Origin of the sequence: Streptomyces sp. NPDC096324, from assembly GCF_044763015.1 — a bacterium.
GTDB lineage: Bacteria > Actinomycetota > Actinomycetes > Streptomycetales > Streptomycetaceae > Streptomyces.
Window position 1 is genome coordinate 114238 of the sequence record NZ_JBIWFK010000018.1, and the last position, 43579, is coordinate 157816.

Annotated in this window: 30 protein-coding genes, 1 tRNA gene and 1 pseudogene (1 of these 32 cut by a window edge); 9 read left to right on the forward strand and 23 right to left on the reverse strand. The window is 71.4% G+C overall.

Annotated features, from left to right (window positions below; all coding sequences use genetic code 11):
- From ACIQ7M_RS35745 to ACIQ7M_RS35760, 4 genes are all read left to right on the forward strand, one after another.
- Window positions 1-345: the 3' portion of an SRPBCC family protein gene (locus ACIQ7M_RS35745; protein ID WP_355765935.1), read on the forward strand. The gene continues 120 nt to the left of window position 1, outside the view; the window shows 345 of its 465 coding nt (coding positions 121-465); the start codon falls outside the window, past its left edge; its stop codon occupies window positions 343-345.
- Window positions 342-1679, forward strand: a complete 1338-nt coding sequence (locus ACIQ7M_RS35750; RefSeq protein WP_403651982.1) for a beta-ketoacyl-[acyl-carrier-protein] synthase family protein — start codon at window positions 342-344, stop codon at window positions 1677-1679. The genes ACIQ7M_RS35745 and ACIQ7M_RS35750 overlap by 4 nt, the downstream gene beginning before the upstream one ends.
- Window positions 1676-2917: a beta-ketoacyl-[acyl-carrier-protein] synthase family protein gene (locus ACIQ7M_RS35755; RefSeq protein WP_403651985.1), complete on the forward strand. Its 1242-nt coding sequence runs from the start codon at window positions 1676-1678 to the stop codon at window positions 2915-2917. The genes ACIQ7M_RS35750 and ACIQ7M_RS35755 overlap by 4 nt, the downstream gene beginning before the upstream one ends.
- An 89-nt stretch (window positions 2918-3006) precedes the next feature.
- Entirely contained in the window at window positions 3007-3807 is an 801-nt protein-coding gene (locus tag ACIQ7M_RS35760) for an NADPH-dependent F420 reductase (protein ID WP_403651988.1), read from the forward strand.
- 172 nt (window positions 3808-3979) lie between these two features.
- Here the strand turns inward: ACIQ7M_RS35760 and ACIQ7M_RS35765 are convergent, their stop codons facing one another.
- The 14 genes from ACIQ7M_RS35765 to bldG all read right to left on the reverse strand — a co-directional run bounded on the left by ACIQ7M_RS35765 (window position 3980) and on the right by bldG (window position 25123).
- Entirely contained in the window at window positions 3980-6271 is a 2292-nt protein-coding gene (locus ACIQ7M_RS35765) for an FtsX-like permease family protein (RefSeq protein WP_403651991.1), read from the reverse strand.
- Window positions 6268-6942, reverse strand: a complete 675-nt coding sequence (locus ACIQ7M_RS35770; RefSeq protein WP_403651994.1) for an ABC transporter ATP-binding protein — start codon at window positions 6940-6942, stop codon at window positions 6268-6270. The genes ACIQ7M_RS35765 and ACIQ7M_RS35770 overlap by 4 nt, the downstream gene beginning before the upstream one ends.
- Before the next feature lie 75 nt (window positions 6943-7017).
- Window positions 7018-7419 carry a hypothetical protein gene (locus tag ACIQ7M_RS35775; RefSeq protein ID WP_403651997.1) on the reverse strand — a complete coding sequence of 134 codons (402 nt, stop codon included), beginning with the start codon at window positions 7417-7419 and terminating at the stop codon, window positions 7018-7020.
- 510 nt (window positions 7420-7929) lie between these two features.
- Window positions 7930-8003 (reverse strand) — tRNA-Thr (locus ACIQ7M_RS35780).
- Between the two features lie 97 nt (window positions 8004-8100).
- The gene (locus tag ACIQ7M_RS35785; RefSeq protein ID WP_403652000.1) at window positions 8101-9684 is read right to left on the reverse strand and encodes an alpha/beta hydrolase; all 1584 of its coding nucleotides are present in this window, start codon (window positions 9682-9684) and stop codon (window positions 8101-8103) included.
- A gap of 292 nt (window positions 9685-9976) precedes the next feature.
- Window positions 9977-11182: a DNA polymerase III subunit delta' gene (locus tag ACIQ7M_RS35790; RefSeq protein ID WP_355759444.1), complete on the reverse strand. Its 1206-nt coding sequence runs from the start codon at window positions 11180-11182 to the stop codon at window positions 9977-9979.
- A 250-nt stretch (window positions 11183-11432) separates the two neighbouring features.
- Window positions 11433-14813, reverse strand: a complete 3381-nt coding sequence (tmk, locus tag ACIQ7M_RS35795) for a dTMP kinase (RefSeq protein ID WP_403652004.1) — start codon at window positions 14811-14813, stop codon at window positions 11433-11435.
- Window positions 14814-14938: 125 nt separating this feature from the next.
- Window positions 14939-17755, reverse strand: coding sequence for a type I DNA topoisomerase (gene topA, locus ACIQ7M_RS35800; RefSeq protein WP_403652007.1), 2817 nt, complete (start codon window positions 17753-17755; stop codon window positions 14939-14941).
- Window positions 17756-18003: 248 nt separating this feature from the next.
- Entirely contained in the window at window positions 18004-18201 is a 198-nt protein-coding gene (locus ACIQ7M_RS35805) for a hypothetical protein (protein ID WP_355759438.1), read from the reverse strand.
- A gap of 671 nt (window positions 18202-18872) precedes the next feature.
- Window positions 18873-20402 (reverse strand): methyltransferase, encoded by a 1530-nt coding sequence (locus tag ACIQ7M_RS35810; RefSeq protein WP_386980582.1) that lies wholly within the window; start codon window positions 20400-20402, stop codon window positions 18873-18875.
- A gap of 258 nt (window positions 20403-20660) precedes the next feature.
- Entirely contained in the window at window positions 20661-21257 is a 597-nt protein-coding gene (locus ACIQ7M_RS35815; protein WP_355759434.1) for a small secreted protein, read from the reverse strand.
- 230 nt (window positions 21258-21487) lie between these two features.
- Window positions 21488-23896 (reverse strand): sodium-translocating pyrophosphatase, encoded by a 2409-nt coding sequence (locus tag ACIQ7M_RS35820; RefSeq protein WP_403652011.1) that lies wholly within the window; start codon window positions 23894-23896, stop codon window positions 21488-21490.
- A gap of 345 nt (window positions 23897-24241) precedes the next feature.
- Window positions 24242-24670, reverse strand: coding sequence for an ATP-binding protein (locus tag ACIQ7M_RS35825; protein ID WP_355759430.1), 429 nt, complete (start codon window positions 24668-24670; stop codon window positions 24242-24244).
- Window positions 24671-24769: 99 nt separating this feature from the next.
- Window positions 24770-25123 carry an anti-sigma factor antagonist BldG gene (bldG, locus tag ACIQ7M_RS35830; protein WP_037625427.1) on the reverse strand — a complete coding sequence of 118 codons (354 nt, stop codon included), beginning with the start codon at window positions 25121-25123 and terminating at the stop codon, window positions 24770-24772.
- Between the two features lie 80 nt (window positions 25124-25203).
- On the opposite strand from bldG, the gene ACIQ7M_RS35835 reads away from it, so the two are divergent.
- Complete coding sequence (locus tag ACIQ7M_RS35835) at window positions 25204-27696, forward strand: DEAD/DEAH box helicase (RefSeq protein WP_403652016.1); 2493 nt, start codon at window positions 25204-25206, stop codon at window positions 27694-27696.
- Between the two features lie 159 nt (window positions 27697-27855).
- Here ACIQ7M_RS35835 and ACIQ7M_RS35840 read toward each other — a convergent pair.
- From ACIQ7M_RS35840 to ssd, 7 genes and pseudogenes are all read right to left on the reverse strand, one after another.
- Window positions 27856-28306, reverse strand: a pseudogene (locus ACIQ7M_RS35840) (Rv3654c family TadE-like protein); the annotation flags it as partial.
- A complete protein-coding gene (locus ACIQ7M_RS35845; protein ID WP_403652019.1) occupies window positions 28303-28704 on the reverse strand; it encodes a TadE family type IV pilus minor pilin in 402 nt (133 codons plus the stop codon). The pseudogene ACIQ7M_RS35840 and the gene ACIQ7M_RS35845, both read right to left, overlap by 4 nt.
- Window positions 28705-28711: 7 nt before the next feature.
- Window positions 28712-28990, reverse strand: a complete 279-nt coding sequence (locus tag ACIQ7M_RS35850; protein WP_403652060.1) for a DUF4244 domain-containing protein — start codon at window positions 28988-28990, stop codon at window positions 28712-28714.
- Between the two features lie 94 nt (window positions 28991-29084).
- Complete coding sequence (locus ACIQ7M_RS35855) at window positions 29085-29867, reverse strand: type II secretion system F family protein (RefSeq protein ID WP_403652022.1); 783 nt, start codon at window positions 29865-29867, stop codon at window positions 29085-29087.
- Window positions 29864-30721 carry a type II secretion system F family protein gene (locus ACIQ7M_RS35860; protein ID WP_403652025.1) on the reverse strand — a complete coding sequence of 286 codons (858 nt, stop codon included), beginning with the start codon at window positions 30719-30721 and terminating at the stop codon, window positions 29864-29866. The genes ACIQ7M_RS35855 and ACIQ7M_RS35860 overlap by 4 nt, the downstream gene beginning before the upstream one ends.
- Window position 30722: 1 nt before the next feature.
- Window positions 30723-32189, reverse strand: a complete 1467-nt coding sequence (locus ACIQ7M_RS35865) for a TadA family conjugal transfer-associated ATPase (RefSeq protein ID WP_403652028.1) — start codon at window positions 32187-32189, stop codon at window positions 30723-30725.
- Entirely contained in the window at window positions 32186-33280 is a 1095-nt protein-coding gene (ssd, locus tag ACIQ7M_RS35870) for a septum site-determining protein Ssd (protein WP_403652031.1), read from the reverse strand. The genes ACIQ7M_RS35865 and ssd overlap by 4 nt, the downstream gene beginning before the upstream one ends.
- Before the next feature lie 571 nt (window positions 33281-33851).
- Here ssd and ACIQ7M_RS35875 point away from each other — a divergent pair.
- Window positions 33852-34685: an HAD-IB family hydrolase gene (locus tag ACIQ7M_RS35875; protein WP_355759415.1), complete on the forward strand. Its 834-nt coding sequence runs from the start codon at window positions 33852-33854 to the stop codon at window positions 34683-34685.
- 365 nt (window positions 34686-35050) lie between these two features.
- On the opposite strand, the gene ACIQ7M_RS35880 is transcribed toward ACIQ7M_RS35875, so the two are convergent.
- A complete protein-coding gene (locus ACIQ7M_RS35880) occupies window positions 35051-35875 on the reverse strand; it encodes an oxidoreductase (RefSeq protein ID WP_403652034.1) in 825 nt (274 codons plus the stop codon).
- Between the two features lie 101 nt (window positions 35876-35976).
- Here ACIQ7M_RS35880 and ACIQ7M_RS35885 point away from each other — a divergent pair, with 101 nt between their 5' ends.
- On the forward strand, window positions 35977-36960 hold the full coding sequence (locus ACIQ7M_RS35885) for an ATP-binding protein (RefSeq protein ID WP_403652037.1): 984 nt from the start codon (window positions 35977-35979) through the stop codon (window positions 36958-36960).
- A gap of 59 nt (window positions 36961-37019) precedes the next feature.
- Here ACIQ7M_RS35885 and ACIQ7M_RS35890 read toward each other — a convergent pair whose 3' ends face one another.
- Window positions 37020-38291, reverse strand: coding sequence for a hypothetical protein (locus ACIQ7M_RS35890; protein WP_403652040.1), 1272 nt, complete (start codon window positions 38289-38291; stop codon window positions 37020-37022).
- A gap of 328 nt (window positions 38292-38619) precedes the next feature.
- Here ACIQ7M_RS35890 and ACIQ7M_RS35895 point away from each other — a divergent pair, with 328 nt between their 5' ends.
- Entirely contained in the window at window positions 38620-41004 is a 2385-nt protein-coding gene (locus ACIQ7M_RS35895) for a bifunctional SulP family inorganic anion transporter/carbonic anhydrase (protein ID WP_403652043.1), read from the forward strand.
- A gap of 480 nt (window positions 41005-41484) precedes the next feature.
- Window positions 41485-43443 (forward strand): acetate--CoA ligase, encoded by a 1959-nt coding sequence (acs, locus tag ACIQ7M_RS35900; protein ID WP_355759405.1) that lies wholly within the window; start codon window positions 41485-41487, stop codon window positions 43441-43443.
- Window positions 43444-43579 lie beyond the last annotated feature (136 nt).

Consider the following 43579-nt stretch of genomic DNA (forward strand, 5'->3'; position numbering starts at 1 on the left):
GACGTGAAGCTGCTCGACGGCGAGCCGCGGCCCGGCGGCCGGTACGAGATCACCTTCCAGCTCATCGGCAAACGGATGGAATTCACCGTCGAGATCAGCGAGTTCGAGCCGGGCCGGCGCTCGAGGTTCCACACCCTCGACGGACCGTTCCACTACGTCGGCACCTACGACTACGCCGAGAACGAGGACGGGACCACCACCGTGCACTGGACGTTCGAGGTGGAACCCGGGGACTACTTCGGGATCATGCCGAAGTCCCTGCTCAGGAAGGTGCTCGTCAACTCGGTGAAGAAGGACTCCGGAAAGCTCGCGGCACAGCTCGGACAGGGAGCACGCAACCGATGAACACACGTGAGGACAACACCCGCCAGAGCGACTCCCGCCGGAACACGGCCCGTCGGGACGAGGCCGCGAAGGTCGTCGTCACCGGGCTCGGGGAGATCACCGCGCTCGGCGAGGACGTGGCCGGCACCTGGGACGCCATGCTGCGCGGCGAGAGCGGCTTGGGCAGGCTGGACGAGGAGTCCTGGGCCAAGGACCTTCCGCCGCTGCTCGGCGGGCGGTCGAAGACGGACCCCGGTCTCGGCCTGGAGCACCAGCATCGCCGGCGGCTGAGCCGCTCCGCCCAGTTCGCGGTGAAGGCCGCGGCGGAGGCGTGGGCCGACGCGGGACTCGACGACGCGCCCACGGCCCCGCACCGGGTCGCCGTGGTGGTCTCGGCCGCGCTCGGCGACATGACCTCGATCATCGACGGCTGGGAGGCGCTGAAGACACGGGGCTGGCGACGCGTACCCCCCATGACCGTGCCGATGTCCATGGGCAACGGCTCCGCGGCGGCCGTCGCCCTGCTGGTGAACGCGCGCCTCGGCGTCCACGCGACGGTGAACGCCTGCTCCTCCGGCACCCAGGCGCTGGTCACGGCGGCCGAACTGATACGCGGCGGGGACGCGGACATCGTGGTGGCGGGCGGCGCCGAGGCCCCTCTGCACCCCTTGGTCCTGTCCTCGTTCGCGGCCATGCGGGCGCTGTCGCAGCGGGTCGACGACGCCGCGTCCGCCTGCCGCCCGTTCGACGCGGACCGGGACGGGATGGTCCTGGGCGAGGGTGCCGGCATCCTCGTCCTCGAGTCCGAGCGGCACGCGCGCGAGCGTGGCGCCCGGATCTACGCCGAGCTCGCCGGCGTGGGCATCTCGTCGGACGCGTACCACATCGTGCAGCCGGAGCCGAGCGGCGCCGGCACCGTCGCGGCCGTCCGCGCCTCGCTCGCGGACGCCGGTGTGACACCCGCGGACGTCGCGCACTTCAACGCCAACGGCACGGCGACCGGACCCGGCGACTCGTCCGAGGCCCGCGCGGTGCGGGCGGTGTTCGGGGACGCGGAACACGGTCCCGCGCTGACCGCGAACAAGTCGATGACCGGGCACAGCCTCGGCGCGGCGGGCGCGATCGAGTCGATCACCACGATCCTCTCCCTGCACCACGGCCTGGTGCCGCCGACCCGCAACTTCACCCGCCTCGACGAGGGCCTCTCGGTCGACGTGGTGCATGGTGGCCCGCTCAAGCTGGGCCCCGAGCAGAACGTCGCGGTGAAGAACTCCGCCGGGTTCGGCGGCCACAACGTGGCCCTGACCTTCCGGGGCCCGGTCGACCGCGCCGACGGAGAGGCGGACGTGACGTGACGTCGGCCGAAGGCCGGAACCACGGCGCGGTCGTGACCGGGCTGGGCGCCCTGACACCGCTCGGCCCGAACGCGGCCGACGCGTGGCAGGCCCTGCTCGACGGCCGGTCCGGGGTACGGCGCCTGGACGAGGAGCACGAGGACTGGCCCGAGGACCTGCCGGTGCGGATCGCCGGGACGGTGACCGCGGACCCGGTCGAGGTGCTCGGCCGGGTGCAGGCGCGCAAGCTCGACCGCGGGGAGCAACTGGCCGTGGCGGCGGCCCGCGAGGCCTTCCAGGACGCGGGCCGCCCCCCGGTCGAACCGGAACGCCTCGCCGTGGTCGTCGGCACCGGGATCGGGGGCATCCTGAGCGCGCTCGGACAGGACGACCTGTACGAGCGGGCGGGCATGCGGAAGCTGTCCTCGTACGCGGTGCCCATGCTGATGCCGAACGGGCCGGCGGCGTGGGTCAGCATCGATCTGGGGGCGCGGGCCGGGGCCCGCGCCCCGGTGAGCGCCTGTGCCTCGGGCGCCGAGGCGATCGCCCTGGCACTGGACCTGATCCGGCTGGACCGCGCCGACGTCGTGGTGGCCGGGGGCACCGAGGCCAGTCTGCATCCGTTCCTGGTGGCCGCGTTCGCGCAGATGAAGGCGCTGTCGCGGCAGGAGGGGGACCCGGCCGCGGTGTCCCGGCCGTTCGACGCGGCCCGCTCGGGTTTCGTGCTGGCCGAGGGTGCCGCGGTCATGGTCCTCGAACGCGCCGAGTTCGCCCGCGCCCGGGGCGCCCGCGTCTACGGCACCGTGGCCGGTGCTGCCGTGGGCTCCAGCGCCCGGCACATCTCGGCGTCCGACACCGAGGGGCAGGTCCGCGCGATGCGGGCGGCGCTGCGGGACGCGCGCCTGGAAGCCCGCGACGTCGGCCATGTGCACGCCCACGCCACCTCGACGCCCGGCGGCGACCTCGCCGAGGCCGAGGCGGTCGCGAAGGCACTGGGCGAGCATCCGGTGGTGACCGCGACGAAGTCGATGACCGGTCACATGCTCGGCGCCTCGGGCGCGTTCGGCGCGATGTCCGCGCTGCTCGCGCTCCACCACGGGGTGGTCCCCGCCACCCGCAACCTGGACCAACCCGACCCGGCCGTCCGGCTGGACGTGGTCAGTGGCACCAACCGCACGGGCCGGTGGGACGCGGCACTCGCCAACTCCTTCGGCTTCGGAGGACACAACGTCAGCCTGGTGCTGACGCGCACGACATGAGCGGGGACCGGGGAGATCCGTACGGAATGAGCGGGTACGGGGGAGACCCGTACGGCATGAACCGGTACGGGGAAAGGGGGAGCACGGTCATGACGATCGGGGTGCTGGGGACGGGCGGGATCGCCGTCACCCTGGCGACGATGTTCGCGCGGGCCGGACACGAGGTGCGCCTGGACCCGGGCACACCGGGGCCGGCGGGCGTCGCCGACCTGGGCGCCACGGGCGACGTCAGCGGCGTGTCCGGTCGCGGGGTCGAGGGCGTGGCGATGGCTGCCGGTGCGGGCGGGGTGATCGTGCCCGGCGGACGCTGCGAAGAGGTGGCGGCCGCCGAGGGCGGGGTGATGGTGGCCCGCGACGGTGCGGCGAGGGTGGCCCGCGAGGGCGTGGCGATGGCTGCCGGTGCGGGCGGGGCGGGCAAGGGCGGGGTGATCATGACCGGCGGGAGCTGCGAGGAGGTGGTCGCTCGGTCCTCGGTGATCGTCCCCGCCTTCCTCGGCGTCCAGGGAGCGGTGCAGCGGCTCAGGCCCTGGCGGGCAGGTCTGCGGGGGAAGATCCTGGTGGACGTCACCAACCCGTTCACCGGCGGTCACATCGACTTCGTGGGCCCCTGGGCGGTCGGCGGCACCGAGGACCTCGCCGCCGCGTTCCCCGAGGCACGGCTGGTGGGCGCCTTCAAGAACGTGTGGTGGGAGGCGTTCGACGGGTGCCCCGACCCGACCGCCCCCGACATCCACGTGATCTCCGACGACACCGAGGCGAAGCGGACGTTCCTGCGCCTGTGTGCCGCCACCCCCTTCACGTACGTCGACGCGGGCGGCCTGAACCAGGCCCGCCGGGTGGAGCGGATGGCGTTGTCGGGGGCAAGCTCGACGGGGGTGTCGGCGGCCTGAGCGACGAAGGCGACGCCCGCGGTCGTGAACCGACGAAGGCGACGCCCGCGGTCCTGAGCCGACGAAGGGGTTGTCCGACCCACAGCCGGACAGCCCCTCGCCGAGGCCTCGAAGCCGATCCGCGCGGCCGGCCCGAGACCGGGGCGACCGCCCGTCCCGCGGGGCCGCCCGATCAGTCCCGGCGGATGAGTTCCGGGTCGATACGACGGCCAACCAGGGGCATTGACCCCACCGCCGCCATCGCCACCACCCCCGCCGCGGCGAGCACGAGCAGGGGAACACCGGCCACGTCCCACCGGATCGAGCCGCCGCCGGTGATCAGGTAGCTGGACTCGGCGAGTTTGCCCGAGACCAGGGCCAGGACCAGTCCGAGGCCCAGGGGCAGCACGACCTGGGCGCACTGGACGGCCCGCATGGTTCTCGCCCGCGCGCCGATCAGCGTGACGGCGGTGACCTGCGCGCGGCGCTCGACGGCCCGGTCGGTGACGGACACGAGGAAGGCGGCCACGCCGATGACCAGACCCATGATCATGCCCAGGGCGAGCAGGGTCTCGACCACGGAGATCTGCTCCAGCCCCCGGATGTTCAGCCCGACCAGCTCGATCTCGGCGATCGGAGCGACGGCGGCGATCCCGTCGAGGACGGCACGCACCTGCCCGGGGTCGGAACTGCCGGCGAGGAGGAACTCCGCGTCGCGGGGACGGGTGTCGGCGGGGAGGGCGGACGGCGGGACGAGGAGTTCGGCGGAGCCGACCGCGGAACCGGAATACCCGCTGTAGACGACCCGGCCCGCGGGTACGGCGACGTTCAGGCGCTGGTCCCGCCCGCCGCCGTCACGGAAGCGGAACGGGAAGGACTTGCCGGTCTCCATGTCGGATCCCACGCTCGAATTGGGGTCCACCAGACGCAGCACCTCGCCGTCGACACAGCCCTCGGTGCGCACGGTCATCCGTCGCAGATCGGCGCAGGTGGCCACCAGAGCCGTGGCCGAGGACGCCACGACGCCGGGCCGACTGGCGGCGAGGTCGACCCAGGAGTTCATGAGAAGGCCGTGCGCCCGGACTCCGGAAACCTCCTCCAGGTCCCGCTGCTCCCGAGTGCCGAGCCCCGACAGGGGCAGGGAGTAGCCCTGTACCGCGCCGGACGGCCGGGTCACCTGTTCGAGCTGGATGAGAACGCCCTGGGCCAGTGAGGCGACGTAGACGAGCAGGACGAGACTGGTGACCACCCGCATCGTGCTGCCCGGCTCGGCCTCGTTGCGCCGCATCGCCAGGTTGAGCGTCAGGGACCCGGTGGTCCGTGCCACCCTGCGCGCCAGCACGTACGAGAGCAGCGGCAGGGTCAGTACGAGTCCGACGCCGGTCAGAACGACCCCGGCGACCACCAGCAGCGCGTTGACGCCGAGGCTGGAGGCGGGATGCCCCATCAGGCCCGTGGCGCAGAAGCCGCACACGATGCCGAGGCCGCTGAGGAGCAGCAGACCGACCCACTTGGACGGGGGTCGCGGCACCGCCGTACGCCGCACCGCGAGCGGGTTGGCGGTCGCGTCCCGCGCGCTCCTGCGGCTGACGAGCCAGGCGAGGACGGGGCAGCCGACCAGGCAGACGGCGATCGTGACGACGGACAGGGCGCCGTCGCCGGGATACCACCTCAGCCCCGGCAGACCGGCCCGGGACATCACCTGGTTGAGCAGCCAGTACTCGCCGAGTCCCAGCACCGCGCCGAGCAGTGCCGCGACGACGGTCTCGGCGGCGTTCACCCGCTGGGTGCCCTTGACGCTCAGGCCGAGCAGCCGCAGTGCCGCGAGGCGGCGCATCCGGCTGGCGGCGGAGAGCCGGGCGCAGACCGACAGGAAGATGCCCAGGGGCAGCAGGACCAGCGTGGCCAGCGCGAACCGCACATCGGTGAGGGTGGACGGCTCGACCGCCGGGAACGGCGCGTAGCCGTACCCGAACCCCTTCAGGGTCCGGCCCTCGTGGACCAGCTTGGCCCGGTCGGTCCCGACGTAGGCGTAGAGCTCGTCGGGATGGGCGAGCCCGGCCGGGCCGATCACGCCCGCCTCGCGTCCGGGCAGGAGGGCTTTGGCCGCGGGCGCGGACCGCAGCAGGTCGTGCACGCGCGGGGAGACGAACACCTCGCCGGGAGCGGGGAGTTCGCTCAGCCCGGGGGGAAGCGCACGCGTGCCCCCGGTGCCCTTCGAGACGAACACCCGGGTGAAGGACCGGGAGCCGTAGGCGTCGTCGCGCTGCAGGACGAGGGTGCCGTCCGCCGGTCCCTTGGCGGAGGTGACGGGCTGGCGGGCGGCGGCGCGGCCGTCGTGCGCGTCGAGGATCGCCGGAACGGTGAGGACGAGGGCGAGACAGCAGACGCCGATCGAGCCGCCGGCGGCCATGAGGAAGAAACGTATGCGGTTGCCGCGTCCCGCACCGAACAGCAGGCGCAGACCGAGCAGGAATTCCCTCACACGGCACCCCGCGGGCTCAGGACTCCGTCGGCCATCGTGTAGCGGGTATCGGCCTGGGCGGCGACGGCCGGGTCGTGCGTCACCAGGATGACGGCGGTGCCCTGCGACCGGGCCAGGCCCAGGAACTCCTTGAGAACGGCCGAGGCGTTGGCGCTGTCGAGGGACCCGGTCGGCTCGTCCGCGAAGACGATCGCCGGCCGGTGCACCAGGGACCGCGCGACCGCGACGCGCTGGCTCTGCCCGCCGGACACCTGTCCGGGACGGCGCTCGCGCAGTTCACCGAGGCCGAGCCGTTCGAGCACCTCACCGGCCGCCGCGAGTGCGGGGCCCTTGCGTTGTCCGGCCAGCCGCAGGGGCAGGGCGGTGTTCTCCTCGACGGTGAGTTCCGGCAGCAACTCGCCGTACTGGAAGACGAATCCGAACCGTTCCCGGCGAAGCGCGCTGATCTCGTCGTCGTCGAGATCACCGAGCGCCCGCCCTTCGAAGCGCACCTGACCACGCTTGACGGGAAGAACCCCGGCGAGGCAGTAGAGCAGCGAAGACTTCCCGGACCCACTCTGCCCGGTGATCGCCACGACCTCCCCGACGGACACCGAGAGATGAGCGTCGAGAACGGCCGGCTGAGCGCCGTAGGAGAGGTCAACTCCCGTGGCGACAAGTATTTCTGACATGCTGTTGGCTTCCCCCAAAGAAGCGTGCGGGTCCAGGAGTACGTCCTGGACCCGCGGTCTTGCCTGAGTGAGCGACTACCTCTGGTAGTGCTTGGTCGGCGAGCAGTTGTCAGGGTTCAGCGAGCCCTTGTCACGGCAGACGCGTATGTAGGCGTTGCTGGTGTACTGCGCGGCACCGTCCCAGTTGAGCTGGTCGAGGGGAACGGACGTCCGCTGCTTGCCGTTGTAGCGGCTCCAGCCGTAGCCCTCGACCCGCACCTGCACGTAGGTGTTGTGCCCGTCACCGTTGTCGGTGTCCTTGAGGTTGCCCTTCCACTCGAAGGCACCGTGGTTCTGCCCGGACGGCCAAAACGCGTACTGGCCGTCCTGGAGGGACGCGCCCCCCGTGGTAAGCGTCGGAATGTTGTGCCACGAGACCGCCATCGCGGTCCCTGCGCTCAGGGCGAAGATTCCGCCGGCGAGCACGCCGACTGCCAACTTGCGGATTTTTTCTCCCGTTTGGTTGTTCACCCTGGTTGGTCATGGTGCTTCCAGGGCCGTCGATGATCGTATTGAAATCACCGAAAACCGAAACCGAATTAGGCTGAACCGAGCCCGTTTGGCTGGATTCCGACGGTGTCCTGTACTCGTCCCCGACACCCCGGCTTCGGCAGGAACCCCCACACGGTTCACGATCGAGCCGGATCGAAACTCGCCCCCCAGGCCGACCCCCGACCCGGCCCTTCGACGCCGGCTCTCCGCCCCCGGAAGGGCAAAAACCCGGCGCAGACGCTGTCTGAACCGGGTTCCGACGGAGCCCGCCCTCTGGGATGCGAATCCGCTGGGCCTACGCCTTCCCGCCCGCCTCGGAACCTCTCCCCGAGCCCGCAACTGAGACTGGAGCTGAGGCTGAAGACCACCGCGCGGCTCCTGCCCGCGCCCGCCAATGCACCCCCGGAAAAAGCAAAAGCCCCAGGTCACGGCGAGTGAGTCCTGAGGCTTCCACAGAGCCGCCTTCGGGATTCGAACCCGAGACCTACGCATTACGAGTGCGTTGCTCTGGCCATCTGAGCTAAGGCGGCGCGCTGTCCACACCTATGGTGCGATCAGCAACGTCGGTAAGTCTACACAGTTTCCGGGGGTGCTCCGTACACCGCCGGGGGTGGGGGCCCAATGGGGCTATGAGCAGCGCTTTCCCTTCTCGGGAGGGGTGCCCTGGAGGAGGTAGCGGTTGATCGTGGAGTCGATGCAGGTGCTGCCGCGGCCGTAGGCGGTGTGGCCGTCGCCGACGTAGGTCAGGAGCCTGCCGGAGGAGAGCTGGGAGGCTAGGGACTGCGCCCAGGGGTACGGGGTCGCCGGGTCCCGAGTGGTGCCGACGACGAGAATCGGCGCCGCCCCCTTCGCCTCGATGCGGTGCGGCTCGCCGGTGTTCTTGACCGGCCAGTACGCACAGTTCAGCGAGGCCCAGGCCAGGCCCTCGCCGAAGACCGGGGACGCCTTCTCGAAGGCGTGGAGCGACTGCTCGACCTGGTCCGGGCCGGAGAAGGCCGCCGGCAGGTCGAGACAGTTCACGGCGGCGTTGGCGGACATCAGGTTCGCGTACTGACCGTCGGCGTCCCGCTCGTAGTAGCTGTCGGAGAGGGCGAGCAGACCCGCGCCGTCGTTGTTCCTCATCGCGGACGTGAGCGCGTCACGGAGCTGCGGCCAGGCCGTCTCGTCGTACATCGCCGCGATGACACCGGTCGTCGCCAGCGCCTCGCCGAGCTTGCGACCGTCCGGGTCCCCCGCCGGAATGGGCTCCTTGTCCAGTCGCCGGAAGAACGCCTTCAGGTTCCTGCCCACCTCGTCCGGGCTCGTACCCGCGTCGCCGAGCGGGCAGTCGCTGTGCCGTACGCAGTCCTTCGCGAAGGACTGGAACGCCGTCTCGAACCCCGCCGTCTGCTCCTCGTTGAGCTTGCGCGCGTTCAGCGACGGATCCAGCGCGCCGTCCAGCACCAGCCGCCCCGCCCGGTCCGGGTAGAGGCCCGCGTACGTCGCCCCGAGAAATGTCCCGTACGACGCCCCCACATACGTCAGCTTCTCGTCGCCCAGCACGGCCCGCAGGATGTCCATGTCACGGGCCGCCTCGACGGTGGAGACGTGCCGCAGCAGATCGGGCGATTGTGCCCCGCAGCCCTCGGCGAACTTCTTGAAGGCCTCGACGAGCAGATCCGTCTCCCGACCGTCGTCCGGGGTCGTGTCCGTCTGGGTGTACGCGTCCATCGCGCGACCGTTGAGGCATTCGACCGGTTCGCTGCGGGCCACTCCCCGAGGGTCGACCGCCACCATGTCGTAGCGGGCACGGACGTCCGCCGGATAGCCGATGCCGGCGTACGACTGGAGGTAGCCGACCGCCGAACCGCCCGGCCCTCCCGGATTGACCAGCAGGGAACCGAGCCGCTTGCCCGGCCCTGTGGCCTTCTTGCGGGAAACCGCCAGCCGGACGTCGCCCGCGCCGGGCTTCGCGTAGTCACGCGGCGCCTTCATCGTCGCGCACTCGAAGCCGGGGACACCGCAACTGCGCCAGTTCAGCTTCTGCCCGTAGTAGGGCGCCAGCGCCGACGGTGTGGCACTCGGCAGCGCGGTGAGCACCGCCTCGGTCGTCGCGGCGGTCGTCGTGGAACTTCCTGAGGAGCAGCCGGAGACGATCAGCGCCGTGGCGGCCAGCAGCACGCCGCTCGCACGGAGGGGTCGGATCGGCCGTGGGGTGCGCCTCATGTGCATCTCGCGAGCGTAACCGTGCGCGATCAAATGATCACCTCCAGTCGCGGAAGCGGCTCGTACGAGTGACCCGGTCAACCGGCCCCCGCACAGGTCGTCCCTAACCAGGTCTACACCGAGCGGATCGCTCCTCGCCGACCGCACGGGCCGGGCCGCACAGCACCGGCCGGAGCGGGCCGGGCCGGAGCGGACAGGTCGGAGCGGACGGGTCGGAGCGGACGGGTCGGAGCGGACGGGCGGCCCCTGACCGAGCCCACGGGACGGGTCTCCCCGCCTTGGGGCCTGCGCGCCGGGATCAGCCCGCGCGGAGCGCCATCGTCATCGCCTCCACCGCCAGCAGCGGAGCGACGTTCCGGTCGAGCGCCTCGCGGCACGCGGCGATCGCGTCGATACGGCGCAGCGTGGACTCCGGCGAGCTGCCACGGGCCAGCCGCTCCAGCGCGTCCTCCGCCTCCGCGTTGGCGATGGCCAGGCGGGAGCCGAGCTGAAGGGCGAGGACGTCGCGGTAGAAGCCGGTGAGGTCGATCAGGGCCAGGTCCAGGCTGTCGCGCTGCGTACGCGTTCTTCGGCGCTTCTGCCGGTCCTCCAGCTCCTTCATGACGCCCGCCGTACCCCGAGGCATACGGCCGCCCTGCGCCGCGCCGAGCGCCGCCTTCAGCTCCTCGGTCTCCTTGACATCGACTTCCTCGGCGAGCTGCTTCGCGTCCTCCGACGCCGTGTCGATCAGTTCCTGGGCCGCCTTGAGGCAGCCGCCGACGTCGTCGACCCGCAGCGGGAGCTTGAGGACGGCGGCCCGCCGCTGCCGGGCGCTCGGGTCCGTCGCGAGGCGGCGGGCCCGCCCGATGTGGCCCTGCGTCGCACGCGCGGCCGCCGCCGCCACGGCGGGCTCGATGCCGTCACGGCGGATGAGGATGTCGGCGACGGCCTCGACCGGCGGGGTACGCAGCGTGAGCAGCCGGCAGCGGGAGCGGATGGTGGGCAGCACGTCCTCGATGGACGGGGCGCACAGCAGCCAGACCGTGCGGGGGGCGGGCTCCTCGACGGCCTTGAGCAGGACGTTGCCCGCACCCTCCGTGAGACGGTCCGCGTCCTCCAGGACGATGACCTGCCAGCGGCCGCCCGCCGGGGAGAGCTGGGCGCGGCGGACCAGGTCGCGGGTCTCCTTGACGCCGATGGAGAGCAGGTCGGTACGGACGATCTCCACATCGGCGTGGGTGCCGACCAGGCTCGTATGACAGCCGTCGCAGAACCCGCAGCCGGGGATTCCGCCGAGCGCGCGGTCGGGGCTCACGCACTGCAACGCGGCCGCGAACGCGCGCGCGGCCGTGGAGCGGCCCGAGCCGGGCGGGCCCGTGAACAGCCAGGCGTGCGTCATCTTCGACGCCTCGGGGAGCGGGGCTCTCGCGGCGACCGCCGTGACGAGGGCGTCGGCGTCCCGGGCAGCGGCGGCGAGCTGCTCGCTCACCTTCTCCTGGCCCACCAGGTCGTCCCACACAGGCATGGGCTCCGCCCTTCCGTCGCACTTTGCCTCGCGTCGTCCATTGTGCGGGTCGCCACTGACAACCGAGGACCACGTGCCCGACCGCCCGACGCATCGACGGCCGACGCCGGACCGCCGCTGACTCGCCGAACGCATCGACGCCCGACCGCCGGCTGCCGAACGCATCGACGCCCGACGCGAGACCAGTGACCACCGGGCGCGTCGACGGCCGGACACCCAACGCCCAACCGTCGTCCGCCACCCGCCGGGACTAGCGTCGCCGCCCGCCCCGCCCGCGGCCCTGGCCCTCGTCCCAGTCGTCGTCCTCTTCGTCGCGCGGGCCCAGCAGTTCGTCCGCCAGGGTCGGGAGGTCGCCGAGCGGGGTCTCCTCGGCCCAGTCGGGGCGGGGCCTGCGGCGCGGGGCGCCCGTCTCGTCCACCTGCGGCAGTTCCCGCGTGCGGTCGGAGGGACCCTCGGGGCCCGCCGCCGGCCGCTCGTCGCGGAAGAAGCCCCGGGGCATCCGGTCCGTGGGGTCGCCGGACGGCTCGTCGCCCCGGCTCCCCGCACCCGTGTCCCGTACCGGAGGAAGCACGGCCGTCTCGTCGGCCGGACCCGGGTCCGGGGAGACGGGCGGCAGCACCGCCGTCTCGTCCGCCGCCCCGCCCGGAACCGGCGGCTTGGGCAGCGTGGCCGTGTCCTCGACGTCGGCACGCGATCCCAGGCGCTTGCCCGCACGGCGCGCGTCCGGTCGTACGGGCGGAAGCACGGCGGTCTCGTCGGCCGCCCGCGCGTCGGTCACGACCGGCGTGGGCACCGTCGGCTCGTTGTCCGGCACGGAAGGCGCCGTGGGCTTGGAAGACCCCGCGGCCCTGGAAGGCGCCGCGGGCCACGAAGGCTTCGAGGCGGCGGGGGCGGCGGACGGCGAGGCGGATGCCGAGCGCGTCGAGGCCTCCGCGGTCTCGGATCCCTTGCCGACACCGGCCTGCGAACCCGTCGGGCCCTCGGGCTTCGGGGCCGTCCCGGCGCCCGACACCGCGGCCTCGGCCGAAGCCGCCGCGGTCGCGGAGACGGCGGCGGCCTCCGCCGCGAGCCGCCGGGCCTCCTCGGCCCTCAGCAGAGCCTCCTCGGCCTTCCGCTGCTTCTCCAGGCGGCGTTCCTCGGCCTCGGCACGCAGCCGCGCCTCCTCCTCGGCCTGCCTGCGTGCCCGCTCCTGCTCCGCGGCGCGTACCTCCTCCTCGGCGAGAAGGCGGAGCCGCTCCTCCTCGGCGCGGCGGCGGGCGTCCTCGGCGCGCTGCCGGGCCTCCTCCGCCTGGCGCTCGGCCTCACGCCGCTGGGCCTCCTCCAGCTCGCGCTGCTTGCGCTCCTCCTCCTCGGCGCGCAGCTTCGCGAGCTGGGCCTGGCGCTCATGCTCCAGGCGCTCCTCCTCCGCCTTGCGGGCGGCCTCCTCCTCGGCCTTGCGCCGGGCTTCCTCCTCGGCCGCCCTGCGCGCCTCCTCCTGGGCCTTCACCTCGGCCTCGGAGAGGGGCAGCATCACGTCGAGCCGGTGCCGTACGACCGTGGTGACGGCCTCGGGCTCCTGCGCGGCGTCGACGACCAGGTAGCGGCCCGGGTCCGCGGCGGCGAGCGTCAGGAAACCGGAGCGCACGCGCGCGTGGAACTCGACCGGCTCCGACTCCAGCCGGTCGGGCGCCTCGGTGAACCGCTCGCGGGCGGCTTCCGGCGACACGTCCAGCAGAACGGTCAGATGCGGGACGAGCCCGTCCGTCGCCCAGCGGTTGATGCGGGCGATCTCCGTGGGGGACAGGTCGCGGCCCGCGCCCTGGTAGGCCACGGACGAGTCGATGTAGCGGTCGGAGATGACGATGGCGCCCCGCTCCAGCGCGGGTCGTACGACCGTGTCGACGTGCTCCGCGCGGTCGGCGGCGTACAGCAGGGCCTCGGCGCGGTGCGAGAGGCCCGCGGACGACACGTCGAGAAGGATCGAGCGCAGCCGCTTGCCGACGGGCGTGGCGCCCGGCTCGCGGGTCACGACGACCTCGTGGCCCTTGGCCCGGATCCAGTCGGCGAGGGCCAGCGCCTGGGTGGACTTGCCGGCTCCGTCGCCGCCCTCCAGGGCGATGAAGAAGCCGCTCGTGGCGGGCATCTGCGCCGGGTCGTCCCCGCCGCGCAGCGCGTCCAGCAGGTCCTTGCGCAGCGGCACGCCGGAACGGTCGTCGACCTTGGCGAGCACCAGGGCCGCGACCGGCAGCAGGAGCGCGCCGACCAGCATCAGCGTGAAGGCGGCGCCGCCGTGCGCGAACACGAACTTGCCGCTTTCCAGACGGTGCGGGCCGATCGCCGCGGCGACCAGCGGCGCCACGATCGCGCCGACCGCCACGAAGACCCGTACGACCGCGTGCAGGTGCTCGGTGGTGCGGGCCCGCCGGTGGTCCTCGGTCTCCTGGTCGAGCAGCGCGTGCCCGGTGTTGGCGGCGACACCCGCGCCCACACCGGCGAAGGCGAGGATCAGCAGGACGGTGGTGACGTCCGGGACGAGGCCCGCGGCCAGCAGCGTGATCCCGGTGAAGGCGATCGCGAGCGCGAGCAGCCGGCGCCGCGACAGCGAGGGGAGCAGGGAGGGGGCGGTGCGGATACCGGCGACGACGCCGCCGGTCAGCGCCAGCACCAGCAGTCCGTACGTCACCGGTCCGCCGCCCAGGTCGATGGCGTCCAGCACGGCGACGGCGACGGCGGCCGCGATCGCCCCGGCGACGGCGGCGCAGGCCGGTACCAGGAGCGGGATCGCGCCCGTGCGGCCCTTGTCGCCGCCGGTGCCCGTCTTCGGGCGGCGCAGTCCTTCGAGCGGCGACCGCGCGCGCGGGGTGCGGGCGTCGGGCAGTTCGAGGAAGGTGATCACCGACAGGGAGGCCGCGAACAGTCCGGCCGCCACGTACGAGGCGAGCGCCACCTGGTGCAGGTGGAACCAGTCGATCCCGGCGCCCAGCATGTTGCTGACGAGGGAGACGGTGACCAGGGCGAGTGCCGCGATCGGCACCGCGACGAACGCGGTGCGCAGGGACAGCCGCCGCAGGGCGTCCATGTGGTCCGGCAGCGGGCGCACGGTGGCGCCCTCCGGCGGCGGCGCGGGCAGCAGCGCGGGCGCCGCGCTCTCCCGGCACACGGTCCAGAACCGCTCGGCGACCCCGGACACGAAGACGATGACCAGGAGCACCGCGAGCGCGTTGTCCGGGGTCCAGTCGATGAACAGGGGCGCGACGATGAGGAGCGCGGCCCGCAGGCCGTCGGCCACGAGCATGGTCCAGCGCCGGTCGAGCGGTCCCTCGGACGAGGTGAGCGACGTCAGGGGCCCCAGGAGTACGGCTCCGAAGAGCAGCGTCGCGAGGACGCGCGCTCCGAAGACGGCCGCCACGGCGAGGGCGGCCCCGCGGGCGCCACCGCCGAAGGAACCTTCGGAGATCGCCGCCTGGAGCGCGAGCGCCACCAGGACAAGCAGGGACAGGACGTCCGCGACACCTCCCACGAGGTGTGCGCTCCACAACCGCTTCAACTGCGGTTGCCGCAGCAGTGCGCGGACGGCACGCTCGCGCGAATCCGCGACCAGGGCTTCGTCGGGGGCCCAGTTGTGGGCCGTTGGCTGCTCGGCTCGCGTCATCCTGCCAGCCTATCCGGACCCACTGACTCCCCGGAGGGCTGCCCGAACAAACGGACGCCCCCACACCAAATGGTGTAGGGGCTTCCGCTCTTCGAAAGGGTCCGGCGGGCGGCTCAGCGGGTGGCTCAGCCTTCCGAGGTCGCCGTCTTCTTCGCGGCGGTCTTCTTCGCGGGCGCCTTCTTGGCGGCCGTCGTCTTCGAAGCCGTCGCCTCCTTGGCGGCGGTCTTCTTGGCCGGTGCCTTCTTGGCGGGAGCCTTCTTGGCCGCCGTCTTCTTCGCGGTCTTCTTGGCCGGGCCCTTGGCACGCTTCTCGGCGAGCAGCTCGTACCCGCGCTCCGGCGTGATGTCCTCGACGCTGTCGTCGGAACGCAGCGTCGCGTTGGTCTCGCCGTCGGTGACGTACGCGCCGAAGCGGCCGTCCTTGACCACGACCGGCTTCTCGCTGACCGGGTCGGTGCCCAGTTCCTTCAGCGGCGGCTTGGCGGCCGCGCGGCCCCGCTGCTTGGGCTGGGAGTAGATCTCCAGCGCCTCTTCCAGCGTGATCGTGAAGAGCTGGTCCTCGGCGGTGAGGGACCGCGAGTCCGTGCCCTTCTTCAGGTACGGGCCGTAGCGACCGTTCTGCGCGGTGATCTCGACGCCCTCGGCGTCCGCGCCGACGACGCGCGGCAGCGACATCAGCTTGAGGGCGTCCTCCAGCGTCACCGTGTCGAGCGCCATCGACTTGAAGAGCGAGGCGGTACGCGGCTTGACGGCGTTCTTGCCTGTCTTCGGGGTGCCCTCGGGGAGCACCTCGGTGACGTACGGGCCGTAGCGGCCGTCCCTGGCGATGATCTGGTGACCCGACTGCGGGTCGGCGCCGAGCTCGAAGTCGCCGCTCGGCTTGGCGAGCAGTTCCTCGGCGAGTTCGACCGTCAGCTCGTCCGGGGCCAGGTCCTCGGGGACGTCGGCGCGCTGGTGGTTCTCGTCGTCCTTCTCACCGCGCTCGACGTACGGGCCGTAGCGGCCGACGCGCAGCACGATGCCGTCGGCGACGGGGAACGAGGACACCTCGCGGGCGTCGATGGCGCCCAGGTCGGTGACGAGCTCCTTGAGACCGCCCAGGTGGTCGCCGTCTCCGTTGCCCGCCTCGGCGGCACCGGCCGTGTCGCCCTCGCCGAAGTAGAAGCGCCTCAGCCACGGCACGGCCTGCGCCTCACCGCGGGCGATGCGGTCGAGGTCGTCCTCCATCTTGGCGGTGAAGTCGTAGTCGACGAGCCGCCCGAAGTGCTTCTCCAGGAGGTTGACCACGGCGAACGACAGGAAGGAGGGCACCAGGGCCGTCCCCTTCTTGAAGACGTAGCCGCGGTCGAGGATCGTGCCGATGATCGACGCGTACGTCGACGGACGGCCGATCTCGCGCTCTTCGAGCTCCTTGACCAGGGAGGCCTCGGTGTAGCGGGCGGGCGGCTTGGTGGCGTGGCCGTCGACCGTCATGTCCTCGGCGGACAGCGGGTCGCCCTCGCCGACCTGCGGGAGGCGGCGCTCACGGTCGTCGAGCTCGGCGTTCGGGTCGTCCGCGCCCTCGACGTACGCCTTCAGGAAGCCGTGGAAGGTGATCGTCTTGCCGGACGCGCTGAACTCGGCGTCCCTGCCGTCGGCGGACGTGCCCGCGATCTTCACGGTGACGGAGTTGCCGACCGCGTCCTTCATCTGGGAGGCGACGGTGCGCTTCCAGATCAGTTCGTACAGCCTGAACTGGTCGCCGGTCAGTCCCGTCTCGGCGGGGGTGCGGAAACGATCACCCGAGGGGCGGATCGCCTCGTGCGCCTCCTGCGCGTTCTTGACCTTCCCGGCGTACGTACGCGGCTGCGCCGGCAGGTAGTCGGCGCCGTAGAGCTGGGTGACCTGGGCGCGGGCGGCCTTGACGGCCGTGTCCGACAGGGTCGTGGAGTCCGTACGCATATAGGTGATGAAGCCGTTCTCGTACAGCTTCTGCGCCACCTGCATGGTCGCCTTCGCGCCGAAGCCGAGCTTGCGCGAGGCCTCCTGCTGGAGCGTCGTCGTACGGAACGGCGCGTACGGCGAACGGCGGTAGGGCTTGGACTCGACCGAGCGGACGGCGAAGTTCGTGTCCTGGAGGGCGGCGGCGAGCGCGCGGGCGTTCGTCTCGTCCAGGTGGAGCGTGTTCGCGCCCTTGATCTGGCCGAGCGAGTCGAAGTCGCGGCCCTGGGCGACGCGCTTGCCGTCGACCGAGGTCAGCCGGGCGACGAGGGTGGACGGGTCGCTCGCGTCACCCGTGCGGCCGGTGCCGAAGGTGCCGGTCAGGTCCCAGTACTCGGCGGAACGGAAGGCGATGCGCTCGCGCTCCCGCTCGACGACGAGCCGGGTCGCCACGGACTGGACGCGGCCGGCCGACAGGCGCGGCATGACCTTCTTCCACAGGACCGGCGAGACCTCGTAGCCGTAGAGGCGGTCGAGGATGCGGCGGGTCTCCTGCGCGTCGACCATGCGCTTGTTCAGCTCACGCGGGTTGGCGACGGCGCTGCGGATCGCGTCCTTGGTGATCTCGTGGAAGACCATCCGGTGGACGGGAACCTTGGGCTTCAGGACCTCCAGGAGGTGCCACGCGATGGCCTCGCCCTCGCGGTCCTCATCGGTGGCGAGGAAGAGTTCGTCGGAGTCCTTCAGCAGGTCCTTGAGCTTCTTGACCTGGGCCTTCTTGTCGGCGTTGACCACATAGATCGGCTGGAAGTCGTGTTCGACGTCCACGCCGAGGCGGCGAACCTCGCCGGTGTACTTCTCCGGCACCTCCGCGGCACCGTTGGGGAGGTCGCGGATGTGCCCGACGCTCGCTTCGACGACATAGCCGGGGCCGAGGTAGCCCTTGATCGTCTTCGCCTTGGCAGGCGACTCGACGATGACGAGTCGGCGGCCGCCGTGTGCGGTGTCGCTGGTCGGGGACAACTTCGCTCTTCTCTCCGGTCGACGCGGAATCTCCTCGGGGCTTCGCTCCCGAGAGGTCGGGTCATGCTGACGCTGCGGAGTGTGACGGTACATCCCGCCCCCGTGTCAAACGGGAAAAGCCCGCAACGGCCACTCGAACGGTAACCCGACTACCGCCATTCCTGCCGCCCGGAGTGTCGACCCGCTCTTCCGGGCCTATCCGGAGGGTAACTTCCCAGTTACCGGAGTGGTGCTGCTCACGCGCGGTCTCACAGGCGCGTGAAGCACCACACCCCGAGTGCCAGCGCCCCGCTTCCGGCGACACTCGCGAGGGTCGCCGATGCGACGCGGTTCACACCGTGGGCGACCGGCTCGCCCTGCCGCACCCGGACCACCGTCCAGGCCAGGATTCCACCTCCGAACAGGGCGAACACCATCCCCGCGAAGATCGCCGGCCCGTTTTCCATGGATCTGTCCTTTCACCCCGGGTCCCCAGGCTCGGGAGGCTGACACGCCCCGGCAGCGGGCGTACGAACCCACGGTGAACGCCAGGCAACCGGTGCCCCATGGGCCCCTCACGCCACATCCGACGCCCCGGTCCACCCCACCGCCCGCCTTCCGCGGACGCGGCCTCCCACGCCCCCGACTGTGGCGAATCCGTCGTTCCCGTCCCCTCCCGACCGGCGGCCGGGGGTCTCCGCTCAGCACCCCGCCCGCTCCCGGCTCACCTCGACCCGCCTCCGCGTGGTCGCTCTCTCCCGCAGCCGGGCTCTTTCCTTCTCGTCCTTTTCCACGGAGCCTTTCCCGCGGTCCAAGTCCGTACCCGCGTCCGTCCGCCCATCCATATCCGTCATGCGGGCCGGCCATTCATATCGGCCGTCCAGTCCGTCCCTGTCCGGGCCACGCGGTTACACCGGGTAACCGCGCACCGGCGATCACGGCCCCGCCGAAGCCGACCGCAGGTTGGCCGGTTTCCCCTCCCGTCCGGACGGCACCGACCCCATTCGAGCGCGACACGAACCAGGACGGCGAGGACCGCCCCCGCGGCGCGAGCGGGCGAGGACGGGCCGGCCGTCTCCTCGTAGCCCTCCCCGCCGCGCCGGAGCAGGTGGGGCGGTCCGGCGGCGGCCCGCCCCGGCTACTCGACCGGCTCCAGGAATCCCTGCTCCACCAGCAGGCGGATCTGGGCGGGTGTGCGGTCCCGTAGCAATACGGGGTCCTCGCCGACCAGTTGGGCGATGGCGTCGAGGATCCGGCCGGCGCTCAGGGTGCCGTCGCACACACCGGCGAAGCCCGCGCCGACCGTGTCCACCTTGGTGGCCCGGCGCATGCCCCGGTGCTGACGCAGCACCACATGCTCCGGGTCCTCGGCACCGGGCAGTCCGACCTGCTCCTGCACGACCTCCGCGACCAGTCTGAAGTGACCGGCCAGCAGACCCGCGTCGTCGTGCCGTCTCAGGTAGTCGACCCGGTCGAAGTGCTCACGTACGGCGTCGCCGAGCGGCTGCTCGACGGAATGCGGCCACTCCTCCACCGTGATCGACGGCTCGGCCGCCGCCGTCCTGCGCAGGGTGATCCACCCGAAGCCGACGGCCTTCACCTTGCGGGCCTCGAACTCGTCCAGCCACGCGTCGTACCGCGCCTGGTAGTCCGCCGGGTCCGCCCGGTGGTCGCCCGAGTCGCGCAGCCACAGCTCGGCGTACTGCGTGACGTCCTGCACCTCGCGCTGCACGATCCACGCGTCGCAGCCGCGCGGCACCCACGAACGCAGCCGGTCCTGCCAGTCCTCGCCCTCCACGTGCTGCCAGTTGGCCAGGAACTGGGCGTAGCCCCCTTCGTTCAGCCGGTCCCCCGCCTCCTGAACGAGCGTGCGGCACAGATCGTCCCCGCCCATTCCGCCGTCGCGGTACGTCAGCCGGGCGCCCGGCGAGATCACGAAGGGCGGGTTCGAGACAATCAGGTCGTACGTCTCGTCCGCGCGGACCGGCTCGAAGAGGGAGCCCTGACGCAGGTCGGCGGCCGGGGCGCCGGAGAGCGCGAGGGTGAGCGCGGCGATGTGCAGGGCACGGGGGTTCAGATCGGTCGCCGTCACGCGTGTGGCGTGCTGCGCGACGTGCAGGGCCTGGATCCCGGAGCCGGTGCCGAGATCGAGTGCGGAGCCGACGGGCCGACGCACGGTGATGCCGGCAAGGGTGGTCGAAGCGCCTCCCACGCCGAGGACGACCCCTTCGTCCCGGCTGCCGATGCCGCCCGCGCCCCCGACGGCGCAGCCGAGGTCGGACACGATGAACCAGTCCTCGCCATCAGGCCCGCCGTAGGGCCGGATGTCGACGCTCGCCGCGACCTCGTCCCCGCCCGTCCGGGTCAGCCAGCCGCTCTCCAGGGCGTCCTCGACGGGCAGCACGTCCGCCACGCGCGCGTACGGCACGGGCTGCTGCAGCAGGAACAGCCGGACGAGCGTCTCCAGCGGTGTGTCCCCGCGGGTCGCCCGGAGTGCGGGCACGGTCTCGCTGCGTGCCAGCGCGGCGTACGCGGGGGCGCCGAGCAGGTCGAGGAGGCCGTCCGCGGTGAAGGAGGCGCCGAGGAGCGCGCTCCGCAGCCGGGCGGAGACGTCGGCACGATCGGACGAGGGCAGCGGTGGCAGGCTGGTGTGACTCACGCCTCCCATTGTGTCCGCTATCGCCCACGGGCACCCACACCTGTGGACAGAGCCCGCCTGTGGACATCCCCACCTGTGGACAGATCTTCACCGGTCGACCGCGGCTCGTTCGTGGGCGGAGGTTCGCCGGCCGACCGCGGCTCGTCCATGGGCAGAGGTTCGCCTGCCGACCGCCGCTCGTCCATGGGCGGCGGGTCGGCGTGCGTGGCGCGGCCGAGAGCCCGGCGCGCCTGCGTGCCGGGCTCTCCCTGGGTCCTGCGGACGGTCTCAGCCGTTGGCCGCCGCCGGGGACCCGGACGCCGACTTGCAGCTCTCCTGCTGCGCCATCGCCTTGCCCACGTCGCCCTCCTCCAGCTTCTTCAGGGCGTCGTTCCCGCTCTGGCTCAGTTTGCCGAGCTGGGTCGCGATGCCCTTGAGGCCCTCGGCGAACTTGGCCTGGTCCTTGGTGTCGAGCTTGGCGACCTGCGTCTTCAGAGCGGTGTACGACGCGGAGATGCCGTTGAGCTCCTTGACGGCGTTGGCCTGCTTCGTCTTGCCGTCCTCGACGTCCGGCGGTCCCGCGTTGTCGACGGCGGTGCCGATCGCCTTGTAGGCGTCGGACATGTCCTGGAAGGCCTGTGCGTCGGTCTTCTGGACGGCCTCCGGCGTGCTGTTGTCCGAGGTCTGCTTCTGGATCGCGGCGTTCGCTTCCTCGATCTTCTGCGCCTGCGGCTTCACCGCGTCACAGACCTGCTTGGCCCAGGAGTTCAGCTTGTCGTTGCCACTGTCCCCGCTGCTGCCGCATCCCGACAGCGCGAGCACCAGTACCGCGCCGCCGGACAGTGCGACCGCGAGCTTCTTGTTCACCGGTTTGGTCCCTTCCATGGCTCTCGGCCCCGGAACATACACGCCATGTGGGCGACACCCACATGGCGAACGTCCGCTATGACTGCTTTTGAAGCCATTTGCACCAAGCGAGAGAAGGCTCACGACAGCAACGTGAACACACACAAGGCGGGCGCACGACGCTTCAACACGCGCCGTGCGCCCGCCCGTTGGCCCGTTCTCCGATCCGGCACGGAATTCCGTGCCGGATCGGACGCGGAGCCAGTGCGCTACGAAACCACCGCAGGATCGGCCGACTTGGCGACCCCTTCGTCGTTGTCCTCCTCGTCGCCCATGGCGATACCGCGCCGCTTGGAGACGTACACGGAGCCCACGATCACGATGAACGCGAGGATGGCGATGAACACCCGTGCGCCGACGTTCTTGTCGTCGCCGAACGAGAACTTGACGATCGCCGGAGCGATCAGCAGCGACACCAGGTTCATGACCTTCAGCAGCGGGTTGATGGCGGGGCCCGCCGTGTCCTTGAACGGGTCACCGACCGTGTCACCGATCACCGTCGCCTCGTGGGCCTCACTGCCCTTGCCGCCGTGGTGGCCGTCCTCGACGAGCTTCTTCGCGTTGTCCCACGCGCCACCGGAGTTGGCGAGGAAGACCGCCATCAGCGTGCCGGTGCCGATCGCGCCCGCGAGGAACGAGCCGAGCGCGCCGACGCCGAGCGTGAAACCGATCGCGATCGGGGTGAGCACCGCGAGCAGGCCTGGTGTGGCGAGTTCGCGCAGCGCGTCCTTGGTGCAGATGTCGACGACTTTTCCGTACTCGGGCTTCTCGGAGTAGTTCATGATCCCCGGGTGCTCGCGGAACTGCCGCCGCACCTCGTAGACCACCGCCCCGGCGGACCGCGACACCGCGTTGATCGCCAGCCCCGAGAAGAGGAAGACGACCGCGGCCCCCGCGATGAGACCCACCAGGTTGTTGGGCTGCGAGATGTCCATCATCAGGTTCATCGGCGCGCCCGCTCCCGAGACCTTCTCGCCCACGTCGCTCGCGGCCGTGGTGATCGCGTCACGGTACGAGCCGAAGAGGGCCGAGGCCGCGAGGACGGCGGTGGCGATGGCGATGCCCTTGGTGATGGCCTTGGTGGTGTTGCCGACGGCGTCCAGGTCGGTGAGCACCTGCGCGCCCGCGCCCTCGACGTCGCCGGACATCTCGGCGATGCCCTGCGCGTTGTCGGAGACGGGGCCGAAGGTGTCCATCGCGACGATGACACCGACCGTGGTGAGCAGGCCCGTTCCGGCGAGCGCCACGGCGAACAGCGCCAGCATGATCGACGTACCGCCCAGCAGGAAGGCCCCGTACACGCCGAGGCCGATCAACAGGGCGGTGTAGACGGCCGATTCGAGTCCGATGGAGATGCCGGCGAGGACGACGGTGGCCGCGCCGGTGAGGGAACTCTTGCCGATGTCCCGGACGGGACGGCGGCTGGTCTCGGTGAAGTAGCCGGTCAACTGCTGGATGAGCGCGGCCAGCACGATGCCGATCGCGACGGCGACGACCGCGAAGATCCGCGGATCACCGCCCTTGGCCTTGATCGCCGCGTCCGTGACCCCGTCCAGTTCGGCGTAGGTCCCCGGAAGGTAGATGTAGACGGCGAGGGCCACCAGGACGAGCGAGATCACCGCGGAGATGAAGAACCCGCGGTTGATCGCGGACATGCCGCTGCGGTCGGAGTGCCGGGGCGCCACCGCGAAGATGCCGATCATCGCGGTGAGTACGCCGATCGCGGGCACGATCAGCGGGAACGCGAGCCCGGAGTCGCCGAACGCCACCTTGCCGAGGATCAGCGCAGCGACGAGCGTGACGGCGTACGACTCGAAGAGGTCTGCGGCCATACCGGCGCAGTCGCCCACGTTGTCGCCCACGTTGTCGGCGATCGTCGCGGCATTGCGCGGGTCGTCCTCCGGGATGCCCTGCTCGACCTTGCCGACCAGGTCGGCCCCGACGTCGGCGGCCTTGGTGAAGATGCCGCCGCCGACACGCATGAACATGGCGATCAGTGCCGCGCCGAGACCGAAGCCCTCCAGGACCTTCGGCGCGTCGGCCGCGTACACGAGCACCACACAGGAGGCGCCCAGCAGACCGAGCCCCACCGTGAACATGCCGACGACGCCACCCGTGCGGAAAGCGATCTTCATGGCTTTGTGCGAGACGGCGGTGAGATCCTTTTCGGGCTCACCCTCCGCCGGGGTCGCTTCCCGTGCGGCGGCTGCCACGCGGACATTGCTCCGTACGGCGAGCCACATGCCGATATAGCCGGTGGTCGCCGAGAACGCCGCGCCGATCAAGAAGAAGATCGACCGTCCGGCGCGCTGATTCCAGTCGTCCGCGGGAAGCAGCATGAGCAGGAAGAACACCACGACGGCGAATACGCCGAGCGTGCGCATCTGACGTCCCAGGTAGGCATTCGCGCCTTCCTGGATCGCCGTCGCGATCTTCTTCATGCTGTCGGTGCCCTCGCCGGCCGCGAGAACCTGGCGCACCAGGATCCCGGCGACCACGAGCGCTGCCACGGCGACGACCGCGACGACCGTCACGATGAGGCGGTTGCCGTCCGTCAGGACCGCGGCTGCGAAGGTTGTGGGGTGGTCAAACTGATGAGGGGTAGAAAGCCCCGCCATTCGTCCTCCTTGACGCTTGGGCTGAGCTCAAGATGTGGACGGATTCTAGATACCGGAACCTGATCAAAACAGTGCGCGGTAAGCGGAATTAGTCTTCACTTGCCCTTCAGCAAATGATCGACAGGCGTCCACGGACCCAAATGCAGTAATGCCCCAGAAGCGTTGACGCTTGATCCAATTATCACGCGCCTGATCGTGAATCAATTCACGAAACGCCGTACGCGATCACCCGGAATACACGATCACCTGAGTGCGCGATCACGACAAGGACGGAAGCACGTCCCCGGACATGCCGAAGGGCCCCACCGAGTAGGGCCCTTCAGGACAAACTAAGAGGGACGGCTGTCAGGAGAGAGCCACGGCCGGCGGCGTGGTCGGCCAGCTCATCCTGATCAATCCGCCGTGCTCTCCGGCGATGACTTCCACGTCGTCGACGAGGCCGCTGATGACCGCGAGGCCCATCTCGTCCTCCTCGGCCTCCGCTTCCGAGGCGGCGCCGGACGCCGCCCCGCCGGGCACCGAACCCGGCGCCTCGTCACCGACCTCGATGGAGAACTGCTTCTCCTCCTCGATCAGCGACACGTGCACCGGCGCCGCGATACCGCCGCTCTGGTGCAGCCCGACGGCACGAGTACAGGCCTCACCGACGGCGAGCCTGACCTCGTCGAGGACGGCCTCGTCCACTCCGGCCCTGCGCGCCACCGCTGCCGCCACCAGTCGGGCGGTCCTGACGTGCTCGGGCAGCGCGCTGAAGCGGAGTTCAACGGTGGCCATGCATCCCCCTCTGAACTACGGGCGTGCTGTCTGGGGGCCGGGCCACGGGGCCCGGTCCCCGATGTGCGATCCCGGGCCCACGACCCGGGAGACCGGCCGTCAGTCGGTCGCGTTGACCGCCTCGTCCACCGAGGTGTGGATCGGGAACACCTTGGTGAGGCCGGTAATACGGAAGATCTTCAGAATGCGCTCCTGGTTGCAGACCAGACGCAGCGAGCCCTCATGAGCCCGGACGCGCTTCAGGCCGCCCACCAGCACGCCGAGACCGGTGGAGTCGAGGAAGTCCACGCCCTCCATGTCGACGACGAGGTGGAAGCTACCGTCGTTCACCAGCTCGACCAGCTGCTCTCGCAGCTTGGGCGCGGTATATACATCGATTTCGCCGCCGACCTCGACGACCGTACGGTCGCCATTAGGGCCGGACACATTGCGAGTCGACAGAGACAGGTCCACGGATCCTCCAGCACCTTGCTATCGAGCGGTCGCCCCATGGGACACCTCGGCAGAGCCCCCGGGACGGTTCGCCAGCCGCGATGGCATTCAATCACTTACCGGCAGGCGTGCACGACGCCTTGGGCCCATTGTCCGTCACGCCAGTGACACACTCGATGCCGATGGCCAAGAATCACCGATCCGATCGATCCTCGGCGGACACCGCTTCCCGCCCCTCGCCGACCACCGTCCTGGACCGGCTCGCCTCGGGGCCGAGCCGGGCTTCGCGCATCACTCATACGGAGCACTTGCCCCCGCGAGAGGGTCGCCATGCCGTCTGGCCCGACCGGATCCGTTCGGAGGTCATCGCCGCGGTGCAGGCGGCGGGCATCGAACACCCCTGGGCCCACCAGGCGCGCGTCGCCGAGCACGCCCTGGACGGGGAGTCGGTGATCGTCGCCACCGGCACCGCCTCCGGCAAGTCCCTCGCCTACCTCGCGCCCGTCCTGACGGCCCTCCTGGAGGGCTCCGAGGCCCCGAACGGCCGGGGTGCCACCGCCCTCTACCTGGCCCCCACCAAGGCCCTGGCGGCCGACCAGCGCCGCTCGGTGAAGGAACTTTCACAACCGCTGGGCCATGCAGTTCGCCCAGCCGTGTACGACGGCGACACACCCTTCGAGGAACGCGAATGGGTGCGCCAGTACGCGAACTACGTCCTCACCAACCCCGACATGCTGCACCGCGGGATATTGCCCTCCCACCCCCGCTGGTCCTCCTTCCTGCGCGCCCTGCGCTACGTCGTCATCGACGAGTGCCACACCTACCGCGGCGTCTTCGGCTCCCACGTCGCCCAGGTCCTGCGCCGCCTGCGCCGCCTCTGCGCCCGCTACGGCGCCTCTCCCGTCTTCCTGCTGGCCTCCGCGACCGCCGCCGAGCCCTCGGTCGCGGCGCGCCGCCTGACCGGCCTCCCCGTCGTCGAGGTCGCCGACGACGCGTCCCCGCGAGGGGAACTCGTGTTCGCCCTGTGGGAGCCCCCGCTCACCGAAGTGCACGGCGAGAAAGGTGCACCCGTCCGGCGTACCGCCACCGCCGAGACGGCCGACCTGCTGACCGACCTCACCGTCCAGGGCATGCGCTCGATCGCCTTCGTACGGTCCCGGCGTGGCGCCGAGCTGATCGCGTTGATCGCCCAAGAACGCCTCACCGAGATCGACCGCTCACTGGCCCGGCGCGTCGCCGCCTACCGCGGCGGCTACCTCCCCGAGGAACGCCGCGCCCTGGAGAGCGCGCTGCACTCCGGAGAACTCCTCGGCCTCGCCGCGACCACCGCCCTCGAACTGGGCGTCGACATCTCCGGCCTCGACGCCGTCGTCATCTCCGGCTACCCGGGCACCCGCGCCTCCCTCTGGCAGCAGGCCGGCCGCGCGGGCCGCTCCGGAGAGGGCGCGCTGGCGATCCTGGTCGCCCGCGACGACCCGCTGGACACCTTCCTCGTCCATCACCCGGAGGCCCTGTTCGACCAACCGGTGGAATCCACCGTCCTCGACCCGGACAACCCGTACGTCCTGGCCCCCCACCTGTGCGCCGCCGCCTCCGAGATCCCGCTCACGGAGGAGGACTTGGCCCTCTTCGGCCCCGCCGCCGCCGGACTGCTGCCGCAACTGGAGGCCGCGAAGCTGCTGCGCCGCCGGGCCACGGCCTGGCACTGGACGCGCCGGGAGCGGGCCGTCGACCTGACCGACATCCGCGGGGGCGGCGGCAGCCCGGTGCAGGTCGTCGAGGCCGGCACCGGCCGCCTGCTCGGCACGGTCGACGAGGGCGCGGCGCACACGGCGGTCCACGAGGGCGCGGTCCATCTGCACCAGGGCCGTACGTACCTGGTGCGCAAGCTGGACCTGGAGGACTCCGTCGCCCTGGTCGAGGAGGCCAGCCCGCCGTATTCGACGGTCGCGCGCGACACGACCACCATCGCCGTCCTCGAGACCGACGTCGAAGTCCCCTGGGGCGAGGGCCGGTTGTGCTACGGCTCCGTGGAAGTCACCAACCAGGTCGTCTCCTTCCTGCGCCGACGTGTCATCACCGGCGAAGTACTCGGTGAGACCAAGCTCGACCTCCCTCCCCGCACGCTCCGCACCCGTGCCGTCTGGTGGACGGTCACCGAGGACCAGCTCGACGCGGCCCGGATCAACCCGGAGATCCTCGGCGGCACCCTGCACGCCGCCGAGCACGCCTCGATCGGCATGCTGCCGCTGTTCGCCACCTGCGACCGCTGGGACATCGGCGGCGTCTCCGTACCGCTCCACCCGGACACGCTCCTGCCCACCGTCTTCGTGTACGACGGCCACCCGGGCGGCGCCGGATTCGCCGAGCGGGCCTTCCACACCGCCCGCTCCTGGCTCACGGCCACCCGCCAGGCCATCGCCTCGTGCGAGTGCGACGCCGGCTGCCCCTCCTGCATCCAGTCCCCCAAATGCGGGAACGGCAACGATCCCCTCCACAAGCGGGGCGCCGTACGCCTGCTCACGGAACTCCTGCGGGCGGCACCGGAGCCGGCTCCGGAGGCACCGGTCGATGAGGAGCCGGGTCGCGAGTAGCCCGGCGGGGGCAGTCGGGCCGGGAGTGGTCCGGGCGGGTCGCCAGGGTCGGATGGACTGGATGGGCGGGATGGGCCGGATGGGCCGGATGGGGGAGGGTCGGCGGCCGGTCGGAGGAAAGTTGGGCCCGGTTGGGCCGAACGGGTGATACGCGGGTGCACGACCCGGCAGGACCCGCCCTCGATCTGACCTCGGCGGTGATCGGTCCCGTTCCGGACGACGCCGTCACGTCCGAGATCTGGCCCTCGACCTCGCACCGCACGAGCCGCGCACTCTGTGCTCGGGCCACCCGGTCCGCGCGGGCGCAGGCCGCCGTGCCACCGTCGCTCCAGTGGTCCGCCGCAGCGAGAGCCGCCAAGTCCGCGGCTCCTGCGGCTCGATGCCGCACGACGACGGCCTGTCCCATCGAGAGCACCGCCCCGAAGACGGCACAGAGCACGGCGACCGCGCCCACCGTCCACACGGTCGCGGACCCTCTGTCGGAGGACGCACGCCACCGGTCGGGGGACGCACACCACCGGTCGGAGGACACACGCCACCGCGCTCGACGGCTCCTCCCGACGGGCGGCCACGCCCATCGCCGGCTCAGCTCGGCACTCCGGCTCCTCATCTCCGCTCCACCCCCGCGGTCGTATCCCCCACCGTCTCCTCCGCCAGCGCCACCGCCTCGTCCTTCAGTTCAAGGGACAGAGCGGCGGGACCGGGTGTCCGCGCGCCGACGGTGACCCGAACCAGGTCCCCTTCCCGGCCCACCGTGACCTTCGCGCCGGGCGGGGCCGCGCGACGGACCGTCTCCAGCACTGCTTCCTCCGGGTCCTGGCGCGCCGCGGACCGAGCGCCCGCCCTCGCCGCGTCCACGCACTGGATCTGCGCGGACGCGGCGAGCAGGGCCCAGACGAGCGCCATGCCGACGAGCACCAGAGAGGGCAGGACCACGGCGGCCTCGGCGGTGACGAATCCACCGTCCCGGCGCGAGGCCGGACCCGCCCTCAACTTGGCTTGTCCCATGCGGCGTTCACATCTGGACATTGAGCGCCCGCCCCACGATGCCCTGCAGTTCCTCGCCGACCTGTCCGCTCGTCACCACCTTGTAAAGCGCGGCGGCAAAGGCCACCGCCGCGATGACACCCACCGCGTACTCGGACGTGACCATCCCCGCGTCCCTCCGCGCCGCGACGGACGCGACCGTCCAGACCCACACCCGCCTCCACGCACGCCCTCGCCCCTGCCCCTGCCCCTGGTTCTGCTCCTGCTCTCGTCCCCGCCCTCGCGCCGGTCCGAGAACTCGCGCCATCCCGCTCATTTCAACCTCCGTGAGATTCAGCCTTGTAGGTCACTTCGCCCACTTGCAGTCCGTCGCCGCCGTTCACCGCTCGCTTCGCCGCCCGTCACCCACCACCCCCTCGCAGCAATCCGCCGGCCAGCCCGATCACCACGGGCAGCACCCCGATCGCGAGGAAGGCGGGCAGGAAGCACAGCCCCACCGGGGCCGTGACCATGACGGCCGCTCGGCGGGCCCTCGCCGTCGCCACGCGCCCCCACTCGGCGCGGGCCTCCGCCGCGAGCCGGCCCACCGGTACAGCCGCCGGGACGCCCGACTCGCCCGCCCGCTCCAGCAGTCGCGCCAGCCCCTGAGCACCCGGCAGCGACGCCAACCTCCGCCACGCGTCAACCGGTTCGCCGCCGAGCCGCACCTCCGCCGCGCCCCGGGCCAACCGCTCACCCACAGGTCCGCCCAGCGCCTCGCCGACGGCCTGGGCGGCTGCCACCGGACTCGCCCCCGCAGCGATGCAGGCGGCCACCAAGTCCGCTGCGAGGGGCAGTTGGCGGGCGGCCCACGCCACGTCGTACTCCTCCGGAGGCGCCTGATTCCGCCGTCGGAGCCACCACCGGACTCCGAACCCTGCCGCCAGCCCGACCAGAACTCCGACGAGCCCGCCGATCAGAACCCAGCCGGCACACACGACACCCAGCAGGGGCAGCCATCGCCGGGCGAAGCCCCGTACCTCGTGGCGCCGCGCTGATGGCGCGGGTTCCGGGAGCAGCAGCGCGGCCAGACGGCCACGCACTCTCCTCGCCCGCCGCACCGCCCCGAGCCAACGGGCCGGTGGGCCGATCAGGAGCACTCCGCACACAAGTACCCCCAGCCTGTGGACAACTTCCGCGCTCATGCCACCTCCGCTCCTCTTACGATCCGCAGGGCCCACCACAACCCCACGCCCTCCAGCACCCCGCCGACCAGCAGGCAGCCCAGCCCCGGACCGGTGTGCAGCAGCACGTGCAGGGGGTCCGCGCCGAGCGCGGTGCCGAGCAGGAGGCCGAGGACGGGCAGGCCCGCGAGCATGGAGGCGGTCGAGCGCGACCCGGCCAACTGGGCACGCATGTCGGCTCGTTGATCTCGCTCGGCTCGCAGCGCGGCCTCCAGTCGGTCCAGTCCCGCCGCGAGTCCCGCGCCCCGGTCCACGGCCACACGCCAGCACGCGGCGAGCCCCACCAGTCCGTCGGCGCCGGGCTGCCGTGCCGCCTCGGTGAGCGCGCCCGGTACGTCTCCGCCGAATCTCGCCGCGGCCAGCACCAACGGCTGTGCCGCGGCGAGTCCGTCCGCATCACGTGCGGCCGCGAGCAGAGCCTCGCCCGGCTGGCGTCCGGCCCGCACCTCACCGGCCAGTGCGCCGCACAGGGCGATCACCGCGTCGCCCCGTCGCTCACGCTCGCGCCGGGCCTCCCCCGCTCGCCGCACCCGGCGCAGCAGGGGCATGCCGACGGCTCCGAGGAGCAGGGGCACGAGTGACGTGCCCAGTACCGCGATCACCGCTCCCGCCACCAGCGACCACGCTTCGGGCCGCAGCCGCCCGCGCAGCCGTGGCCAGTCGACACGGGCCCGCTCCCACAGGGGCGGCCCGGTCGCCGCCCCGCCGCCGGCGAGCAGCGCCCTCGCTCTCCGCGCGCCCGAGCCGTGTCCGCCGATCAGCCAGGCCGCGATGCCGGCGCACGCCACGGCCGCTCCGGCGGGCGCGTCCGCCATCTCACCGAACCTCATCCCATTCCCCGTTCGCGTCCCGACGTCCGGCCCCCGTGACGAGCCCGGCGTCCACCACCTCCGAGGCACTCCTCGCACTCCCCCGGTCCGGAGGAACTTCCTCGCTCCCGAGCCCGAACGGCCCGCGACACCCCCGGGCCGACGCCATCGGCCCGCGACACCCCCAGACCGAGCCGATCGCCTCCTGACTCCCCGGGTCTCGATATCCCTGGATCCCCTCCCGAAGGAGCTCCCGCAGCCGCTCCCACCCCCGTTCGTACGCGAAGGCGTCCTCGCCCCACCGCAGCGCGGGCACCGTCACCACCAGCCCCGACGGGGCTCGTTCCAGCACATGAACCTCGGCGATCCGGCGTCGTCCGGTCCGGTCCCGTACGAGATGAAGGACCACGGACAGTGCCGCCGCCAGTTGGCTGTGCAGAGCGGCCCTGTCGAGGCCGGCCGCGGTACCCAGGGCCTCCAGCCGGGCCGGGACCTGCGCCGCCGCGTTGGCGTGAAGCGTTCCCGAGCCGCCCTCATGTCCTGTGTTCAGCGCCGCCAGCAGCGAGACGACCTCCGGACCTCGCACCTCGCCGACCACCAGTCGGTCCGGTCTCATCCGCAGGGCCTGCCGGACGAGATCCTGGAGCGAGACAAGACCGACGCCCTCCTGATTGGCCGGCCTCCCCTCCAGGCGCACCACGTGCGGATGGTCGGGCCGCAGCTCGGCCGAGTCCTCGGCGAGCACGATCCGCTCTCCCGGACCCACCAACCCCAGCAACGCGCTCAGCAAGGTCGTCTTGCCCGAGCCCGTGCCTCCGCTGATGAGGAAGGACAGCCGGGCGTCCAGCAGTGCTCTGAGCACCTTGTCCCCTCCGGGCGGCACCGTTCCCGCCGCCACCAGCTCGTCGAGGGTGAACGCGCGCGGCCGCACGACCCGCAGGGACAGGCATGTGGAGCCGACGGCCACCGGTGGCAGCACCGCGTGCAGACGGGTTCCGTCTGGCAGCCGGGCATCCACCCAGGGGCGGGCGTCGTCGAGCCGTCTGCCGGCCACCGCCGCGAGGCGCTGCGCGAGACGTCGTACGGCTGCCGTGTCCGGGAAGGACACGGTGGTCAGCTCCAGGCCGCCGCCGCGGTCCACCCAGACCCGGTCGGGCGCCGACACGAGCACGTCGGTCACCGACGGATCGGCAAGCAGCGGCTCCAGCGGACCGCTGCCGACCAGCTCGGAGCGCAGCCGCTCGGCCGCGCCGAGGACTTCGGCGTCCCCGAGCACCCGCCCCTGCTCGCGCAGCGCCTGGGCCACGCGCGCGGGAGTCGGTTCGGACCCGCTCTCGGCCAGCCATTGCCGCACGCCGTCCAGCAGCCCCGCGCCACCGTCCGGGCCGGCCCCGGACCCGTCCCACGCCTCCGTCCGAGCGGGCGGGAGGCCTGGTGGGCCGCTCCGCGTCTCCTTTCTCGCGTCCCAGCTCATACGCCCCCTCCTTCGACCGGAACGCGCTTCCAGAAGGCCGCGCAGAACCGTGCCAGGGGCCCCTTCGCCGCGCTTCCCGGCGGCGGCCCGGCGTCGAGCGGGAAGGACTCCGCCGGCAGTTCGCCCACCAGGGGCAGGTCGAGGAGACGGGCGACCTCGCGGTCGTCGAGGCCCGGCACACAGGGGCCGCGGACCACGATCCGCAGATCGCGCAGAACCATGCCGACCGCGGACGCCACCCGCCCGGCCGCCGCGACCGAACGCAGGTCGGCGGGGACCACCAGCAACCCCATGTCGAGTTGGGCGAGGATCTCGGCGACACCTTCGTCGACGCGGCGGGGCAGGTCGACGACCACCACGCCACCGCGCCGTCTGGCGGCGGCCAGCACCGCGCGCACCGCTTGCGGGGGAACGGTGACCGTGTCGCTCCGGTCCCAGCTCAGGACCCGCAAGGCGTGCAGTCGGGGCAGGGACTCCTCCAGTGCGCCGCCGCCGACCCTGCCGCGGGACGCCGCGAACGCCGGCCAACGCAGCCCCTCGGCCGTCTCCCCGCCGAGGAGTACGTCGAGTCCGCCTCCGAGAGGGTCCGCGTCCACGAGCAGGGTGCGCTTTCCCTCACGCGCGGAGGTGACGGCGAGCGCGCAGGCCAGCGTGGAGGCGCCGGCCCCGCCGCGGCCGCCGAGCACACCGATGGTGAGGGCGGGCCTGCCGACTCCTTCGGCCACATCCGCGATGCGGTCGACGAGCCATTGCTCGCCGTCCGGCAGCACCAGGACGTGATCGGCGCCGATCTCGACGGCACGCCGCCAGACTCCGGAATCGTCCTGGTCCCGGCCCACCAGGACCACTCCCCTTCTCCGCGCGGCGCCCCGTACTCGCGATGCCGCGTCGTCGCCGACCAGGACGAGGGGTGCCGCCTCCCAGCTCCCCCGGCGTTCCGGAATTCCGTGATGGACCTCTGGCCGCGCGCCCGCCGCGGCGCACAGGCGCAGCAGGTCGTCGAGGAGGTCGACGTCCTCGGTGACGATCAATGGTCCGCCCTGCCGCCCCTCGGCGGTGGGCGGCCGGTCATGGGTGATGGCTCCCGCCACGATCTCCAGCCCCCTTCGCTGCTTCTTGCGCGGGGCCCTCCAGGACCCCGTGATTCCCGCTCGTGTGAAGAGCCGGCAAGCGGCCTCCATATGAACGGCCGATACGAACCGGCCAAACGCGTCCGACAAACGGAACCGGTCATGAACCGGCCACGAACGGAGCGGGTGAGAATCACGGTGCGGCGATCCCGGAAATCGTGTGGATCTTGGTCGAAAACTGTGGACAACTCGGCGCCTGTGAATATCGCCTTCACGCCTACCGGTGAACGCTCAACGACTTCCACAGAGCATCCCGACAGTTACACACAGCGACGGATCATGGGTACGCCAAGAGGGCGGAATCAACGGTGTCGAGGAGGCCCCGGGGTCGCGCAGAAGCGGAGAAAACCCATCCGGACATGCGACGACCCCCGCCGGGGGGGAGAGCGGGGGTCGTCCCCACGGCCGACTCGGGGGGGGAGGAGTCGGACCGGGTTAGCACGGTCGCGAACGATCCGTGACTTCCATGGTGTACCCGAGAGCCTTCTCAGGCAAACCCACGCGCCTCACCTTACGCCGAATGGTGGGCCCTATGCTCGACCTCGTGGAAAACCACTCCTTGCCTCGTACAGCGGCCTTCTTCGACCTGGACAAGACGGTCATTGCGAAGTCGAGCACGCTCACCTTCAGCAAGTCGTTCTACCAAGGCGGACTGATCAACCGCAGGGCGGCCTTGCGCACCGCGTACATCCAGTTCGTGTTCCTGGCGGGCGGCGCCGACCACGACCAGATGGAACGGATGCGCAAGTATCTGTCCTCGATGTGCCGCGGCTGGAACGTCCAGCAGGTCAAGGAGATCGTCGCCGAGACACTGCACGACCTCATCGACCCGATCATCTACGACGAGGCCGCGTCGCTCATCGAGCAGCACCACAAGGCCGGTCGCGACGTCGTGATCGTGTCCACGTCCGGCGCCGAGGTCGTGGAGCCGATCGGCGAACTGCTCGGCGCCGACCGGGTCGTGGCGACCCGCATGGTCGTCGGCGAGGACGGCTGCTTCACCGGAGAGGTGGAGTACTACGCCTACGGGCCGACGAAGGCCGAGGCGATCAAGGAGCTGGCCGCGTCCGAGGGGTACGACCTGCCCCGCTGCTACGCCTACAGCGACTCGGCGACCGATCTGCCGATGCTGGAGTCCGTCGGGCATCCGCACGCGGTGAATCCGGACCGCGCGCTGCGCCGGGAGGCCGTCGCCCGCTCGTGGCCGATCCTGGACTTCCACCGCCCGGTCCGGCTGAAGCAACGGCTGCCCGGCCTGTCCGTACCCCCTCGCCCCGCCCTCGTCGCGGCGGCCGCGATAGGAGCCGCGGCGGCCACGGCGGGACTCGTCTGGTACGCCAGCCGGCGCCGCGCAGCGGCGGTATGAACCCGCACGCACGCGTGAAGGTTCTAAATGAAGGCCATTTCTCACCCTTTTGAACCTAAAAGTAAAGAAGTGCGGTAAGGGGTTTCGCTTCCTCCGGACCTGGAGTACAAAGGGTTTAACGGCCCGCGAGACCAAGGACATCCGCGAGGATCACCTTCAAACGCAACCAGGCCCCACGGACCGAGCATGAACATCGAGCACCCACGCGACGTCGACCCGTCGATTACGGGCCAGCCGCACCAGGTGACGGGCAGAAGATCCCGACCTGATGGGCATTTCTCGAGGACGCTTGGTAACCCGGTGAACGTGCCAGCGGCGGTACGAGAACTCGTACCGCCGCAACCCTTTTCCAGGTGACCTCGCCCTTACGCGGCGCCTCGCTGCAGCGCCTCGCAGACCGCGGCGGACTCCCTGGCGCCCAGCTCGACGGCCCGGCCGCAGTGCGCGATCCAGGCGGCCATGCCGTCCGGGGTGCCGGAGACGTAACCGTCCAGCGCCCCGAGATAGGCCGCACGGCCGAGTTCCGCGTGGCCGACCTCCGCCGGGCAGATGGACTTCGGATCGAGACCGCTGCCGATCAGGACGATGCGCTCGGCGGCGCGCGCGACCAGTCCGTTGTGGGAGGCGAACGGCCGCAGGGCGATCAGTTCGCCGTGGACGACGGCCGCCGTGACCAGGGCCGGGGCGGAACCGCCCGCGATGATGAGCTGGGACAGCCCTTCGAGACGGCCCGCGACCTCGTCCGCGTCCGGCAGCGGAAGCTCCACCAAGGGCTCTTCGGCCCTCTCCCCGCTCTGCCTCGGCCGGCCGACGGCCTCACCTCTGTCGGCCGCCGCGACCAGGTGGAGCCGCGCCAGCACACGCAGAGGCGACTGCCGCCAGATGGACAGGAGCTGGCCCGCCTCGGCGGTCAGCCGCAGGGCGGCGCCGACCGTACGGTCCTCCTCCCCCACGCTGAAGTCCGTACGCCGACGCACCTCTTCGAGGGCCCAGTCGGCCCCGGACAGCGCCGCGGAACCACGGGCCCCGCGCAGCGCCGCCTCGGACGTGATCTCGTTGCCGCGCCGCCGCATGATCCGGTGTCCGTAGACCCGGTCCACGGCCTTGCGCACGGACTCCACGGAATCGGCCACCCCGGGAAGTGAACCGAGGGCCGCGAGCGGATCGGCGGCCGCACCTGTCGTACTCATGAGTACGACACTACGCACCCTGGGCCCGCACCCCACGAAGGAGTGGTCTTCTTCACGCGGCGCGAGCACCAGGAGCGACGATCGCACTACTCTTGGTGAACATGAAAATTGCTTTCGTCGGGAAGGGCGGCAGCGGCAAGACCACCCTGTCGTCGCTCTTCATCCGCCACCTCGCCGCCTCAGGGGCACCTGTCGTCGCCGTGGACGCCGACATCAACCAGCATCTGGGGGCCGCGCTCGGACTCGAGGAGACGGAGGCCGCGGAGCTCCCCGCCATGGGCGAGCGGCTGCCGCTCATCAAGGACTATCTGCGCGGCTCCAACCCGCGCATCTCCTCCGCGGAGACGATGATCAAGACGACCCCGCCCGGGGAGGGTTCCCGGCTGCTGCGGGTCGGCGAGACCAATCCGGTGTACGACGCCTGCGCGCGACCGGTGGAACTCGACGGCGGCGTGGTCCGTTTGATGGTCACCGGCCCGTTCACCGAGGCCGATGTGGGAGTGGCTTGCTACCACTCCAAGACCGGTGCAGTGGAGCTCTGCCTGAACCATCTCGTCGACGGCCGGAGCGAGTACGTCGTCGTCGACATGACGGCGGGCTCCGATTCCTTCGCGTCCGGCTTGTTCACCCGCTTCGACATCACGTTCCTTGTCGCCGAGCCGACCCGGAAGGGAGTCTCCGTCTATCGCCAGTACAAGGAGTACGCCCGCGACTTCGGCATCGCTCTGAGGGTCGTCGGCAACAAGGTGCAGAACCAGGACGACATCGACTTCCTGCGAGCGGAGGTCGGCGACGACCTCCTGGTCACGGTCGGGCACTCGGACTGGGTGCGCGCCATGGAGAAGGGGCGTCCGCCCCGTTTCGAGACCCTGGAGGAGGCCAACCGGCGCTCGCTGTACGCCTTGCGGGCTGCCGCCGACGCCACGTACGAGCTGCGCGACTGGGAGCGGTACACGCGCCAGATGGTGCAGTTCCACCTGAAGAACGCCGCCAGTTGGGGCAACGCCAAGACCGGGGCGGACCTCACCGGGCAGGTCGACCCCGGATTCGTGCTCGGCGAAAGCCCCCTGGCCACCGCGACCTGATCAAGCAGGGGGCGCGGGACACCACCACGCCCTGAGCGACGACACAGCCCGGGGCACCACTACGGCTTGAGCGCCGGTGCCCCGGGGACACCCTTCGGGGCCGGGGCAGGGCGGCCCGCCAGGAAGGAGGCCCAGCCCTGCTTCGGCGCCTCTCCGACCCGGAGGCCACGGAGCCTGTCGAGGGTGGCCGGGTCCTGGGCGTCGAGCCAGTCGGCCAACTGACGGAAGGAGACACAGCGCACCTCCGCCTTGGTGCAGACGCGCTCGACGACCTCGTCGACGGCACGCATGTAGGTGCCGCCGTTCCAGGACTCGAAGTGGTTGCCGATGATCAGAGGCGCGCGATTGCCGTCGTAGGCGCGGTCGAAGCCCTTCAGCAGCCCGTCGCGCATCTGATGGCCCCAGAGCTCCTGCTTGGCCGGGTCGCCCTGGGTTCGCGTCCCCGACTGGTTGACCATGAAGTTGTAGTCCATGGTGAGCTGCTCGTAGGAGTGTCCGGGGAAGGGCACGAGCTGCATCGACAGGTCCCACAGCCCCTCCTTCCTCTTCGGCCAGACCTGGTCGCCGACACCGCTGCTGTCGTAGCGGAAGCCCAGCTCGCGGGCCGCCTTCATGAAGTTCTCGCGGCCCTCCAGACAGGGAGTGCGGGCGCCGACGAGTTCCTTGTCGTAGTCGAAGGGCAGCGAGGCCGCGTCCTTCAGGCCCGCATTGGTCCTCCAGGACTTCACGAACGACTTCGCCTGGGCGATCTCACTCTTCCAGTCCGCGACCGACCACTGACCGACCCCGGCCTCCGTGCCGCAGAAGTGACCGTTGAAATGCGTGCCGATCTCATTGCCCTCCAGCCACGCGCCGCGCAACTGCTTCGCGGTGTCCGCGATGCCCTGCCCGTCGTTGAAGCCGATCTCCGAGCTGCCGGGAGAGTGCTGTGGCGGCCGGTACAGGTCGCGCTTGTCCTCCGGCAGCATGTACACGCCGCTCAGGAAGTACGTCATGGTCGCCCGGTTGGCCTTGGAGAGCTTCCGGAAGTGGGAGAAGAGCCTCTGGCCGTCCTCGCTGGCGCCGTCCCAGGAGAAGACCACGAACTGAGGTGGCTTCCGGCCCGGACTCAGCCGCTCGGGCCGCGGAAGATGCGGTTGGGCCCCGGTGTACGACGTGGAGCCGTCGCCGATCAGGCGGACCGCGGCCTTGGGCGCCGGAGCCCCCGTCGCCTTCTTCGCGCCCTGCGCACGTTCACGGGAAGGCGTGCCGCCTCCCGCGCAGCCGGCGAGCGCCGCGGCGCAGACCGCGGCGAATGCCACACCCGCGGCGATCCTCTGGGTGGCGGCCATGTTCCGCCCTCCTTCTCCTCCGTCGGCCGGCGCCGGTCGGGGCGCCGGCGCGGCTGTGCACCGACAGGGCCGCCAAGGTTTCACGGGACCGAGAAGGAATAAGTACGACAAGCCGACTAACAACCCACTTCACCCCGAGGGGTGAATTAATGCCCCAATTGCCCCTATTTTCGACACCATCCCTTTACTCTGCATTACGATCCATTTACCGAGCGTTGAAGAATCCCGCCGCTGCACGCCGTGACCCACGGCCGCGACCCGCCCCCCGCCACTCCGGACGGGGGATCACCTGTTCCGCGACCGCGCCGCCCCGGAGGAGACGGGAACCATGTCTGCCTGCGTCCCCACCCGCGCCGCCGACCCGACTCGGCCCGCGCAGATTCACCAGTCCCACAGCCCCCCGCCGACCCCGCCCCGACGCTTCCGTGTCGCGGGCGCCGATCTGTCCGCCTCGATCGCGGTCTTCCTGATCGCCCTCCCCCTGTCCCTCGGCATCGCCCTCGCCACCGGCGCGCCGCTCCAGGCCGGGCTGGTCGCCGCCGCCGCCGGCGGACTGGTCGTGGGCCGGCTCGGCGGCTCACCGCTCCAGGTGAGCGGACCCGCCGCGGGGCTGACCCTCGTCACGGCCGAGCTCATCCAGCACTACGGCTGGCGCGCGACCTGCGCCATCACCGTGCTGGCGGGCATCACCCAACTCGGTCTCGGCTGCCTGCGGGTCGCCCGTACGGCCCTGGCCGTGAGCCCGGCGATCGTGCACGGCATGCTCGCCGGCATCGGAGTGACCATCGCCGTGGCCCAACTCCACATCGTCCTCGGAGGCATTCCGCAGAGCTCCGTCCTCGACAATCTCGTCGGACTGCCGGAGCAAGTGGCCCGGATGCACTCCGCGGCGATGTCGATGAGCGTGCTGACCCTGGTGCTGCTGTTCGCCTGGCCGCGGCTTCCCGGACGGACCGGGCGGATGCTGCGCAAGGTCCCCGCCGCGCTGATCGCCGTCGCCGGAGCGACCCTGACAGCCTCGGCCGCCGGACTGACGCTGCCGAGGGTCGAACTGCCGTCCTGGCGCAGTCACGCGCTGGCCGGGCTGCCCGAGGGGCCGGTGCTCGGCATCGTCGCCGCGGTCCTCACCGTGACGCTGGTGTGCAGCGTCCAGTCGCTGCTCGGGGCCGTCGCCGTGGACAAGCTGGTGAGCGGCCGTCCGGAACTCCAGGGTCGTGTGGGCCGTTCCCGCCTCGACCGGGAGCTGCTCGGTCAGGGTGCCGCCAATGTCGTCTCCGGCGCGCTCGGCGGACTGCCCATCGCCGGTGTCGCCGTACGGAGTTCGGCGAATGTGCAAGCGGGTGCCGTCAGCCGGAACTCCACGATCCTGCACGGCGTTTTCGTAGTGATTGCCGCGCTGCTGATGGTCCCGATCCTGGAGCTGATCCCCCTCGCATCGCTCGCGGCCCTGGTGATGGCCGTCGGCATCCAGATGGTGTCCTTGCACCACATCCGCACGGTCACCCGCCACCGCGAGGTCCTGGTGTACGCCGTCACGACATTCGGCGTCGTGTTCCTCGGAGTTCTCGAGGGTGTGGCCCTGGGGGTCTCCGTGGCCGTCGGTGTCGCCCTGCACCGGCTCGGCCGCACCCGCATCACACACGAGGAGAGGGAAGGAGTCCATCACGTCCACGTACGAGGTCAGTTGACGTTCCTCGCCGTGCCCCGGCTCAGCCGCACCCTGCACCTCGTGCCCCGAGGGACGGACGTGGTCGTGCGCCTGGACGGCTCGTTCATGGACCACGCGGCGTACGAGTCGCTGCAGGACTGGCAGAGCACCCACGTCGCCCAGGGCGGCACGGTCGACCTCGGCGGGCGGACCGGAACGCGGATCGCCGAGCCCGCGGACTCCGGACACTGCCGCTGCCGGCCCTGGACACCTTGGCGGAACCACCAGTGCGACGCCGCCGCCGAGCTGGGGCCCCCGCCCTCGGAGGCGCGTCCGGACGGACAGGAGGACGAGTTGGACGAGGCCAGACCGAGCGGACATCAACTGGCGCGCGGAATCAGCGCGTTCCAGCGCAACACCGCGCCGCTGGTGCGTGACGAGCTGGCCCGGCTGGCCCGGGAAGGGCAACGGCCGTCCCAGCTGTTCCTGACCTGTGCCGACTCCCGGCTCGTCACCTCGATGATCACCTCCAGCGGTCCGGGCGACCTCTTCGTCGTACGCAATGTCGGCAACCTCGTGCCGCCGCCCGGGAAGGAGAGCGGGGACGACTCGGTGGCCGCGGCCATCGAGTACGCGGTGGACGTCCTGAAGGTGCGGTCCATCACGGTGTGCGGGCACTCCGGCTGCGGGGCCATGCAGGCCTTGCTGGCGTCGGAGCCAGGAGGGGCGCTCACGCCGCTCAAGCGGTGGCTGCGGCACGGGCGGCCGAGCCTGGACCGGATGGCCGACGGCGGGCCGCGTGCGCGGATCGCCGGACGGGCACCCGCCGACACGGTGGAGCAGCTCTGCCTGACGAATGTCGTGCAGCAGCTTGAGCACCTGCGGGCGCACGAGTCCGTGGCGCGAGCCCTTCGGGAGGGCGTGCTCGAACTACAGGGGATGTACTTCCACGTCGGCGAGGCCCAGGCGTATCTGCTGGCCGGGGCCGACGGGGCCGAACTGTTCGATCACGTAGGCGCGTTCGATCGGGCGGGCGCGGCGGAGGAGCTGAGGCATCCGGTGTGATCGGGCGGTGGTGCGCGGTCCTGGTCGGCGGGACCGCGCACCACGTACAGCTTCCCGGGCTTCCAGCCCTCCCTGGCTTCCCGGCCTTCCCGGGCCTCCCGGGCCTCCCGGCCCGCTCCCACCAGGCGTGGGTGACGCACCCCAGGCGTAACTGGCACCCCCCGGCGCAGGCGACACCCTCATGGGTAGGCGACGCACCCAGGCATCGGCGACGCACCCAGAAGTAGGCGACGCGCTCCCGGATGAACCCGGTGGCCGGTACGGACGTGCCACAAGGGGGCAGACTCGTGCGAACTCGTGTGGTCTCGTGAAGGGCGGCGGGGCCGTACCGCGGGGCGCCGGTATGCCGTACGGACCGAGGATCGGACCGACAGCACGGCATAGGTCTAAACCAATTTCGGGTCGGGCCTTGTCACCGGGCTCCCGGTCTGATGAGCTGTCGCCTGGGACACAACGGACACCCTGGGAAAGGGAGATGTCGTGAGCAACGAAAGCCTGGCCAACCTGCTGAAGGAAGAGCGCAGGTTCGCGCCGCCCGCCGACCTGGCGGCGAACGCCAATGTCACCGCGGAGGCGTATGAGCAGGCCAAGGCTGACAGGCTCGGCTTCTGGGCCGAGCAGGCCCGTCGGCTGACCTGGGCCACCGAGCCGACCGAGACACTGGACTGGTCCAATCCGCCGTTCGCGAAGTGGTTCGCCGACGGCAAGCTGAACGTCGCGTACAACTGCGTGGACCGGCATGTCGAGGCCGGGAACGGCGACCGCGTCGCCATCCACTTCGAGGGCGAGCCGGGCGACAGCCGGGCCATCACCTACGCCGAGCTCAAGGACGAGGTGTCGAAGGCCGCGAACGCCCTCACCGAGCTGGGTATCGGCAAGGGCGACCGGGTCGCCGTCTACCTGCCGATGATCCCCGAGGCCGTCGTCGCGATGCTGGCGTGCGCCCGTATCGGCGCCGCGCACTCGGTGGTGTTCGGCGGGTTCTCCGCCGAGGCGATCGCCACTCGTATCCAGGACGCCGACGCCAAGCTGGTCATCACCGCCGACGGCGGTTACCGGCGCGGGAAGCCGTCCGCGCTCAAGCCCGCCGTCGACGACGCGGTGAGCCGGGTCGACGGCGTCGACAAGGTGCTGGTGGTGCGCCGCACCGGCGAGGACGTCGACTGGACCGAGGGCCGCGATGTGTGGTGGCACGACATCGTCGGACGGCAGTCGGCCGAGCACACGCCGGAGGCGTTCGACGCCGAGCAGCCGCTGTTCATCCTCTACACGTCCGGGACCACGGGTAAGCCGAAGGGCATTCTGCACACCTCGGGCGGCTATCTCACGCAGGCCTCGTACACCCACCACGCGGTCTTCGACCTCAAGCCGGAGACCGACGTGTACTGGTGCACGGCCGACATCGGCTGGGTCACCGGGCACTCGTACATCACGTACGGACCGCTCTCGAACGGCGCGACGCAGGTCATGTACGAGGGGACGCCGGACACTCCCCACCAGGGGCGGTTCTGGGAGATCGTGCAGAAGTACGGGGTGACGATCCTCTACACGGCGCCCACGGCCATCCGTACGTTCATGAAGTGGGGCGACGACATCCCCGCGAAGTTCGACCTGACCTCGCTGCGGGTGCTCGGGTCGGTCGGCGAGCCGATCAACCCCGAGGCGTGGATCTGGTACCGCAAGCACATCGGCGGGGACCGTACGCCGATCGTCGACACCTGGTGGCAGACCGAGACCGGCGCGATGATGATCTCGCCGCTGCCCGGGGTCACCGAGACGAAGCCCGGCTCGGCGCAGCGCGCGCTGCCCGGCATCTCGGCCACGGTCGTCGACGACGAGGCGAACGAGGTGCCCGACGGCGGTGGCGGCTACCTGGTGCTCACCGAGCCGTGGCCGTCCATGCTGCGCACGATCTGGGGCGACGACCAGCGGTTCCTCGACACGTACTGGTCCCGCTTCGAGGGCAAGTACTTCGCCGGGGACGGCGCCAAGAAGGACGACGACGGCGACGTATGGCTGCTCGGGCGCGTCGACGACGTGATGCTCGTGTCCGGCCACAACATCTCGACGACCGAGGTCGAGTCCGCCCTCGTCTCCCACCCGGCGGTCGCCGAGGCGGCGGTCGTGGGTGCGGCGGACGAGACCACCGGGCAGGCGATCGTCGCCTTCGTCATCCTCCGCGGGACCGCTTCCACCGAGGACGAAGGGCTGATGGCGGAACTGCGCAACCACGTGGGCACCACGCTCGGCCCGATCGCCAAGCCGAAGCGGGTCCTGCCGGTGGCCGAGCTGCCGAAGACCCGGTCCGGGAAGATCATGCGTCGGCTGCTGCGCGACGTGGCCGAGAACCGCGAGCTCGGTGACGTCACGACGCTCACCGACTCCACGGTGATGGACCTGATCCAGGCGAAGCTGCCGGCCGCGCCCAGCGAGGACTGAGGCGGGTCCGTCCCGCCGGCCCGGCCCTGAGGGGTGGGGGGGGGCGCGCCCCCCGCCCGCCCCCCCCCCCCCCCGGGCCGGCCCCCCCCCCCCCCCCCCCCCCCCCCCCCCCCCCCCCCCCCCCCCCCCCCCCCCC

What these genes read in the sequence shown, in the direction of transcription:
- ACIQ7M_RS35855 (WP_403652022.1), bottom strand. Translation starts at nt 29,867, where the DNA reads ATGAGCGCGGAAGTTGTCCACAGGCTGGGGGTACTTGTGTGCGGAGTG.
- ACIQ7M_RS35850 (WP_403652060.1), bottom strand. Translation starts at nt 28,990, where the DNA reads ATGGCGCGAGTTCTCGGACCGGCGCGAGGGCGGGGACGAGAGCAGGAG.
- tmk (WP_403652004.1), bottom strand. Translation starts at nt 14,813, where the DNA reads ATGACGCGAGCCGAGCAGCCAACGGCCCACAACTGGGCCCCCGACGAA.
- ACIQ7M_RS35820 (WP_403652011.1), bottom strand. Translation starts at nt 23,896, where the DNA reads ATGGCGGGGCTTTCTACCCCTCATCAGTTTGACCACCCCACAACCTTC.
- ACIQ7M_RS35865 (WP_403652028.1), bottom strand. Translation starts at nt 32,189, where the DNA reads ATGAGCTGGGACGCGAGAAAGGAGACGCGGAGCGGCCCACCAGGCCTC.
- ACIQ7M_RS35750 (WP_403651982.1), top strand. Translation starts at nt 342, where the DNA reads ATGAACACACGTGAGGACAACACCCGCCAGAGCGACTCCCGCCGGAAC.
- ACIQ7M_RS35770 (WP_403651994.1), bottom strand. Translation starts at nt 6,942, where the DNA reads ATGTCAGAAATACTTGTCGCCACGGGAGTTGACCTCTCCTACGGCGCT.
- ACIQ7M_RS35805 (WP_355759438.1), bottom strand. Translation starts at nt 18,201, where the DNA reads ATGGAAAACGGGCCGGCGATCTTCGCGGGGATGGTGTTCGCCCTGTTC.
- ACIQ7M_RS35860 (WP_403652025.1), bottom strand. Translation starts at nt 30,721, where the DNA reads ATGGCGGACGCGCCCGCCGGAGCGGCCGTGGCGTGCGCCGGCATCGCG.
- ACIQ7M_RS35760 (WP_403651988.1), top strand. Translation starts at nt 3,007, where the DNA reads ATGACGATCGGGGTGCTGGGGACGGGCGGGATCGCCGTCACCCTGGCG.
- ACIQ7M_RS35790 (WP_355759444.1), bottom strand. Translation starts at nt 11,182, where the DNA reads ATGCCTGTGTGGGACGACCTGGTGGGCCAGGAGAAGGTGAGCGAGCAG.
- ACIQ7M_RS35825 (WP_355759430.1), bottom strand. Translation starts at nt 24,670, where the DNA reads ATGGCCACCGTTGAACTCCGCTTCAGCGCGCTGCCCGAGCACGTCAGG.
- ACIQ7M_RS35890 (WP_403652040.1), bottom strand. Translation starts at nt 38,291, where the DNA reads ATGGCCGCCACCCAGAGGATCGCCGCGGGTGTGGCATTCGCCGCGGTC.
- ACIQ7M_RS35885 (WP_403652037.1), top strand. Translation starts at nt 35,977, where the DNA reads ATGAAAATTGCTTTCGTCGGGAAGGGCGGCAGCGGCAAGACCACCCTG.
- ACIQ7M_RS35875 (WP_355759415.1), top strand. Translation starts at nt 33,852, where the DNA reads ATGCTCGACCTCGTGGAAAACCACTCCTTGCCTCGTACAGCGGCCTTC.
- ACIQ7M_RS35880 (WP_403652034.1), bottom strand. Translation starts at nt 35,875, where the DNA reads ATGAGTACGACAGGTGCGGCCGCCGATCCGCTCGCGGCCCTCGGTTCA.
- ACIQ7M_RS35835 (WP_403652016.1), top strand. Translation starts at nt 25,204, where the DNA reads ATGGCATTCAATCACTTACCGGCAGGCGTGCACGACGCCTTGGGCCCA.
- ACIQ7M_RS35845 (WP_403652019.1), bottom strand. Translation starts at nt 28,704, where the DNA reads ATGGGACAAGCCAAGTTGAGGGCGGGTCCGGCCTCGCGCCGGGACGGT.
- ACIQ7M_RS35785 (WP_403652000.1), bottom strand. Translation starts at nt 9,684, where the DNA reads ATGCACATGAGGCGCACCCCACGGCCGATCCGACCCCTCCGTGCGAGC.
- ACIQ7M_RS35810 (WP_386980582.1), bottom strand. Translation starts at nt 20,402, where the DNA reads ATGGGAGGCGTGAGTCACACCAGCCTGCCACCGCTGCCCTCGTCCGAT.
- ACIQ7M_RS35895 (WP_403652043.1), top strand. Translation starts at nt 38,620, where the DNA reads ATGTCTGCCTGCGTCCCCACCCGCGCCGCCGACCCGACTCGGCCCGCG.
- ACIQ7M_RS35815 (WP_355759434.1), bottom strand. Translation starts at nt 21,257, where the DNA reads ATGGAAGGGACCAAACCGGTGAACAAGAAGCTCGCGGTCGCACTGTCC.